We start from the raw sequence: 56,523 nt of genomic DNA, 5'->3' as shown, positions 1-56,523 counted from the left end.
CGGGCGAAGACGGGACACGTGGACGGGAGAAGAGAGACAGCATGACGAATCCGGCGGAGGGCCTGGTCGGCCTGCTCGACCTCGAGCAGATAGAGGTCAACATCTTCCGGGGCCGCAGCCCCGAGGAGTCGTTGCAGCGCGTCTTCGGCGGGCAGGTGGCCGGCCAGGCGCTGGTCGCGGCCGGGCGGACGGTCGAGCCGGACCGGCCGGTGCACTCGCTGCACTCGTACTTCCTGCGCCCGGGGCGGCCCGGCGTGCCGATCGTCTACCAGGTGGAGCGGGTCCGCGACGGCCGGTCGTTCACCACCCGCCGGGTCACGGCGGTGCAGCAGGGCCGGACGATCTTCAACCTGACGGCCTCCTTCCACCTTCCGGAGGAGGGCCCGTTCACCCACCAGCTGCCGCCGGCCCGGCAGGTGCCGGACCCCGAGTCGCTGCCGACGGTGGCCGAGGAGATCCGCGAGCATCTGGGGGCGCTGCCAGAGCAGCTGGAGCGGATGGCGCGCCGTCAACCCTTCGACATCCGGTACGTGGACCGGATGCGGTGGACGGCCGAGGAGGTCGCGGAGGCGGAGCCGCGCAGCGCGGTGTGGATGCGGGCGGTGGGGCCGCTGGGCGACGACCCGCTGGTGCACACCTGCGCACTGACCTACGCGAGCGACATGACGCTGCTGGACGCGGTGCGGCTGCCGGTGGAGCCCCTGTGGGGGCCGCGCAACTTCGACATGGCCTCGCTGGACCACGCGATGTGGTTCCACCGGCCGTTCCGGGCGGACGAGTGGCTGCTCTACGACCAGGAGTCGCCCATCGCGGTCGGCGGGCGCGGGCTGGCCCGAGGGCGCATCTACGACCGTGCGGGCCGGCTGGTGGTGTCGGTGGTGCAGGAAGGGCTGTTCCGGGCCCTGTAGGCCCGTCCGCGGCGGGGACGTGCCGGACGCCGCGCTCCCCCGTCCGGGGCGTGGCGGCGGTGCGGGTCCGCTGAGCCGCGGCGCTGTGGTCCGGGGCGTGGCGGCGGTGCGGGTCCGCTGAGCCGCGGCGCTGTGGTCCGGGGCGTGGCGGTGGTGCGGTCCCGGCGTGGCGGTGGTGCGGTCCGGTGGCGGCGGCGGGCGGGTGTGCCGAGGATGTCGGTATGGCGCACAGGATGACCGACCAGGAGTGGCGGACCTTCGTCACCACGGGGACGCGTACCGGGAAGCTGGCCACCACCCGTACCGACGGCTCCCCGCACGTCGCACCCGTCTGGTTCGTGCTGGACGGGGACGAGGTCGTGCTGACCACGGGGGCGGGGACGGTCAAGGGCCGCAACCTCGCCCGGGACGGCCGGGCAGCCTTCTGCGTGGACGACGAGCGGCCCCCGTTCTCGTTCGTCTCCCTCACCTGCCGGGCACGGCTCACCGAGGACCTGGACGAGCTGCGGCACTGGGCCACCAGGATCGCCGCCCGCTACATGGGCGAGGAGCAGGCCGAGCAGTACGGCGCGCGCAACGCGGTGCCGGGCGAGCTGCTGGTGCGGCTGTCCGTCGAACGGGTCAGCGCGGTCGCGGGTCTCGCCGACTGACCGGTTCAGCCGTCCGTCAGCCGCCCACCGAGTCGAGCATCCGTGCCGTGTGCATCCGTCCGGCGTGCTCCACCAGACGGATCAGCACCTCCTTGCCGGACTCCCGCTCCCGCGCGTCGCACAGGACGACAGGGGTGCCGGGGTCGAGGTCGAGGGCGGCCGACACCTCGTCGGGAGAGTAGGACCGGGCCCCCGCGAAGCAGTTGACCGCCACCACGAACGGGATGCTCCGGTGCTCGAAGTAGTCCACGGCCGGGAAGCAGTCCTCGAGCCGCCGGGTGTCGGCGAGCACCACGGCGCCGAGCGCTCCCTGCGCGAGCTCGTCCCACAGGAACCAGAAGCGGTCCTGGCCGGGGGTGCCGAAGAGGTACAGCGACAGCCCGGCCCGGATGGTGATGCGGCCGAAGTCCATGGCGACGGTCGTGGTGGTCTTCTGGTCCACGCCCGCGGTGTCGTCGACGCCCCGGCTCGCCTCGGTGAGCAGTTCCTCGGTGCGCAGCGGCCGGATCTCGCTGACCGCGCCGACCAGGGTCGTCTTGCCCACGCCGAAGCCGCCTGCCACCAGGATCTTGAGCGCCAGCGGGTTCACGGCATCCGGGGCGCCGGTCGCCCCGCCGGAGGGGGTGTCCGTCTGCTGGGGGACCATCGATCACTTCTCTCGGGTGTCTCGGGCGAGCAGGTCGCCGCGGGAAGGGCGGTCAGGGGTCGGGGCGGCGGGCGGGGTGGGCACGTCTGACAACATTGATGAGCTCACGTGATCATAGAACTCGAGGTCCCGGAAGTGGTCGGGCGGTTCACAGCGCGCGCAATCCCGCGATCACCTCGCGCAGGACCCTCTCGTCGGGCAGCTGGGCGGGCGGTACCGGGCGGCTGACGGTCACGCAGCCGAGCTCCAGCAGATCGCCGAGGAGCACCCGGACGACGCCCACGGGAAGGTCGGAGTCGGCCGCGAGCTCGGCGACCGACTGGGTCTCGGCATGGCACAGCCCGAGCAGCACGCGGTGTTCGGGTCCCAGGGCGGACGCGGCGTTCGACGGCGTCTCCGGGGCGAGGGTGATCAGGGCGATCAGGTCGAAGTTCGCGTCGGCGGGTCCTGCGCTGGTGCGGCCGCCGGTCATGGCGTAGGGGCGGACCAGTGGTCCGGCCTCGCCGTCGAACCACTGGCTCTCGTACCAACGGCCGCCGCCGGTGCTCCGCTCCGGGGAGCGGTCCAGGTCCGCGGACCGGTCCACGTCCGGGGCACGGGTCGACGCGTGGGTCGGGCCGGGGGTCAGGTCGTGCGTCAGGTGGTGGGTCGGGTCGTGGGCCGAAGGGTTCTCACGCATCCGGAACGCGCCTTCCGGTCAGCCGACGGGCGGCCGCACGGCCACCCGCGGCTGCTGGTGGAGGTGTTCGCCGACCCGCTTGACCAGCCTGGCCATCTCGTAGGCGATCAGGCCGATGTCGACCCGGGCGCCGGTCAGGACGGCCAGGCAGGAGCCGGCTCCGGCGGCGGCCACGAACAGCAGGCCGTCGTCCATCTCGACCATGGTCTGGCGCACCCCGCCGACGCCGAAATGGCGGCCCGCGCCCTTGGCGAGGCTGTTGAAACCCGAGGCGACGGCGGCGAGATGGTCGGCGTCCTCGCGGCCGAGACCGCTGGAGGCGCCCACGGCGAGGCCGTCGTCGGACAGCACCACGGCGTGGCGGACCTCGGCGGTCCGCAGCGCGAGGTCGTCCAGCAGCCAGTCGAGTTCGACGGACCGGTGGGGTCCGTCGGGCGCGGGGCCGTAGTGCACGGTGAGGGGGTCCTGGTTCATGCGGGGTCTCCTTCGCTGCTGTCGCCGGGGCGGCCGGGGTCGCCCGCGCCGGGGTTGCCCACGCCGGGGTCGCCGGGGCCCGGCCCGCGGCCGGGCGGGCGTCCGCCGCCGCGCACCCAGCCGTCGCGGTAGGCGGCCATCCGGTCCCGGACGGCCTCGGGGGTGCGGTCCTCGGCCGGTGCGGGGGTGAAGGCGGCGGGGCCGGGGGGCCGCTGCCTGAGTTGCGGGACGAGGTTGTGCTGGCGCACCCGCCGGGGCAGACCGCCGTCCGCCGGCGCGGGGTGCGCGACGGGACCGTCCGCGACGTCCGGGGTGGCGCCGAGGCGGACGCCGGACGGGGGCGCCGCCGACGGCGCGTGCGGGGGCGGGGGCGGGGCGAACCGGTTTGTGCGGGCCGCGTGTCCGGTCGGAGTCCCGGGCGAACCGTTCTGCGACCCGCGCACCGGGTCGCCGTGCGGGATGCCCGGTGCGGTGCCGGACAGGGCCGCCGTCGAGCCGCCCGGCATCCCGTCGCCCCTGCCGTCGGACGGACCGCCCAGGAGGTTACCGGGCACCGGCCCGGACGAGCCGCCCGGCGCCGCACCGGCGTGACCGCCGAACGTCCTGTCGGCCGAACCGGCCGACGCCCCGCCGGACGGACCGCCCGGCGTCGCACCGGGGTGACCGTGCGACGCCCGGCCGGACGGGACGCCCGTCGCAGCGCCCGACGGGCGTCCCGGCACGGCACCGAACGGTCCCTCGGACAGGCGACCTGGCCCGGTACCGGTGCCGCGAACTGGCCCGGTACCGGTGCCGGACGGGGTGCCGGCTGCCGTGCCGGATGCGGCGGCGTCATGCCCTCGGGCGCCGAGGGCCGGGGTGCGCGGACGGTCCGGCGCCGGACGGTCCGGCGCCGGGGTGAGCGGCGCGCCCGGAGCAGGCGGCGCGCCCGGGGCGGGCGCGTCGGGGGCCCGGAAGGGCCCGGTGGCGGGGCGGGTGTCGCGCGGGCCACCGGCCGTGCGGCGGGGGCGGAGCGCGGTGACCCCCGGCGGCGGATCGGCCGGCACCGGCGGAAGGTCCTCGGCCGCCTCGGCGGGCCGCACACCGGCGCCTGTACCGGTGCCGGCGCCGGTGCCGGTCGCGGGCTGTGGCGCCCCGGCCGCCTGGGCGGGCAGCCCCGCCCGTGCCCCGCCCGACGCGGGCAGAGCGCCACGGTCCGCCCCCGCGCCGGCCGGGCGGGCGAGCGTCGCGGGTCCACCGTCCGCGCCGTCGCGCTCCTGGTGCAGCAGGTTCTTCGGCAGCAGGATCACGGCCGTGGTGCCGCCGTACGGCGAGGGCCGCAGGTGGACCTTGATGCCGTGCCGTGCCGCCAGGCGGCTGACCACGAACAGGCCCAGCCGGTCGCTGTCGAACAGATCGAGGGCCTCGGACTGCTCGATCCGCCGGTTGGCCTCGGCGAGGGTCTCCGGGCCCATGCCGAGGCCCCGGTCCTCGACCTCGACCGCGTACCCGTTGCCGACGCCCTCGCCGGTCACCCGCACCTTGGTGTGCGGGGGCGAGAACTGGGCGGCGTTCTCCACGAGTTCGGCGAGCAGGTGGGTGAGGTCGGCGACCGCCGCGCCGGTCACCGAGGTCTCGGCGAGCTGGCGGACGTCGACCCGCGCGTAGTCCTCGATCTCCGAGACGGCCGCGCGGACCACGTTGGTGAGCGAGACCGGCCTGCTCCAGACCCGGCCGGGGGCCGCTCCGGAGAGGATGATCAAGGACTCGGCGTGCCGGCGCATGCGGGTGGTGAGGTGGTCGAGCCGGAACAGGTCGCCGAGCTCGTCGGGGTCCTCGGCGCGGCGCTCCATGCCGTCCAGCAGCGCCAGTTGACGGTGCACCAGGACCTGGCTGCGCCGCGCCAGGTTGACGAAGACGCCGGAGATGCCGCTGGCGAGTTCGGCGCGCTCCACGGCGGCGCGCAGCGCGGCCCGGTGGACGGTGCCCAGGGCCTCGGCGACCTGACCGGTCTCGTCCTCGGCCGGCGGGCCGTGCGGCGCCTCCGCCCGGACGTCGATCTCCTCGCCGGCACGGAGCTTGCGCATGGCCTGCGGGAGTTTGCGGCGGGCGATCTCCAGTGCGCTGTTGCGCAGTCCGACCAGGTCGGCGACGATGCCGCGGCCGATCCGCACGGAGATCAGCAGGGAGACCGCGACCGCGAGGAGACCGAGCAGGACGGCGCCTCCGGCAGGGCTCAACAGTCCGCGCACGAGGGGCCCGGCGCCCTCGGGGTCGGCATGCGCGGCGTGGTCGGAGATCCGGCCCAGGGTGTCGCGTACCGGGTTGTGGGCGCTCGCCCAGTCGTCGGCGGGCACGGCGCGGGCGGCGGCCTCGCCGGCGTCGGCCCGCAGAACGGCGTCCTCCGCCCGGGCGAGCGCTTTGTGGCCTCCGTCGCGGGTGAGCGCGCGCCAGGCGCCGGCCTGGGGCTCGCGCAAGTCGGGGACGGCGGAGTCGGTGAACGCGCGGCGGGCGGCCGTGGCGGAGGTGAACAGCGCGAGCCGTTCGCCGTCGAGGGAGCCGTCGAGCCGTGCCGAGGCGAGCAGGGCGTCCTCCTGGGCCAGCGCCTCGCCGGCCCGGCCGAGCTCCAGCAGGATGCGTCCCTCGGAACCGGCGCGGACGTGCGGGATGCAGGTGAGCGAGCCCTCGACGGCGAGGGCGTCGTCGATGACGTCGGTGTACGCCCGGTAGACCTCCGTCCAGCCGGCGTCCCCGTCGAGCAGGGTGTCCCGCACCGCGCCCAGGGCCTCGGCGGCGGCCAGGAAGGCGCGCACGCGCCGGGGGACGTCCGGCGGGAGCTCCCCGCTGTCGGCGACGGTGCCCGCGCCGTCGATCCGCAGCCGGCCCACCGCGCGGTCGGTGGTGTCGGACAGCGCGCCGAACTCGCCGTGCGGCGCCGCTCCCCCGGACGCAGCGTGCCGCACCGCCGAGGCGCGTTCGGCCTGAAGGGCCGCGACGGCCTCGGCGACGGGTGCGCGCAGCTGTGCGTCCACCCGCTCGGCCCGGCTCATGGCGGTGACCTCGCGGGCCGTGGTGACGGTGGCGTAGCCCCACAGGGCCAGCAGCGACATCACCGGCACCATCAGCAGGCTGACCACCTTGGCGCGGACCGTCCGGGGACGCAGCCGCAGCCGGTGGCCGGAGCCGGCCGGGCGGCCCGAGGGGGCGGGTGGCCGGCCCGCGTCGGGTGCCGCGCTCGCGGCGAGGGCGGCGAGTTCCTCCGCCGTCTCGTCGGCCGGGGGTCCGGCGTGCGCCCTCCGGCCGCGGGCCGGGGGCGGGGTCCCGGGGCCGCCGGCCCTAGGGGATGTACGCATGGCTCCCTCGTCGGTCGGGGGTCGGCTCGGGCTCGGTGGGCGCCGGCGCGCTCCGCCAGGCGCGCTGCGCCGCCTCCTCGGCGGCCCGTTCGCGCGCCGTGGGGGAGAGCGCGACGAAGGCCGAGGTCAGGAAGAGGTAGGACCCGAGGCCCACGGCGAGCGGGAACACGAACTGCATCGCGGTGGCGCCGGCGAGCGGCTCGACCGACGGGACCAGCCGCACCCGCACCGCGAGCATCCCGGTGTAGTGCATGCTGCTCACCGCCAGGCCCATCAGCAGGGACGCGACGGTCACGGCGAGCGGGGAGGTGATGTGGAGGGCGGCCCACAGGGCAGCGGTGGCCGCGACGACCGCGATCACCACGGAGACCGCGACCATCAGCGGGTCGAAGGAGACCTCGCCGTGCAGGCGCAGGGCGGCCATGCCGAGGTAGTGCATGGAGGCCACGCCGAGGCCCGTGGTCAGTCCGCCCAGGATCAGGGCGCGGGTGCGGTCCCGGCCGTAGCCGACGGCGAAGACGCCGGCGCAGACCACGATCATGGCGACGACCAGGCTGACCACGGTCAGCGGCACGTCGTAGCGGAGGTCGGTGCCGCGGACGGCGAAGCCGAGCATGGCGGTGAAGTGCATCGTCCAGATGCCGGTGCCGAGGGCGGAGGCGGCGGTGAGCAGCCAGTTGCGGCGCGAGCTGCCGGTCGCCTCGAGCGCGCGGACGGTGCAGCGCAGCCCGAGAGCGGCGCCGATGCAGGCCATCGCGTACGACAGCACCGGGGTCAGCCAGCCGAAGGCGGCGTGGTCGAGATGTCCCATGGGACCGGGACGCTAGTCAGGCGTCCGGCTCGCGGGGCGCGGGGTTTCGAAAGGTGCCGGAACATGACACTTCACTTCACCTGCCGGACCGCCATGTGACCGATCCCGTACCCACCGTGACGATGGTTCCGGAGACCGTGGTCACGGGCGATCATGCCGTCATGAGCGAGCACCGCACCTCCCCGTACGACCGTGACCATGTGCGTGAATTCTTCGCCGCCCGGGCGACCGGCTGGGACCGGAAGTTCCCCGACGACGGTCCCGCCTTCGCCGCGGTGGTGGCCGTGCTGGGGCTGCGCCCGGGCGACCGGGTTCTGGACGCCGGCTGCGGCACGGGGCGTGCGCTGCCCGCGCTGCGGGCGGCGGTGGGCCCCTCGGGGGTGGTGCTGGGCCTCGACCTCACCGAGGAGATGCTGCGCACCGCGGCGCGCGCCGGCCGCGGCCGGGAGGCGGCGCTGGTGCTGGCGGACGCGGCCGCTCCCCCGGTGCGCTCCGGGGCGCTGGACGCGGTGTTCGCGTCCGGCCTGATCGCGCATCTGCCCGATCCGGGGCTCGATCTCGCCGCGCTGGCGCGGACGGTGCGGGCCGGTGGCGTGCTGGCCCTCTTCCATCCGGTGGGACGGGCGGCGCTGGCCGCCCGGCAGGGGCGCGAGCTGGACGCCGGCGACCTGCGGGCCGCGGAGAACCTGCGGCCGCTGCTGGACGCGGCGGGCTGGCGGCTGACCGCGTACGTGGACGAGCCCGCCCGCTTCCTGGCGCTGGCGGTACGAACCGGCGGGTGACCGGGCGCCGCCGGGCCGAGAGATCCCCGGAACCCTCGACGGTGCAGGGCTGTTCGATTCCACCTCGGTGAGGGAAGACCGAACGCGAGGCAAACACGCAACGGACAGACCCGGAAGAAGGTGGTCCGCAGTGCTCGGCAAGCTGCGCACGGTGCTCGCCCGGTTGATCCGCCCCGCCACGCCCGCCCCGGCGGCCCCGGGACCGAGGCCGCGCAACCACAACCTGTTCGACGCGGCCGCCGCCTACGTGGCCGCCTCGGCCACGGACGACGAGGACGCCAAGGACGAGGCCGCCTCCTGGGTCTCCCCCGAGGCGCTGTCCTTCGGCGTGACCGAACTCGCCTGCCGCGCGGTGCTCACCCTGTCCAGGGAGCACGGCACGAGCCCGGACGCGGTGGCCCGCGAACTGCTGGGGGTGCCCGCGCCCCGGGCGTAAGACGGCGCTCCAGCGCAGGTGACAAGGGTGCCGCCGCCGGTCTAGGGTGCGCGCCGACGACCTGTGACGAAGGAGGCTGCCGGCATGGCCGGAACGGATGGGTCCGCCGTCGGCGCGAGGGGCTCCGAGAACGGCGCCACGGGCGCGGCGGCGGACGGTGCGGTGGACGGCGTGACGGACGACGACGCGCTGTCGGTGCTGACCGCTGTCCTGCTGACCCCGGCGCGCTTCCCCGGTGTGCTGGGCGACGACTACCCGCAGGCGTGCGCCGTGCTGGGGCTGGACCCGACGCCCGGCGGCTACGGCCTGGTCTTCGGTCAGGACGGCGGCGGCGCCCGCTGGACGGTGGTGGTCGACGACGTCTCGCTGGTCGCCATGGCCATCGCGTCCTGGGACTGCGGCATGGAGTACGACCTCTCCCCCGACGAGCGTTCCATGGTGGTCGCGCTGCCGGGGTGGCCGCTGTCGGTGGCCGTGAAGGCGCCGGGCCTGCCCGCGCCCCACGACCCCGATGCCGAGGAGGCCGGACCCTCGCTGGCCCCGCCGGACACCAGCGAGTGGGGTCCGGCCCAGCGGCGGCTGGGCGCCGACGAGATAGCCGCCCACTGGGCCCACTTCCGCACCCAGGTGAACGACGAGGACTTCGCCGTCGCGCCGGGCACGGAGGACAGCCCGAGCGGCGGCGCGGAGAGCGCCGCGGGCGCTGCCGGCACCACGGACGCCCCGGGGGCCGCGGGCGTCGCGGGAACGGGGGGTTCGGGAACCGCGGACGCTCCCGGGGCGGCGGGCGACACGGCCCGCCCCGGCGTCCGCCAGGTCCTCGACGCGGCCCGCGCCTACCTCGCCTCCCCTCCCCCGCCCGGCCGCGTGCGCGCCTTCTTCGCAGGCGGCGACGCGCGCACCGTGCGGGCCGACGGGCCGGGCTGGTCGCTGGTGGCGCGGACCGACGACATAGCGTTCGTCCTCCTCGACGCCGAGCCCCTCGAGATCATCCCGGTCGGCCGGGGCCCCGAACTACCCGCGCTGCTGGCGGGGTTGGCCGACCTCGCGGCCGAGCCGACCTGATCCGCCGAGGCCCGCCCCGCCCGGGCGGGCCTCGACCGGGTCGGGTGGGCGCTCGACCGCACCGGCAGAGGTCCGGGACCGGGCCGGCAGACGGATGCCTTGACCGCTCCGCGCTCCCCGACACCCTTGAGGCATGTGGTGCACCGCCACTCACGTGCAACCATCCCTGGCTCCCCGCCACATGGTTGACGGTGCGCCAGGCCACCACGATGAGGCAGCCCGCGGCCCAGCCGCGCCGCAGCCGCACCGCACCGCGGTGCGCGCCCCCGCGGCGCCGGCGGCCGCCCTACCGCTCCTCAGCCTCTGGAGGCCGTACATGCGTCTGTCCCCGGGCGTCCCCTGGGTCGCCGCGACCCTGCTGGCAGTGACCGCTCTCGGCGCCTCGCCCACCGCTGCCGCCTCGACGCAGGCCGCCGACGCGTCGGGCCACTGCGCCCGTCACCAGCACCTCACGGTGCCCGCCGCGGACCATCAGGAGAGCGCCTGCCTCGACGACCTGACGACCACCGGTCTGGCCGGCACCGCGTACACCGACATGGCCGACCAGGCGGGACTGACCTCCGTCAGGACGCTCAAGTCCTCCGGTGTGCCCGGTGTGCAGATCGACGGCTACTTCCCCGACAGCTCCTCCTTCAACACCACCCACGGCTGGAACCACGACGCCCAGTTCGTGATCCGCCTGCCCGACGACTGGAACGGCGGCCTGGTGGTCGCCGGCGCGCCCGGCACCCGCAAGCAGTACGCCTCGGACACCGCCATCTCCGACCACGTGCTGTCCCTGGGCTACGCCTACGCCGCCACCGACAAGGGCAACAGCACGCCGAACTTCTACACCGACGGCAGGCGCCCCGGCGACGCGGTCGTCGAGTGGAACGACCGGGTCACCCAGCTGACCCGCGCGGCCAAGGCGACGGTCGCCCAGCGCTACGGCAAGGCCCCGCGCCGCACGTACGTCACCGGCATCTCCAACGGCGGGTACCTCACCCGCTGGCAGCTGGAGAACCACCCCGAGCTGTACGACGGCGGCGTGGACTGGGAGGGGACACTGTGGACGGCGGACGGCCCCAACATGTTCACCTCCCTGCCGACGACGATCGCGCACACGCGCGGTGAGGCCGACAACCAGGACCTGTACTCCGTCGGCTTCGCCCACGGCTCGGAGTTCCTGTGGCCGTACCACGCCACCGCGTACTGGGGCGTGACGCAGAAGACCTACCGCGCCGAGTTCGACCCCACGTACGACGCCGCCTGCCCGGGCGCCTCGGCGGGCTCCACCGTCGCGGAGATCCTCGCGCCGTGCGCCTCGGACGCCGCGTACGACTACGCCTCGCGCCCGCGGGCCGTCCACGACGCGGTGGAGCGGGTCTCCCTCACCGGCCGTATCGGGCGCCCGATGATCACGCTCCACGGCGACCTGGACACCCTGCTGCCCAAGGCGGCGGACTCCGACGTGTACGCCCGGATGATCGACAGGGCCGGGCGCGGAGCGCTGCACCGCTACTACGGCATCGAGGGCGGCACCCACGTCGACGGGCTGTACGACAGCTACCCGACGGCGCTGCGCCCGATCCTGCCCTGCCACCGCTCCGCCTTCGACGCGCTCACCGCCTGGGTCGAGGACGGCGTGCGGCCGCCCGCCGACCACGACGTGGCGCGCCCTGCCGAGGGCGACGTGGCGAACAGCTGCCCGCTGGGGGGCTAGGGCCTGTCCGGCGGATCATGCCGTTCTTGCTGCCGGTTCGCTTGTCAGCGGGCCTGAGCGGGGGCATGGGGGTGCCCCCTGCTCGAGCGGAGCCGAGAGCTTGGGGGAGCGTGCGGCTGCAAGGCGGAGGAGGGAGGCGACGCGGAGCGTCGTCGACCGACGACAACGCCGCGTGGGGGCCCCTCCCGCGCGAGCGAAGCCGAGCGTGGGGGAGTGCGTGCCAGACCCCGCGACCCACGTGCGTGATCCGCCGGACAGGCCCGAGGCGTCAGCGGCCGAGCTGCTTGCGCGAGACCTGGCGGAGCCGGCGTCGCTGCCCCGGGTCCAGGGCGAAGTAGGCGGCGGGGACTCCGAGCACTATGAGCAGGGACACCCACCACGGCAGCCAGATCAGCAGGACCAGTCCGGCTGCCGTGGCCCCTGCGGCGATCTTCGCGTTCCTCGACATCTTCGGTCGCCTCCTTCGCGGCGCGTTGCCGCTCTTCCTCCAGTGAACGCCCTGGGGCTCCCGGACGGTTCCTCCCGGAGCCCCCACACGCCCCCGACCCACCCCTGAGAAAACCCTGAGACGCCACCCTTGGGCCGACCGGGCGACAAGGCGACCGGGCAACCGGGCAACCGGACGCCCTCGGAACCGGGGGCGCCGGAGACGGCGACCGCGCACACCCCGTGAACGCACCTGAACGCACCCCGCCCCGCACCGCCGAAGCGGTGCGGGGCGGGTGTCGCCTGACGGGGCGGTGATCAGCCGCGGGCGCCGAGCAGGTGCTCCATGGCCAGCTGGTCGAGGCGCTCGAACGCCATGCCACGCGCGGCGGCGGCGTCGACGTCGAACTCCTCGAAGGCGGAACGGTCCGCGAGCAGGCCCTCGAGGCCGTCCGCGGCGGTCTGCTGGGCCAGCTCGTCGAGGCGGGCGGCGCGCAGCGCCTCCTGGACCTCCGGGTCGGCGCGGAAGGCCAGCGCGCGCTCCTTGAGCAGGAGGTAGTTGCGCATGTTGCCGGCGGCGGACGCCCAGACGCCGTCGATGTCCTCGGTCCGCGGGGGCTTGAAGTCGAAGTGCTTCGGACCCGCGTAGTCGGAGCTCTCCAGCAGGTCGACCAGCCAGAACGCCTGGCGCAGGTCACCGGCGCCGAAGCGGAAGTCCTGGTCGTACTTGATGCCGGACTGGCCGTTGAGGTCGATGTGGAAGAGCTTGCCCGCCCACAGCGCCTGGGCGATGCCGTGCGGGAAGTTCAGACCGGCCATCTGCTCGTGACCGACCTCCGGGTTGACGCCGACCATCTCGGGGCGCTCGAGGCGCTCGATGAAGGCCAGGGCGTGACCGATGGTGGGGAGGAGGATGTCGCCGCGGGGCTCGTTCGGCTTGGGCTCGATGGCGAACTTCAGGTCGTAGCCCTGGGAGACGACGTAGTCGCCGAGGAGGTCGAAGGCCTCCTTCATCCGGTCGAGGGCGACGCGGACGTCCTTGGCGGCACCGGACTCGGCGCCCTCACGGCCGCCCCAGGCGACGTAGGTGGTGGCGCCCAGCTCGACGGCGAGGTCGATGTTGCGGATGACCTTGCGCAGCGCGTAGCGGCGGATGTCGCGGTCGTTGGCGGTGAAGCCGCCGTCCTTGAAGACCGGGTGGGTGAAGAGGTTGGTGGTGGCCATCGGCACCTTCATGCCGGTGGCGTCCAGAGCCTCGCGGAAGCGCTTGACGATGGCCTCACGCTCGGCGTCCGAGGAGCCGAAGGGGATCAGGTCGTCGTCGTGGAAGGTCACGCCGTAGGCACCGAGCTCGGCGAGACGGTTGACGCTCTCCACCGGGTCGAGGGCGGGACGGGTGGCGTCGCCGAAGGGGTCCTTGCCCTGCCAGCCGACGGTCCAAAGACCGAAAGTGAACTTGTCCTCGGGGGTGGGCTGGATGCTCATGACGTGGCTCCTCGCTCGGGATCGACTATTTCGTCAGGCCGGTTTACAAATTAGTATGCAACCACGTCGCTGGGAAGAGACAACCCGGGGCTGTGACCCGCGTGACGGTTCCGGCCGGGCGACGAAGCGTGGCGTTCGCGGCCGACACGGTCGCGAGTACCACGGTCCACCAGGCAGAATCCCGCATGCCGCGGAACCACAGGGAGAGCCCGATGTCAGCCAGCGAGGGTACGTACGTCGTCGGCGTGGATTCGTCCACCCAGTCCACCAAGGCGCTGGTCGTCGACGTCGCCACCGGGCGCGTCGTGGCGAGCGGCCAGGCCAAGCACACGGTCACCGGCGGCGACCGCCGCGAGAGCGACCCGCGCGTCTGGTGGGACGCGCTGTGCTCGGCGCTGGAGCAGTGCGGCGACGTGGTCCGCGAGGCGAAGGCGATCTCGGTCGGCGGCCAGCAGCACGGCCTGGTGACCCTGGACGCCGCCGGTGAGCCGGTGCGCCCCGCGATGCTGTGGAACGACGTCCGCTCCGCCCCGCAGACCCGCCGCCTGATCGAGGAGCTCGGCGGCCCGGAGGCCTGGGCCGAGCGCACCGGCAGCGTGCCCAGCACCTCCTTCACGGTCACCAAGTGGGCCTGGCTGATGGAGCACGAGCCGGAGGCCGCCGCCCGCGTCGCCGCCGTGCGCCTGCCGCACGACTACCTGACCGAGCGGCTGACCGGCGAGGGCACCACGGACCGCGGCGACGCCTCGGGCACCGGCTGGTGGGCGTCGGCGACGGAGGAGTACGACGCCAAGACCCTCGAGCACATCGGCCTGGACGCGGCACTGCTCCCGCGCGTGGTCCGCCCGGGCGAGGCGGCCGGCACGGTCCGCTCCGGCCTGCCGCTGGCGGAGGGCGTGCTGGTCGCGCCCGGCACCGGCGACAACGCCGCCGCCGCGCTCGGCCTGGGCGTGCGTCCCGGCACCCCGGTGATGAGCCTGGGCACCTCCGGCGTCGTCTACGCGGTGACCGGTCGCCGTCCGGCCGACCCGACGGGCACGGTGGCCGGCTTCGCCGCGGCCAACGACGGCTGGCTGCCGCTGGCGTGCACGCTGAACTGCACCCTGGCCGTCGACCGCATGGCCGAGCTGCTGGGCCTGGACCGGCAGGCTGTGGAGCCCGGCTCCGGCGTGACGATGCTGCCCTACCTGGACGGCGAGCGGACGCCCGCGCTGCCGCACGCCTCGGGCCTGATCCACGGTCTGCGCCACGACACCACGCCGGGCCAGCTGCTGCAGGCGGCCTACGACGGCGCGGTGCACTCGCTGCTGGCTGCGCTGGACCTGGTCCTGGACGAGGACGCCGACCGCACCACCCCGCTGCTGCTGATCGGCGGCGGCGCGCGCGGCGACGCCTGGCGCAACACCGTGCGCCGCCTGTCCGGCCGCCCGGTGCAGATCCCGCAGGCGCAGGAGCTGGTGGCGCTCGGCGCCGCGGCGCAGGCCGCCGGTCTGCTGACCGGTGAGGACCCGGCCGCCGTCGCCCGCCGCTGGAACACCGCGGACGGTCCGGTGCTGGACGCCGTGGAGCGTGACGACGCCGCGCTGGAGCGCATCGGCTCGGTGCTCTCGGCCGCCACGCCGCTGCTCGAGGGCGCCTGACCCGACCCGCGACGACCCGCGGTTCCGCACGGAACCGCGGTCGGAGATCATGGGGCGGACGACCGCCCGGCCTCCCGCGTCCGTGGACGCGCGGGGCCGGGCCCAGGAAGAGGTATGACCGCACGCAAGCAGCTCCCCGACACCCAGGCCGGCATGCGCCGGCGCAACCTCGGCAGGGTGATGCACACCGTGCGCGACGAGGGCCCGCTCTCGCGCGCCGCGGTGGCCTCGCGCATAGGCCTGACCAGGGCCGCCGTCTCCACCCTCGTCGACGACCTGGTGCGGTGGGGGCTGCTCGAGGAGCTGGGTCCCGAGCGCAACGGCACGGCGGGCCGCGGCCGGCCCGGCTCCGCGCTCACGGTCAGCGCGCACGGCCCGGCCGGCGTCGGCGCGGAGGTCGGTGTCGACCACCTCGCGGTGTGCGCGGTCGACCTGCGCGGCGAGGTGCGGGCCCGCGCGGTCCGCTACGGCCCCAACCGCGGGCGCGCCCCGGAGCCGGTGCTGGAGGAGCTCGGCGACCTGGTCCGCCAGGTGGTGGCGGAGGCCGAGGGCGAGGGGCTGTGGCCCGCGGGACTCAAGGTCGCGGTGCCCGGTCTGGTGGCGCGCGACACCCGGACCGTGGTCCGCGCCCCCAACCTGGGCTGGCACCGGACGGACCTGGGTGCGCTGCTCTCCTGCGGACTGGAGCCGAGCGTCGACAACGAGGCCAACCTGGGCGGTCTGGCCGAGCTGTGGCTGGGCAAGGACACCCCGCCCGACTTCCTGCACGTGTCCGCCGAGATCGGCATCGGTGCGGCCTTGGTCGTGGACGGCCGGCTGCTGCGCGGTGTCCGGGGCTTCGCGGGCGAGCTCGGCCATGTCCCGGTGCGCCCCGACGGGCCGCCGTGCGGTTGCGGCGGCGTGGGCTGCCTGGAGCAGTACGCCGGTGAGGACGCGGTGCTGCGCAAGGTCGGCCTCGACCCCGGCGAGGGCCGGGTGGGTCTGCTCGCGGAGCGCGCGGAGGCGGGCGACGAGGCGGTCCGGGCCGCGCTCGGCGACGCGGGGTCGGCGCTGGGCATCGCCCTGACCGGGGCCGTCAACCTGCTGGACCCGCAGGCCGTGGTGCTCGGCGGTGAGCTGTCGGCCCTGGCTCCGTGGGTGCTGCCGACGCTGCGCGAGGAGCTGTCGGCCCGCACGGCGGGGCGTTCCTGCGAGGTGTCGGTCTCGCGCCTGGGTCCCGAGGGGCCGCTGCTGGGCGCGGCGCACTCGGTCATCCGCGGCGTGCTCGACGACCCGGCCTCGGTGGCGGAGCGGGACGCCTGAGGGCCCCGCTCCCCCGCCGCGTGCGGTGCGCCCGTGGGGAGCTCGTTCAGCAGAACCAGCCGTTCTGCACCCACCCCCGGCGGTTGATGTCCCCGTAGGCGAAGCCGTAGACCCAGTCCCCGCCGGCCTGCTCGACCAGGAAGGTCTGCCCCCGGTACAGGGTGCCCATCCACGCCCCGTGCGGTGCGGTGGTCCGCACGTACAGGTCCTGGGCGCAGACGGTCTCGCGAACGCCGGCCCTGCCGTCGGCAGCGGCGGCGGGGCTCGCGGAGAGGGCGGTCGTCCCGGCCAGCGCCAGGAGCAGGGCGGTGAGCGTGCGCGTGCGCGTCATCAGGCGTCCTCCACGTCGTCCGGTGACAGGGATCACCAGGAACCGAACCCGCCCAGGCACTCCTGCCGGACGTAGCCCCAGTCGTTGGGTCCGTAGTCGAAGGTGGCCGCCCAGCCGTTGTAGACCGGGTGGGCGCCGCGGGTATGGCCGACCTTGTCGCCCCGGTACAGCACCCGCTTCAGGCCGGTCGGGCCGGAGGAACTGTCGTAGTTGGCGTAGAAGCTGGCGCTGTCGCAGACGATGACCGCGTGCTCCGGCGGCGTGGGGGCCGCCTGTCCGGCGCCGGCCGCGCCCAGGACGAGCAGCGCGGCGGAGGACAGGACGAGACCCGCCCGTGCAGTCGTGTTCATGACACAGATGATGGCCGACGAGGTGCGAGAAGTCAGCACCCCGGCGCGAGGTACGCCGAGGGGGCGGTCCCGCCGTCGCGGAACCGCCCCCTCGGAAATGTGGTCCTAGCGCTCCTCGCGGAACAGGACGTGCTCCCGCGCCACCGGGTCGTACTTGCGCAGGGTCATCCTGTCCGGGTCGCTCAGCCGGTTCTTCCGCGTCACGTACGTGACCCCGGTTCCGGCGGTCGACCTCAGCTTCACCACGGGACGTGCGGTACTGCGTGCCATGGGACCTCCTTCCGTTCTGGCCATGTCAACGGCAGGGGAGGCCCTGGCATTCCCGCCCGGGTGTCGGCGGCGTGGGCCATGATCGGGGGCATGGACCGGACGATCAGCGCACTCCCGCCCGCGCCCGCCCGGGAGTGGGCACGCCATGAGATGACCGCCGCCCTCGGGGGCCTCGTCACCGGGTCGGGCATGTGGGCGGAGGACGCGTTCCTCGGTATCGCCCGCACCGCCGCGTTCCTCGACGGGACCTGGACCCCCGATCCGGGCGAGGCCGCTCCCCGGCCGGCCGGCGACGGTTCCTGGACCCGGTTCATCGGCCGCCCGGACATCGTGGCGCTCCGCGCGTCGGCTCCCTCCACCCCGCCGCGGCACCGCGAGATCCTCCTGGACTTCCTGGAGATGTGGGCAGGGACATCCTTCGCGGACCCGGACCGCCGCTTCCGGGTGGGTGTCCTCCAGGGGCCGGACCGTCCCTTCGGCGTCCGCGACGAGCGGGGCGCCGCCTCGAGCGTGTACTGGCCGTCCGACGGCCGCCACCGGTTCGTGGAGAGGCGGGTCCCGTCCGACGCCGGGTCCCCGGGCGGGGCCGCCGGCCCGGTGCTGCCGGGCGAGGTGCTCCACGTGACGTGGACCCGTCCTGGCAGGTACACCCGCGACCGGCTCCTCGCACTGGCCACGGCGGTCCGCGAGCGCGGGCCGCTGCCGTGGGACCCCGCCGCGGTGACCGCTCTCGCCCGGGCGACCGGTATGAGCCGGGCCGCGGCCGCCCTGCTGCTGGCGGGCGCACCGGCCTCGTACCGCTTCACCGCCGAGGAGCGCGAGGTGCTGGGGCTGAGGACCGCCGAGGCCGAGGAGGGCGGCAAGGAGCTGCGCGCCCGCACGGAGGCGGACCTGATCGCGGTGACGGCGGACGCACTGCCGGCCGACCCGGAGGACCTGTGGCGGCCCGGAGGCCTGCGGGAGGTGGCGTCCCGCCTCGCCGGGGCCTGGTCGGACCGGTTCGGGACATGGCCCCAGGCGTCCGAGACGGCGTGGCAGGCCGCGCTGCCGCTGGACCGGCAGATATCGGCGGCCGACCTGTGCCGTCTCTTCCTCGACCCCGCGCGGGTGCCGTCGGTGGGCATCATCGGCGTCAACCCGCGCTGGCTGGAGCCCCGCTACCGCGGTCTGCCCACCGTCTGGGACGTCCGGAGCCGGCCCGACGCGGAGCTGCTGCTGGACGCACTGCTCACCGCGGTGCCGTGGGCCTACGCGGAGCTGCCCGCGGGTGACGCGGTGCGGGAGGGTGCCCCGGAACTGGTCCGGTACCTGCGCCGGACGCTGACCCGCGCGGACTCGCCCGGCCGCCTGCTGCGGGAGGCCATGGCCCACGGCGTGCGGCGCACCGGCGCAGGGCGGCTCTGGCTGACCGGCGAGGCGTGCGACCGGATGACGGCCCGGATCGGCTCCGGCGCCCTGCCCGAGGGCGCCTACGAGACGGATCCGCGCGCGAGCGCGCCGAAGCTGGTGGCGGAGGTGACGTGCCGGACGGGGCTGTCCGAGGACGCGGCCGCCCTGTACCTGCAGCTGCTCACCCTCTCCTCCCCCACCGACCGGAACGTGCGCCGCTGGAACGGCTGGACCGCACGGCAGCACCGTGAGGCCTCCGGTGAACTCGCCGACCGGCGACTGGTGATGCGCGACCGGCGGCCCCGTGCGGGACGCGAGGTGTTCCTGCCGGGCGCGTGGGCACCGAGCGGCCGCCCGACGTGGGGGCTCAGGCCGCCTCCTCCCCTGGAGCGCTGGAAGGTCCCGCTGCTGGGCGCCGAGCTGAGCCACGAGGGGAAGGTGACCCACCTGCCGCCCCTCCCGGACGCCCTGCCCGAACTGTTCGGGCGCGCCTGGCGGCTCGTGCGCGACGGGGACGGACCGGTGTCTGCGCCCTGACGCCGCCGCACCGCGCCGGGGACGGCGCCGAACAGGAGCCCTGCCGCGCCGGCACCGCGGCCGGGTGTGCGAGCCGCTTGCTGCCCAGACGCCGCCCCATGCCCGCCCTCCCCGTCGCCCCAGGGCGAGCCGGCCGCCCGCAGGCGTGGCGGGCACGTCCGCCACGGCGTCGCCGACGTGCCCGGTCTCCACCGAATCCCTCCGCCCGACGCCTTGCCGCCTTCCCCGCCCCGCACGAGGATGTGACGAAGACCGCACGTCGCCGTCGCCTTGCGGGGAGCCGAGTTGACCGATCCATGGGTGGCCCTCGAGCCGGGAGCCGATCCGGCGGAGCGGGCACGGGACCTGCGCCGGGCCCACGAGACGTTCACCCTGGCCGGGACCGTCCCTCAGCCGGTGCGCCCGGTGGTCGCGGAGTCCTGGCGGCGCTCCGCCCGAGCCGGTGTCGGACCCGACCGCTCGGCGGACGTCGAGCTGACCGACGCCGACCTCGACGCCTACCGCGCCGAGCACCCGCTGTCCCGGATGATGCCGCTGATCCGTGAGCTGGTCGGCACCTTCGCGGACGACGGCGGCCATCTGCTGGCGGTCTGCGACGCGCACGGACGACTGCTGTGGGTGGAGGGCTGCCCCGCGGTGCGGCGGCGCGCGGACGCGATGAACTTCGTGCCCGGAGCCCGCTGGTCGGAGAGCGCGGTGGGCACCAACGCGCCCGGCACCGCCGTCGCCGTCGACCGCCCCGTGCAGGTCTTCACCGCGGAGCACTTCTGCCGTCAGGTGCAGCCGTGGACCTGCGCCGCCGCCCCGGTGCACGATCCCCGCACCGGCCGGACGCTCGGCGCCGTCGACATCACCGGCGGCGACGGACTGGCCCACCCGCACAGCCTCGGCTTCGTCCAGGCCGTGGCCCGCGCCGTCGAGTCGCAGCTCGCCCTGCTGGAGCCGCCCCCGCACGGGGACGGCTCCCTGGAACTCACCGCGCTCGGCCGGGACGAGGCGCTGCTGCGGGCGCCCGGCGGACGGCGGCTGCGCCTGAGCAGGCGGCACTCGGAGATCATGGTGCTGCTCGCACGCCACCCCGAGGGCCTGGGCGGCGAGGAGCTGGCCTGCGCGCTCTACCCGGACGAGACCGTGCCCCCGGTGACCCTGCGCGCCGAACTGACGCGACTGCGGCGGACATTGGGCCCCGACGTGCTGGCCTCACGGCCGTACCGGCTGACCTTGCCGGTGGAGGCGGACGTGGACCTGGTGGAGCGGCGGCTGGAGACCGGCGCGGTCGCCGCGGCGGCGGCCGCGTACCCGGGACCGCTGCTGCCCTCCTCACAGGCCCCCGCGGTGACCCGGCTGCGACGGCGGACGGCGGACGGCCTGCGCGCGGCGCTGATCGCCCGGGGTGACGCGGACCTGCTGGCCGACTGGGCGCACGCCCCGTGGGGCGAGGACGACCTCGACGTCTGGCGCGCCCTCGCCGCGGTCCGCCCCACCCCCGCCGTCCGCTCCCGGCTCACCGCCCTGGAGTGTGAACTCGGCCTTCCGGCAGCGCTGTTCGCGCCCGGGCGACGGCACGCAACGTCTGTGCAACGTCGGTCCTCCTAGCCTGCCCGACCAGAGCTGATCGAGCCGTCCGACGGCGGGCGGCGCATCTCCGGGAGGCACACAGATGACCCGTTACGCAGCACCGGGCACCGAGGGCGCGATCGTCTCCTACCAGGCGCGGTACGACCACTTCATCGGCGGCGAGTACGTGGCGCCGGCCCGCGGCCAGTACTTCGAGAACCCGTCCCCCGTGAACGGGCAGCCGTTCACCGAGGTCGCGCGCGGCACCGCGGAGGACGTGGAGCGCGCCCTGGACGCCGCCCACGCCGCCGCACCTGCCTGGGGCCGCACCTCCGCGGCGGCGCGCGCCGACATCCTGCTGAGGATCGCGGACCGGATGGAGGCGAACCTGGAGAAGCTGGCGGTCGCCGAGAGCTGGGAGAACGGTAAGCCGGTCCGCGAGACGCTGGCCGCCGACATCCCCCTGGCGATCGACCACTTCCGCTACTTCGCGGGCGCGGTCCGCGCCCAGGAGGGAACGCTCGCGGAGATCGACGACGACACCGTCGCCTACCACTTCCACGAGCCGCTGGGCGTGGTCGCCCAGATCATCCCGTGGAACTTCCCGATCCTGATGGCGGTCTGGAAGCTCGCCCCCGCGCTGGCGGCGGGCAACGCGGTCGTCCTCAAGCCCGCCGAGCAGACGCCCGCCTCGATCCACTACTGGCTGAGCCTGGTCTCCGACCTGCTTCCGCCGGGCGTCCTCAACATCGTCAACGGCTTCGGCGTGGAGGCCGGCAAGCCGCTGGCCTCCAGCCCGCGGGTCGCCAAGGTCGCGTTCACCGGCGAGACCACCACCGGCCGCCTGATCATGCAGTACGCCTCGGAGAACATCACCCCGGTCACCCTGGAACTGGGCGGCAAGTCACCGAACATCTTCTTCGACGACGTCTCACGCTCCCGCGACGACTTCTACACCAAGGCGCTGGAGGGCTTCGCGATGTTCGCCCTCAACCAGGGCGAGGTCTGCACCTGCCCCTCCCGTGCGCTGATCCAGCGCGGTCACTACGGCGACTTCCTCGCCGCGGCCGTCGAGCGGACGGAGCGGATCGTCCCGGGCCACCCGCTGGACACCGGCACCATGATCGGCGCCCAGGCCTCCAACGACCAGTTGGAGAAGATCCTGTCCTACCTGGACATCGGCCGCCAGGAGGGAGCCAAGGTGCTGACCGGGGGCGAACGCATCGACCACGGTGGCGAGTTGCAGGGCGGCTACTACGTCCAGCCGACCATCTTCGAGGGCGACAACAGCATGCGGATCTTCCAGGAGGAGATCTTCGGCCCGGTCGTCTCCGTCACCTCCTTCGACGACTTCGACGACGCGATGAAGATCGCCAACGACACCCTCTACGGCCTGGGCGCCGGCGTCTGGACCCGCGAGTCCAACACCGCCTACCGGGCGGGCCGCGCCATCCAGGCGGGCCGCGTGTGGACCAACTGCTACCACGCCTACCCGGCGCACGCCGCCTTCGGCGGATACAAGGGCTCGGGCATCGGCCGCGAGACCCACAAGATGATGCTGGACCACTACCAGCAGACGAAGAACCTCCTGGTCTCCTACTCCGCCAAAGAGGTCGGGTTCTTCTGAGCCCCGCGGAAGGGTGCCTGCCCGGCGAGGACGCGGGGCAGGCACCCTTCCGTCGTGCCCCGGCGACCGGTGACGGCCGGAGCCGGGGGCCGCTTACTGGATCTTGAGAGGACGCCCAGCCCGTGGCAGGCTCATGCCGCATGATCGACGACTTCGCGAAGGACACCCTGCACGGGAGACTGCGCCGGGACCGCACGGCGCTGCTCTGGAAGCTCGACGGTCTCTCCGAGTCCGACGCCCGCCGGCCCCTGACGGCGACCGGGACCAACCTGCTCGGCCTGGTCAAGCACGTGGCCACCGTCGAGGCCAGGTACTTCGGCGAGGTCTTCGGCCGCCCTTCCCCTGAGCCGCTGCCCCGGTGGCAGGACTCCGACGGCAGCGATCTGTGGGCTGCCGAGGACGAGACCCGCGAGCAGATCGTCGCGTTCTACCGGCGCACGTGGGAGCACGCCGACGCGACGATCGACGGGCTCCCCCTCGACGCCCCCGGCCGCGTGCCGTGGTGGTCCGGACCCCATGCCGACACCAACCTGTTCGGCGTCCTGGTCCACGTGCTCGGCGAGACCGTCCGGCATACCGGGCACGCCGACATCCTCCGCGAGGGCCTCGACGGCCGCACCGGGCTGCGGCCCGAACACGAGCAGCGGATCGACGAGGAGGCCCGCGCGGCCCACCGGGCGAAGATCGAGCGGGCCGCGAGGGCGGTGGCGCCGCACGAGGCCTGAAGGGCTGTCCCGTAACCGTCGGCCCCAGGCGATCGGTACCTTCAGCAGGACCGCGAACGGTCCGTGCCGAGAACTTCTGACTGATGGTGATGAGCCTGCGATGAGTGAACTGACGAAGCCCGAGGTCGCCGTGCCGGAGGGCGACGCTCCTACTGAGCTGACCGTCCGGGACCTGGTCGTCGGGGACGGAGCCGAGGTGAGGCCGGGCATGGTGGTCCTGGTCCACTACGTCGGGGTGACCTTCGAGTCCGGGAAGCAGTTCGACGCCTCCTGGGACCGCGATCAGCCGTTCAAGTTCGCCCTGGGCGGTGGCAAGGTCATCAAGGGCTGGGACCGGGGGGTGAGGGGGATGAAGGTCGGCGGTCGGCGCGAGATCATCGTTCCCCCGCGTCTCGGCTACGGCAGTCAGTCGCCCTCGCCGTTGATCCCGGCCGGCTCGACCCTGGTCTTCGTCGTCGACCTGCTGGACTCGTACTCCAGCACCCACGGGTGGAGCAACACCTGGAGGTCCTGACAAAGGCGTGTGAGTGTCGGTGATCGATCACCGGTCCGACGCCGAGGGCCCACACCAGGCGCGCCGCGGGCACCTGGAGCGGCCCTGCCGACCTCCGGGGCGGGCGGTGGCCCACCCGCCCGCCCCGGAGCGACCAGGGTCGGTCCCGGCGGCCGGTTGCCGCCGGGACCGCCGTCAGGTGTTGTTCACGAGGCGCCAGCGGTTGTCCGCGGAGCCGTCGTCGGGGGCCTGGACCGCGAAGGCGCCGCGGGCGGTGGAGTTGCCGGCGATGCCGAGGAGCTTGCCGCTGTTGACGTTGCGGATCTTGTAGGTCCCGTCGCCCTGGGCCAGCAGCGTCCAGCGGTGGTCGGCGGTGCCGTTGTCCGCCCACTGAAGGACGGTCGCGTTGTCGGCCGTCGACATGTCCTGCACGCCGAGCACCTTGGCGCTGTGGACGTTGCGCAGGCGGACCGCGTCGCCGTCGGTGATCATCTCCCAGTTGTGGTCGGCCGTGCCCGAGTCGTCCCACTGAAGGGCGCGGCCACCGTCCGCGGTGGACATGTCCTGGACGCCCAGGACCATGCCGCTGGCAGCGTTGACCAGCCGGACGGATCCGGTCGGCGTGCCGGAGCCGCCGCCGGTGTTCCAGTAGACGGTGTAGTTGTGCCCGTGCGCGTCGTGGAACGGCCCGAGGTTGACGGTGGACCCGCCGGCCGTGGCGGTGAAGGCCAGCGAGGTGCTGCTCGTACGCCTGACCGTCGTGGTGTCCAGGCGCGGCAGGGAGGTGAGCGTGGTGTTGCCGTAGTTGCCGGACAGCACGACCGGCCCGTAGGTGACCGCGGCGACGTCCGGGTTGTCGTTGGCCGCCCGGACGACGACCCGCATGGGCAGCCGGACGGTGACCGTGTCGCCGGCGCTCCAGGTCCGGGTGAGGGTGGCGTAGCTGCCGGGGGTCGCCTGGATGTTCTGGACGGCGCCGTTGACGCTGACGGTGGCGCCCGTGGTCCAGGCGGGGATGCGGATGCGCATGGGCCAGGTGCCGCCGGCGTTCCCGGTGACCTGGAGGGTGGTGGTGTCGCCCACCGGATAGGAGGTGGTCTGGGTGACGGTGATGCCGCGCTGCGACCAGTTCAGGACCGAGGGCACGAACAGGTTGACGGTCAGGGTGTCGCCGTTGTGGAAGTACACCGAGTCCATCAGCCGGGTGTGCATCTCCAGGCCGGTTCCCTGGCAGCACCAGAACGAGTTGTAGTCCGTGCTCCACGTGCCCCCGCCCCAGGCCGGTCCCACGCCCCGTCTGCCGCCCGGGTTGAGCGGGGTGAAGTAGGTGACGTGTCCGTGGGAGTCCGCCGGGTTCTGCTGGCCGATCATCTGGTTCAGCCAGGCCCGCTCGTAGTAGTCGAAGTACTCCGCCCGGTCCGGCTCGAGCGTGTACAACTCCCGCGTGAGATCGAGCATGTTGAAGGTGTTGCAGCTCTCGCAGGTGTCCTGGTTCAGGTAGCCGGCGATGGCGTTCGGGGCCCGGAAGTGCTCGGCCTGACTGTTGCCGCCGATGGCGTAGGTGTGCGCGCCGACGGTGATCTTCCAGGCGTTGCCGGCGATGTCCCGGTAGCGGGTGGTGCCGGTGGCCTTGAACTCCCGGACCGCGCCGATCCACTTGGGGACCTGAGTATTGGCGTGCAGACCGTTCAGCCGGTCCTGGTTGGCCGCCAGGGGGTCGAAGACCGAGGCGTGGTCGAACCTCCGCGCGACGGTGAGCCATCGTGCGTCGCCGGTCTGTTGGTACAGGTCGGCCAGCACGTCGTTCATGCCGCCGAACTCGGTGCCGAGCATCGCCTGCATCTGTGTGGTGCTCAGCGCGCCGGTGCGCCGGTCGACCCAGGCGGCGAGGGAGAGCAGCACGTCGCGGGCCTGGGTGCTGCCGATCAGGCGCCAGACGTCCAGCAGGCCGGCGAGCGTCTTGTGGACCGCGTAGTAGGGCACGTTCCCGTTGGACAGGGTCCGCTGCTCGAGCGCGGTGAAGTCCGACTCGGGGAACCCGGAGAGGTATCCGGCGCCGAACCCGGCCGCGGCGTTGTTGGCCTGGCACTTGGCAAGCTCGGCGACCATGCGGGTCGCCTTGTCCCGGCACACGGTGTCGCCGGTCACCGCGTAGGACTGCGCCCAGGCGGTGAGGAAGTGTCCCTGCACATGGGTGCGGAAGGGGAACGACGGGGCGTCCCAACCGCCGTTCGCCGACGCCCCGTTGGTGGAGAGCCGGTGGTTGGCGCGGAAGTTGTACAGCAGCCGGTCGACGTCGACGAACCGCAGATAGTTCAGTGTGCGGTTCTGGTTGTCCAGCCACCGGCTCGCGGTCAGCCGCACCTGCCCCAGCTCGAAGGGATGGGCCAGGACTCCGATGTCGGCACGCGCGGGAGGGATGACGGCCGCCTGCGCGGGCGAGCCGCCCAGAAGCGGCTGGGCGACGGACGCGACGGCCGCCGCCCCGGCGGTCCGCAGGAGGCTCCGTCTGCTGAGGGGTAAGGACACCGTGCACCACTTTCCTTGGTCGGAGGTCTCCCGTCGGAGACCGGGTCCGGGGGGGGTTACGGCGTGACGCGGAAGGTCGCGTCCTGCCGGTCCGAGGCGCTGGACGCCGTGTCGAGCGGGTCGATGCGCAGTTGGTAGTTGCTGTGCCGCAGGTAGCGCGTGGGGAAGTTGTGGGAGCGGAACGACGCCCAGGAGGAGTCGGCGAGGCCCGCCGTCCGCTGGAAGGTCGCGTCCGCCCGGAAGGTGGCGGTGCCGTCGTCCGGGTCGAGGCGCACGGCGTAGTTGCTGTGCCGCAGGTAGTTGCCCGGGTAGTTGACGGACTCGAAGGAGACGCCCGAGGAGGAGGCGAGCCCGGGGACCGTACGCCACATCTGGTCCTGGTACGGGTCGAAGGGGTAGGCGTCGATGCGGCCCAGGCGGTCGGCGTGCCGCACGAAGCGGTCGGGGAAGTTGTACGACTTCAGCCGCACCCACTCGGGGGCGCCCCAGCGGGCGACCGCGGCCGCGTACTCGGCGTCGGTGATGCCGATGATGGAGCCGTGCTTGGAGTTCAGCGGGGGCGTGTAGTCGCGCTGGTTCATCGGCGCCCAGGAGTTGGCGCCGATGTTCGTCTGCGACCAGGCGTAGTAGTCGTTGTTGACCGGGCTGAACGAGTCGCCCCACAGCCGCCAGCCGCCGTCGTTGTTCCTGACGAGCAGGGGCGCCTCGATGGCGTTCCCCTGCCTGAGCCCGCTGGTGTAGGTGGTGAAGCTGTTGGGCGCGCCGGTGGAGGACCTCGCACCATAGAGCAGGCCGTCGCCGAGGTTCTTGTAGTACAGATAGGTGGTGCCGCCGTCGACGACGACGTCGCCGTCCAGGACGCCGGAGCTGGGGCTGAAGTACACCTGGGGCGAGCCGACCGAGCGGAAGTCGGTGGTCCAGTTGGCCATCAGGACGTCGCGTCCGCCGTTGACCGCCGAGTAGACGATGCCGTACTGGCCGCGCGAGGCGTCCCAGAAGGCGGTCGGCGCCCAGGTGTGGGTGCTCGAGGTGTGCATCTGGAGGCGGCGGTAGCCGGTGAACCCACTGAGGTCGGTCGAGTCGTAGACGTGCAGGTACTGACTCCAGCGGCTGAAGTCGGTGCCCTTGAGGTCGGTGGCGAGCACGACGAAGGCGCCGTCCTGCTTGCGGAGGATGAAGGGGTCGCGCAGGCCCTGTTCGCCGGCGGTCGGGGTGACGACGGGACGGTTCTGGTTCAGCGGGGTCCAGTTCAGTCCGTCCCGGCTGACCGCCAGGTGCAGGCCGTAGTCCGCGCCCTGGCCGTTCGGGGATTCGGTGAAGTAGACCATGGCGTATGCCGTGTTGGCCGCCGCGGCGGCCGAGGGGGCCGCCGCCGCGCGCGTGGCGGGTGCGAGGGCTCCGAGCGCGGCTCCCGCCGCGGCCAGACCGAACGATCGTCTGCTGAGGTGCATGCTCTCTCCAGCTCTGCTGTCGGGCTCGGGACGCCGGCCTCCTCCTCGGATCTCGGCCCACGCGCGGGGAGAAGGTGACCGCGGCGGAGCCGGGTGCGGCAGGAGGAGCGGGGGGTGCCACAGGCAGTGAGGCGATCACGGCAGGCCGGCCCTGGGGCCGGTCCGATGAGCGGTGGGGCGTTCGGCAGTCAGTGTGAGCGCTAACACTCTTGGGGAGCAAGGGTCGTGCGCCGGATGAGGCGGTGGAGGCGGTTCCGAGCCAGCGACCCGTGCATCACGGGGAACGCGTTCATCCAGCTCAGGGCCGCGAGATGTTAGCGCTCACAACTTGTCCGTGAATGCAGGCTCGGCCGAATCACGTCGGCACCGCTCGGAGCGCATCCGGGTCTCTCACCCCTCTGGGTACGCCCTGGCTACGGTCGTGGTCGGCCCGCGTCGAGCGCGTCGGCCCGCTTCACCATGTCGGCGGCGATGTCGTCCCAGTCCGGACCATGCATCCACAGACTCTGGGCGGCCTCCCGCAGCAACTGCGGGTCGTCCGGCCGTTGCAGGAGCACCAGCCGGTAGGCCAGGTTCCGGATCCAGACGGGCAGGTGTCCGTCGACCAGCTGCGGACTGAGCTCGTGGAGCATGGAGAGGATCGATTCCGCGTCGGCGAAGGTCAATTCCTCGACGAAGTAATGCTCGCGGTGTTCGCGCTCGCACTCCGGTGTGGGGCGGTACTCGTCCCCGTACAGACACCGGGCGTGTTCGGTCAGAGTGCGGTGCATGGCCAGGAGCCTACGACGTCGCGATCCGTCGGACGGGGCCCGGTCCGTGGCGGGTCTCATCGCATCACGGCGTCCACGCCGTGATCCGCGAAGATCCCCGCATGACGGGGAACGGGACCAAGGCGTGCCGTCCGTGTCGAGGCGGTAGAGGCCGGCGTGGCGCGGCGGCGGCCGATGTGATCGCGGGTGAGTGGCGGGGCAATTCGGTCCCGCCGGTCGATGCGGAGCCTCACCTGCAGCTTGAAGCCAGGACGTCAGCACCAGCGGCTGCAGAACGCCGACTGTGCGACGCCCGTCTCCGGCTGCCGTCCGGCTGGGAGGAGCGTTCCGAGCCACCACCAGTGCGAGCGGCGGGATCATCCAGGTCACCGGCAAGGGCTCCCCGGTTGGGTGACCCACCGGGCTCAGGGCCGCTCCTGGTTCACCCGGAACGCCGGGAGATGACCCCGAGGAAACGGCCTAGGGCATTTTGCTCCGGTCGCGCTGCTGAACACCGGCCCGGCTTCTGCCGACGTTCCGGGACGCCGTGGCCGTCGAGCGCCCTGACCGCTCGCTGCCGGACGGGCTCGGTGCTGTCGCGACCGGTCTGGGCTGAAGTCTTCCCTCGGTCGCTCTCTGGTCCCCCTTGGCGGCTTCCGCGCGCAGGGTCTTGCGGGTTTTCCACCACCAGTACCCGCCCACGAGCACGATTATCGGGCTGACGATCAGGGTGAACGTGATCTCGTCCACGCCCTTGCCGAGGAGAAGGAACGGGGCGGCGCCCAAGCCGAGGGCGAGGGCCTTGGTGTAGGGCTTCAGTGCAGGCTGCATGGCGGGCAGCGTACGGCTCCCACCAGGGGCGAGTTCCAACGGGATCCCGTGACGGACGCAACCGACGCTCTCCTCAGTACCCTGGCGCGGTGACACCGGGCGCCGCCTTGACGAGAACCGCGGAGCCGCATCGCCGGCATGCCGACCGGGGCACGGCCCTGGCCGTTGACGAGCCCGAGGGCGACGTCCACGCCCACTGCCCCAACGTCAGGACCGCGCCCCTCGCTCCGCCTTCCTGGGGTCAGGCACGCACGTGGAGCCCGAAACCCGTGCGGCCGGCGGCTTCCAGCCCCTCCTTCAGGTGCAGCGAGGGAATCTCGTAGTCACCGAAGTTCTGTCGCCGGAACGGAATCGGTTCGGTCGATTCCAGGGTGAGCAGGCGCCGCTCCCAGGCCTTGGCGACGGCCGGGTACTCCTCGGCGGTCATCCGGTCCGTGCTGTACAGCACGAACGGCGGCAACACGTCGATGCCCGGGTAGTAAAGGATGCCGTGCTGGATCGGGAACAGCAGATCATCGATGGGGCCGTTGATCCCACGGGCGGCGTAGTGCGGCTGAGGGCCACCCGCGGTCACCGACAACAGTGCTCGCTTGCCCGCGAGGGTGCCTTCGCCGAAGCGCTCACCGTACTTGGTGTCGCTGTGCTCGCCGACGCCGTACGCGAAGTTGTAGGTGAACACCCGGTCCACCCAGCCCTTGAGGATCGCGGGCATCGTGTACCACCACAGCGGGAACTGGAAGATGATCGTGTCGGCCCACAACAGCTTGTCCTGCTCGGCCCGGACATCCTCGGTGAGCGTCCCGGCCTCGAAGGCCCGGCCGGAGTCGGCGGCGACCTTCAGCGGACTTGAGGCGTGAGGGCCGTAGTCCGCGGCGTCCACGACGGCCTTCCAGCTCATCGCGTACAGATCACTCACCCGAACCTCGTGTCCGGCGCCCTCCAGTGTCGACACCGCGAGGTCTTTCAGCGAACCGTTCAGTGACTTCGGCTCCGGATGGGCATGGACGATCAGCGTCTTCATCAGCGTTCTCCTTCGGATCGGATGCCACTGATCCTGGACGCCGAGGCATACGGTGTTCAGGGGCGCGGTATCCACCGGACCGGGCTTCCTGGTCTCGGCAGGACCCCCTCACCGGCGCACACCGCGCCCATACTGGGTACATGGATGATCTCGCGAGTTTCCTGAGGACCAGGCGCCGCCGGGTCAACCCGACGTCTGTCGGCATCTGCGTCGACAACCGTCGCAGGGTCGAAGGACTGCGTCGCGAAGAAGTCGCACACCTGTCCGGTGTCAGCGTCGACTACTACGTGCGTCTGGAGCAGGGCCGCGCCACCCAGCCTTCCGAACAGGTCCTCGACGCCCTTGCCCGAGTCTTCGACCTCGATGAGACGGAGCGCGAACACCTCCACCGGCTCACCCGCCGGCCCCGCCGCCGCGCGAAGGCACCCGGTGGGCGAGTACGGCCGGAGCTGCTGCGCGTCCTCGACATGGTCACCCACGCACCCGCCTTGATCATGAACCACCGGCTGGACGTGCTCGCTGCCAACCGCCTCGCCGGACTCCTCCTCGGCCGGCCGATACCGGGCCTGAACACCGCCCGTCACATCTTCCTGGATGAAGCCGAGCGCGGCCTGTACGCGGACTGGGAGACCTGCACCCTCGACGTGGTCGGGCACCTGCGCCTGGCTGCGGGCAAGTATCCCGAGGACCCTGGGCTGGCCTCGCTCATCGGCGAGCTGGCCATGGGCAGCGAACGCTTTCGCCGGCTGTGGGCCCGTGCGGAGGTCCGCGCCCGGACCCACGGACGCAAGGCGTACCAACATCCGCTGGTCGGACTGCTCGAACTGCACCAGGAGAACTTCGCACTGCCCGACGAATCCGGCATGGAACTACTCGTCCTGTCCGCCCTCGCGGGCAGCCCCGCCGAGGACGGCCTACGTCTTCTCGCGAGCCTGGGCACGGACAGTGGCGACGTGCATCCAACCATGAATGCCCGGCTTTCCTGATTGTTACAGAATGCCTCCCCGCGGAGACGCGTGGAGCCCAGAAACAATTCTTCAGCCACAGGCTCAGGGGGAGGACGTCGTATGGAACAGGGTGTCCGACCCAACCGCAAAGTCGGAGGCACGTGCCACCTCCCCCTGGTCCCGCATGGTCGGCCGCCCACGGGAGAGCCCACGCGTTCGCAGCGCCCTTCTCCGGCAGACCTCCTCGCGGGTTGCCCCCGCGAGGAGCACCTGACGGTGCGCCGGTCATGCGCAGGGCGTCACCACGGCGACGGCGCCGGCGGCGGAACCACCGGCGGGCGGTCGTCGCAGGTGAGGGTGTTGGGCAGGAGCCACTCCCCCAGCCAGGGGCCGGCCGTCCCGCCGCCGTCGTTGTCCCCGAGGTCGGCCAGGGCGAACTCGGAGCCGGCCGGGGTGAAGTGGAAGGTTCCGCAGTTGTTGACGCCGACCGCGCCCACGTTGCGGGCGTCGACGTTCTCGAAGGTCGCGCCGCCCGCCGCCCGGGCGCTCACCACGGAGGTGCCGGTGCCGTCCACCCGGACGTCCTTGAAGTGGACGTCGTCGATGGAGTACAGGTCCTTCACCGGCCAGTCCGCGACCAACATGATCGCGTTGTAGGTGCTGTCGAGGTAGTGGTCGCCGGTCACCCGGATGTCGGCGGCGATGTCCTTGTCCAGCGCCGAGAACCAGATCGCGCCGAGGCCGATCTTCCAGTTCAGTTCGTAGGTGCCGGCCCGCACCGTGGTGTTGTTCCTGATCCACAGGTGCCCGGTGAACGCCTCGGCGCCGAAGCGCGCGCCGACGTGCAGGGCGCTGCCCTCGCGGACCGGGTCGGCGATCAGGTTGTTCGAGACGGTGGTGTCGGCGCCGCCGTAGATCGCGATGCCGTTCGCCAGGACCGGCGACTGCACGGTGTTGCGGTCGAAGGCGTTGCGGGCGTTGGTGGTCTTCTCCGCCCACATGGCGAGGCCGTCGTCCCCCGAGTTGCGGACGAGGTTGTTGCGCACGACCGAGTCGGTGACGCCGGTGTGGAAGTTGAGGCCGTCGGCGATCTGGTCGGTGATCACGTTGTTCGTCGCGGTGAAGTCCTTCATGGGGCCGTCGAACCACATGCCCACCTTGGTGTGATGGAGGTACAGGCCGTCGACGGAGGAGTCGCTGAGCGAGCCGCCGATGCCGTTCACCTGGTCGGTGTCGACGCGCTCACGGACGTCGCCCTCGACGGCGAATCCGGAGAGGTGGACGTCGTGACTGCCTCCCTCGGCGGCGCTTCTGCCGTAGAAGCCGACCCCGGTGTGCGTCGAGCCGTCGGGCGCGGGGGTCTCGAGCTCGACCTCGCGGCCCTTGATGACGGTGTACCAGCTGCCGGCGCCCTCGATCGTGACGTCGTCGACGGTGATGTGCCGGTTGACCTGGTAGGTGCCCGGCGGGATGTGGACCGTCCGGTGGGTCCGCCGGGCGTGCGCGATGGCGCGGTCGAGGGCGGCCGCGGACTCACGGCGTCCGGTGGGGTCCGCGCCGAAGGCCAGGACGTTCACCGCCGCGCGTGGAGCGATCCGCGGTCCGTCGACGCGCTGCGATTCGAGCAGGTCGATCACCGTCCACGCGGCGGTCGACCTGGCGGGCATCGTCAGCCGGATCTTGGCGCCCGCCGGGTGGGTGCGGCCGAGCAGGAGGCGCTGCTCGTCGTAGAAGTGGTGCGGGCGGAAGGGCTTGGTGATCTGCGGTGCGGGCGTGGTCTCCTTCGGGACGCAGCCGCACTCGGTGATCCACCAGTCGGGGTGCAGCAGGCCGGCGTCCGGGTCGTTGGTGAACGGGTACTGGTTGTAGAGCCAGGAGTACTGCGAGGTCAGGGTCATCGGCGTGCGTCCGCGGCCGTCGACCGTGACGTCGAGGGGCGCGGTGATGCCGCCGCCGTCCGGCGCGTCGGGGATGCTGTACCGCACGGTGATCGCGTTCGCGGCGGCCGGCAGGGTGAACTCGACGTGCTGCCCCTTCAGCAGCTTGACGGCGGAGCGGCCGGACGCCTCGGAGGGCAGCGTGTAGGCGGCGCGGTCGGGGCCGAGGACCGTGCCGGTGGTCGTGGCCGACTCCGCTTCCTGCTCGACGAGGCCGAGGTCCGCGCCCCGGCCGGCGACCAGCGAGGGGGCGAGGCCGGCACGGGTGACGGCGGGCACCGTGGCCGTGCGCGTGGGGGCGTCGGCCGCGACGGCTGGGGTGGCGGCGAGTCCGGCCGCCACGGTGAGTGCGGCGAGCAGCAGGGCGACGCCTCGACGGGGCGGGCCGCCCGGTCTGCGCGAGGTGGCCGCCGCGGTGAGCTTCCGTGCCATGGAGTCACTCGTTCCTGTGGGTGAGGGCCCGTGGGGAAGGGGCCGATGGGTGAGGGCCTGTGGGTGCGGGTGGGTCGGCGGGCGTCTGTAGGTGCGGGTGGGTCAGCGGGGCGTCTGTGAATGCGGGGGGCGGTGAGGGCCTGCGGATGCGGAAGTGCCGGTGGGTCCGTGAGTGCGGGTGTCGGTCAGGGTCAGTAGGTGCGGGCAGGTCGGTGGGGCTCGTAGGTGTGGGCACGTCGGCATGGGCACCGCGGTGCGGGCACGGCGGCGTGGGCACGGCGGTGCGGACACGGCGGTGCGGACACGGCGGTGAAGGCCCGTGTTGCGGGCACGTGGTGAGGATTCGTAGGTGCGGGCGGGTTGATGGGGCTCCTCGGTGCGGGCCGGCCAACAGGGCCCCCGGGGGGAGGCCGCTGAAGCGGGGCGCCGGCGCTGAAGCCCCGTGCGGCGGCTCACCGCCGGGCGTCGCGCAGGCTCCGCAGGAGGGCGACGTCGAGGTGGTCGACCTCGCGCGGTGGGTAGCCGCGGTGGAAGGCGAGCTGCTGCTCGACCGACAGGCACGGCACCGTGCGGCCGTCGAGACGGCCCCGGGTGAACGCGCCGCGCGGGTAGCGGAAGAAGCCACCCTGGAGGTCGGCCTGTCGGCCCACCCCGTCGGCGTCGAACACCACCGGGTGGAGGTCGACCCAGCGACGCCCCGGCGCCGCGAGTTCGACCCGTGTCGGCCGCTGGTCGGTCTCCACCCGGTAGCCGAGCAACGCAAGGGCCTCCAGCGCCGCGGGCTCGCTCGCCGCGTCCAGGGCCAGGTCGACGTCCCGGTGCTCACGCGTCTGCCGGCCCGCCAGGACGTCCACGCCCCAGCCCCCGGCGACCCAGCACCGCGTGCCCGCCGGCTCCAGGGCGTCCAGGACGCCGAAGAGGTCCGTGATGTCCATCGCGGTGATGCCTCCTTCGCACTCCGCCGCGCTCCCCCGTATGCCGCCCGCCCTCCGCACCGCGGGCCGGGCGCCCACGGCACCGGCGCCCACAGCACCGGCGGGCGCCGGCCGGTGTCACCCGAGAACGGGGACCCGGGTCAGCAGGGGTTGTTGTTGATCTTGAAGGTGGAGGTGGTGTTCCGGATGTCCTGCGCGTTGTCGCTCAGGCGCAGGCAGTTGAAGGTGACCTCGCCGACCGCGGGGCCCTGGCCCTCCTCGGGCTTCTCGTTGGCCCAGACGCCGAACCCGGACTTGGCGTCCCAGGCGTCACCGCTCTTACGGGCCCCGCTGATCGAGATGTCGGTGAGGACCGTGTCCTTGATCGGGAACTGCGGCTGCCCGCCCGAGTAGTTGGTCTGGAACATGACGCCGCTGTAGGTGGGGTCGACGATGTCGACGTCGGTCACCCTGATGCCCTGGAAGACCTTCGAGGCGGAGAAGACCCAGATCCCGGGGAAGGTCTGGTTGCCCCAGAAGTGGCCCCCGGCCCTCACGATCGAGATGTTCTCGAACTTCGTCGGCTCGGTCCCGAAGCCGTTCATCGGGTAGCCGAAGTCCAGGGAGGAGATGGTGATCCCGGAGTAGACGAGGGTGTCGGCGATGTGGATGTTGCGGAAGGTGTTGTTGTAGCCGCCGTACACCGCGACGCCCGCGGCGCGCCAGGTCAGGGTGGTGGTGAGGTTCTCGTAGACGTTGTTCTTCATGTCGGCGCCGCCCGCGTCGATCGCGGAGAACAGCGCGAAGCTGTCGTCGCCGGTGGCCCGGGCGTCGTTGTTGGCGACCAGGTTGTCCGTGGAGCCGTTGGTCATGTTGATGCCGTCGGCGAACATGTTGCGGATCCGGGAGTTCTTGATGGTGATCCGGTCCGTGTTGGCGCCCCAGTAGAGGCAGACCATGTGCTCGTTCCACACGTCGTCGATGGTGATGTCGGAGACGTTGGCGAAGTCGAAGACCTTGCCGGGGCCGTCGATGCGTGAGGTGTAGTTGCCGAAGTAGGCGAAGCCCTTGAAGAGGGAGCCCTTGGCGGTCGCGTCGGCGCGGAAGCCGACGTCGGTGTTCTCCTGGGTGCCGGGCGCGTGGAACGTCGTGTACCAGGGTCCGGCGCCGACGACCTTGACGGCCTTGCCGTAGACCTGGAACTTGCTCGACGTCTGGTAGTCGCCGGGCGGCAGGTAGACGCCGGCCAGCTTGCCCGTGGAGTCCATCCGGACCTGGTCGAGGGCGTTCTGCACGTCCTGGTGGGTGAAGCCGGTCGGTACGGCGTACGCGGCGGGGTCGGGGTTGGCCACCGGGGCCGTCTTCTCCAGGTTCACGAAGTCGACGGCGTAGTGGGCGGCGGTGTTGGCGGCGTCCTTCTGCAGGCGGATCCTGCTGCCCGCCGGGACGGTCTCGCCGAGCAGCAGGTGCGCCTCGTCGTAGATGTGCCGCGGGGCGCCGGAGCCCGGGTTGTTGCCGGGTGCGGTCTCCGCCCCGTACAGCCAGGCGTACTTCGAGGTCAGCGGGAGCGCCTTCTTGAAGACGCCGTCGACGTAGACGTTGAGGGTGGAGTCGATGCCCCCGCCGCCCGGGGCGTCCGGGATGGAGAAGCGGGTGACCAGGGTGTTGGTCGCGGCGCGTGCGGTGAACTCGACGTACTCGCCGGTCGCGTCGAGGTCGACCGCCTTGCGGCCCGAGGCCTCGCCGGCGATGTCGCCGACGGTGCGGTTGGGTCCGACGGTCTTCGCACCGCCTCCGACGGCGCCGTCCTCCGCCTCGTACATGGTGTAGGGCATGTTGGCGCCGCGGCCGACGAACAGGGGCTGCGTGGAGGTGTTGTTCTCCCGCTTGACGGCGGGTTCGTTGCCGTCGGCGGCGACGGCGGTCCGCACCGTGTAGGAGCCGTTGGCCGCCGTCCACGGCCCGAGGGTCACCTGGGCGGTGGCGCCGGCGGCGATGGACCCCGAGTGCGCCCCGGTCAGCGTCCTGACGGTGGCGCCGCTGCCGTCGAGGACGGTGAGGGTGACGTCGTGGTTGCCCGAGGAGCTCGCGTCGGTGCCCTGGTTCTTGACCGGCACCTTGAAGGTGACGGCGTCCCCGGCGCTCGGGCTGGAGGGCGTGGTGGTCACCTGGCCGACGACCAGGTCGGAGCCGGCGACCGGCTTGACGACCAGGGCGGCGGGGCGGGTGAAGGTGTTGTTCGTCTCGTTCTGCTCGACGACCGCGTCGCCCTTGTCGGCGACCGCACTCAGCTCGTAGGAGCCGGCCGGCCGGCTGCCCAGCGAGGCGGTGACCTTGGCCTCCGCGCCCGCGGCGAGCGTCCCGACCTTCGCGGTGGCGACCTCGGAGTCGCCGAGGCGCAGGGCGAGCGTGCTGGCCGCGGCGGCGGCCGGTCCGTCGTTGCGGACGGTGGCGGAGACGGTGATCTCGTCCGACTCCACGGGTGCGGCCGGTGAGGTGGCCAGGTCGGTGACGACCAGGTCCGGGTTGGGCGCCGGGACGCCGACGACCTGGAACTCGGCGAGCTGGCCCGCGGCGGAGCCGGTGTTCGCGGTGAACCGCAGCCGGACGTCCGCGACCCGGGCGGTGACCGGGACGGTGACGGTGTTGCCGCTCGCCGGGTCGAAGGAGTAGCTCTTCGCCGCGACGAGGCTGGTGAAACCGGTGGCGTCCTGGGCGCGGCCGAGGACCTCGACGGTCTGCGAGCGGGCCGACCAGGCGCTGTCCGGGTTCAGCTTGAGCACCAGGCGGTCGACGTCCGCGTCGGCCCCCAGCTTCACGGTCAGCGTCTGCGGGTAGCTGCCGCCCGCGCCCTCCCAGTAGGTGCTGGTGCTGTTGTCGTTGGCGTTCGCCGCCACGTAGGTGTGCACCGTGGAGGAGGCGTCGATGGGCTTGCCGACGGCGAGGTTGGAGCCGGTGCCGCCGGAGCCGTTGCGGGTCACCGCGTTGCTGTCGGCGGACCGGTTGCCGGCGGCGTCCTTGGCGCGTACCCGGTAGGTGGCGGAGGCGGGCTGGGTGTCGGTGTAGGTGGTGACGTTGCCGGCCACGGTGCCGCGCAGGGCGTTGTTGGCGTAGATCTCGTAGCCGCTCACGCCGACGTTGTCGCTCGACGCGGTCCAGGTCAGCTTGATCTGGCCGCTCGCGGGCTCGGTGAAGGCCAGGTTCGCGGGGGCCGTCGGGGCCTGGGTGTCGCCGGCGTCGCCGGTGCGGGTGACGGTGTTGCTGTCGGGTGACTGGTTGCCGGCCGCGTCGCGGGCCCGCACGCGGTAGGACACCGTCTGGTTGGCGGGCCGGGTGTCGGTGTAGGCGGTGATGTCGCCGGAGACGCTGGTCAGCAGCTCTCCGTTGGCGTAGACGTCGTAGGCGGTGACGCCCACGTTGTCGGTGGCGGCCTTCCAGGTGAGGCGGATCTGGCCGGTGGCCGGCTCGGTGAGGGCGAGGCCCGACGGTGCGGACGGGGCCTGGGTGTCACCGCCGGCCGGGCCGTAGACCTCGAGCTCGGAGACCTGGGCGGCGGGCTGGACGGTGTTCGCGCTCACCAGGACCCGTACGTACCGGGTGGTGGCGGAGTCGAGGGCGACGGTCGCCGTGTTGTCGTTGGCCGCGGTGAAGGCGTAGGCCTGCGAGGCCGACAGGTCGGTGAAGCCGGTGCCGTCGGCGCTGCCCTGGATCTTGAGGGTCTGGCTGCGGCTCTCCCAGCCGGCGGGCAGCTTCAGGACGACGCGGTTGACGGCGCGGGAGGCGCCGAGGTCGGCCTGGATCCACTGCGGAAGCTTGTTGTTGGTGCTCTCCCAGTAGGTGGCGCGGTTGCCGTCGCCCGCGTTGGTGGCCGTGTACACCTCGGTGTGGCTGCTGGCCGTGAGGGGGCGGCCGGCGACGAGGTTTCCGGACGAGTCGGTCGCCGAGTGCACCTCCAGCTCGGACAGCTGGGCGGCCTGCCAGCCGGTGTTGGCGGTGATGTCGACGCGGACGAAGCGTGTCTGCGTCGCCGGGAACGACACCGTGACGGTGTTCCCCGCGCCGGGGGTGAAGGCGTAGGTGGCGGAGCTCTTCAGGGTGCTGAAGCTGGTGCCGTCGGCGCTGCCCTGGACGGAGAGCGTCTGGCTGCGGCTCTCCCATCCGGCCGGCAGCTTGAGCACCACCTCGTCGACGCGGGTGGCGGCCCCGAGGTCGGCCTGCACCCACTGGGGAAGGCCGGAGCCGGCGCTCTGCCAGTAGGTGCCCTGGTTGCCGTCGGTGACGTTTCCGGCGCCGTACTCGGTGTGCGCGCTGCTCGCCGAGGCGGTGTCGCCGAGCGCGATGTTCGGTCCGCCCGCGGCGCGGGCGGTGGTCAGGGGACCGCCCAGTGCCAGCAGGCACGCTGCGACCACGGCGCCGAGGCACCGGGATCTGTGGATGCGGGTGTTCATGGTCCTCGCTCCTCGGTCGCGTGCCGGGGGGACACGCGACGCGGCTCAGGGGGGAATCGGGTTGGCGATGCCTATAACTGCCGCTGTTTCATTCGGAGTTTGCGTACGAACGCTCAGAGAATTGCAGAGGACGGTCGACTCGTCCACAGCTCGGTCACGATGTTCTCGGCCGGGCCCCGGGGCGGGTGCGGGCATGCCGGTGAGGCGGCCCGGGAAGCGGACCGCCTCACCGGAACCGGTGGCGTCAGTTGCGGTTGACGACGAACTGCGAGCCGGGCTCCACGCAGACCTCCCCCTCCGCCGAGTTGGTGATGCTCACCCCGCTCAGCGTGGCGCTGCCCCTGGCTCCGCCCATGGCGAGGACGCCGCAGCCGTTGACCGATCCGTCGATGCGGACACCGGTGACCTTGACGTCCGGCATCGCGCCGCCGCCGGTCTTGAACTGGATGCCGTCGTAGGTGGAGTCGTGGATGTCGGTGTCCCTGATGGTGACCCCGGGGATGTCCGGTCCCTGCGCGAAGAGGGTGATCGCGCCGAACTCCTGGTCCTCGTTCCAGAACGCGCCGCCCGTGCGGTACAGGCCGTTGTTCGCGATCAGGGTCTGGTCGCCGAACGGCAGCGGGTCGTGGTCGGTGGCCAGCATGATCCCCGGGTAGTTCATGGTGTCGGAGACCAGGTTGTTCTCGACGGTGTTGCCGTGACCGCCGTAGACCGCGATGCCGTTGGCCCGCCAGGGCAGTTGCACGGTGTTGTTGCGGAAGTGGTTGTCGTGGCCGACGTCGACGGAGGTGTCCTTGACGTACTTGTTGGCCCACACCGCCAGGGCGTCGTCGCCGGTGTTGCGCAGCGACGAGTCGTGGACGGTGGAGTTGCGGGTGCCGTTGGAGAAGTTGACGCCGTCGGCGTAGGTGTCGCGGATCCGCATCCCGGTGAACTCCACGCCGTCGCCGGGGTTCCAGAGCTCGGGGATGTTGGAGTAGTCGCGGCCGACCCAGGCGGCCACGTTGGCGTGCTCGATCCAGACGTTGCTGATCCTGGTGTTCCTGCCGAAGCGGCCGTTGAGCGCGACGCCGCCCTCGGCGCCTCCGTCGCCGCCCCGGATGGTTCCGGAACCGAAGATCGCGATGTCGGAGATCTTCGTGTTGTCGTCGATGTCGAAGCCGAAGTTGCCCTCGTGCGGGTGGTTGATGCCGCCGGCCTGGTGCGGCGGGGTCAGCGCGTACAGCTGCGAGTGCCACATCCCGGCGCCGCGCACGGTGACGTCCCGGATCCCGACCTGGTTGTACTGCCCGCGGTTCTGCGGGTCGTCGGTGAGGATCTTCTTCTCCTGGCGCCACTGGCCGGCCGGGATCCAGACGCAGTCGATCTCGCCCTTCTGGTCTGCGGTGACGGCCCGCTGGATGGCGTCCGCGTCGTCGATGCCGTCGTTGGGCACGGCGCCGTACTCGGTGATCGAGGTGCACGCGGCGGGCTTGGGCGCCGGTCCGGCGACCTGCTCCAGGTCGATCAGGTCGATGACGTAGTAGGCCGCCGCGTCGCCCGCGTCCCGCTGGAGGCGGAACTTCGTGCCCGCCGGGTAGGTCTCGGTCAGCAGGGCGTGGGACTCGTCGAAGAGACGGCGCGCGTCGCCGCCAGGGGTGTTGGTCAGGCCCTCGGGGTCGTCGGTGCTGCCGTAGAGCCAGCTGTGCTTGGAGGAGAGCGTCAGCTTGCGGACGAACTTCCCGTCGGCGTAGAGGCTGATGGTGGCCTCCCGGCCGCCGCCGGACGCGGCGTCGGGGATCGAGTTGCGCACCACCACGGAGTTGGCGGCGGCGGTCGAGGTGAACTCGACGTGGTCGCCGGTGTCGTCGAGCCGCACCGACCTGCGGCCGGAGGACTCGGTGGCGAAGTTGGTGTGCCCGAAGGTGCGCTTCTTGTCGGCGGTCAGCAGGGTCCCGTCGTAGCTGCCGGCCTCGGCCTCGTACTCGGTGTACGGGAGGGCGGCTCCGCGTCCCACGACGAGGGACCGGGCGAAGACGTTGTTGTTCTCGTCGGTCTCCTCGACCGTTCCGGTGGCGTCGGCGGTGGCCGTCAGGGTGGCGCCGCCGCCGACCGCCTTCCAGGTCCCGGTGAGGGCGACCTCGACCGTGCCACCGGCGGCGACCGCCCCGGTGGCGCCCTGAAGGGTGGTGTCGCCGACGGTGAGACGGGTGACGGTGCCCGCCGGGACGGAGGTGGTGCCGCGGTTGTCGACCGTGACGGTGAAGGAGACGGACGAGCCGACCGCCGGGGAGGCGGGGTTCGTGGTGATCCGGGTGACCCTGAGGTCCGGGCCCGGGCTCCGGTCGACGGTCAGTCTGCTGCTCGCCGTGCGGCTGTTGTTGCTGTCGTCCAGCTCCACGACGGCGCCGGTCGGGTCGACGACCGCCGAGACGCCGTAGGAGCCCGCCGGGCGCCGGCCGACGGGGACGGAGACGGTGGCGCTGCTCCCGGCCGGGAGCGAGGCGACCGGCGCGGAACCCGCGACGGTTCCCTCGACGCTGACGTTCACCGTCGTGGCCGGGGCGGTCGCGGTGCCGGCGTTGCGCACGGTGGCGTTCACCTTCACGTCGTCCCGCTCGGTGGGGGCGGCCGGCGTCCAGGTCAGGTCGGTCAGGACCAGGTCGGGGTTGGGTGCGGCCCGGCCCACCACCTGCAGCTCGGCGACCTGGCCGCCCGCCGCGCCGGTGTTGGAGTGGAACCGCAGCCGCACGTCGGCGACGCGGCCGGTCACGGGCACCACGACGGAGTTCTGGCCCGACGACGGGCTGAAGGCGTACTCGGCACGGGCCTTGAGAGTGCTGAAGGAGGACGCGCCCTCGGCGCGGCCCAGCACCTCGATGGTCTGCTTGCGCGGACCCCAGACCGGGTCGGGGTTCAGCTTGACGACCACGGCCTCGAGGTCCGCGTCCGCACCGAGCCGGACCGTCAGGTCGGCCGGCGTCCCGGCCGACTCCCAGTAGGTGGTGGTGCTGTCGTCGTTGGCGTTGGCCGCCACGTAGTTCTGGGTGCTGGACGTGGCTTCGATCGGCTTGTTCCGTGCCAGGTTCGTGCCCTGCACCGGCGGGTCGACGGGGCCCGGGCCGCCGCTCTCGCCGTAGATCTCGAGCTCGGACAACTGGGCGGCGTTCCAGCCCGAGTTGGAGGCGACCTGCACCCGGACCCAGCGCGCCGACGTGGACGGCAGGTCGACGTCCAGGGTGTTCGCCGAGGCCGGGTCGAACACGCGGGCCTGCGCTCCGGCCAGGGTGCTGAAGGAGGTGCCGTCGGAGCTGCCGAGGACGGTGAGGGACTGGGTGCGCCGCTCCCACCCGGTCGGCAGCTTGAGCACCGCGCGGTCCAGGGTGACCTGCGCGCCGAGGTCGACCTGCACCCACTGCGGTAACGCGCCCGCGGGGCCTTCCCAGTACGTCTGCTGGCTGCCGTCCGTGACGTTGCCCGCCGGGTAGCCGGAGTGGGATCCCCCGGCCGTCGCGGTTCTGCCGAGGGCGAGGTTGGGCTGTTCGGCCGCGGCCTGTGCGGGCGCGGGCAGCAGTCCGACGGTGACCAGGGCCGCTGTGAGCAGTCCCGCCCCCCATCGCCTGCGTGGTCGAGTGGCTCTCATGGCTGCCTTTCCGTGATGCGGGCACGGTGCGTCGCCCGCACCGGACCCTCGTTCAGGGGGCGGCGGACGGGAGCGGAAACCGGGTGCCCGGCAGGATTCGACGAGGAAGTGCGATCTCAAGCCAACTTCTTGAGCGATTACGTGACTTCTTTGCGTCACCGAAGTGAAAGGTTTCTCTCCGGTGGGAACTTTGTCAACGGTTCCACGCGATTCCTGCCGCCCGCATACGCAGACGGCGCTGCCGCCGGACCCCGGGGAAGGGTCCGGCGGCAGCGCCGTCGGTGAGATCCGGTGCGGTCAGCGCCCCGGGGGCGGGGCGGTCGAGCCGCGGACGACCAGCTCGGACTCGAAGAGAAGTTCGCCGGGGCCGGGGTGGGAGCCCTGGATCTGGGCGCACAGCAGGTCGACCGCCGCGCGGCCCATGGCCTCGATGGGCTGGCGCACGGTGGTCAGGGGCGGTTCGGTGCACGTCATGAAGGCGGAGTCGTCGAACCCGACGACCGACACGTCCTTGGGCACCGAGAGCCCGCGCCGGCGGGCCGCCCTGACGGCGCCCAGGGCGAGCGGGTCGCTGGCGCACACGATGCCCGTGACGCCCTCCGCCAGCAGCCGGGTGGTGGCCGCCTGGCCGCCCTCCAGCGAGAAGATGGACCGCTGGACGAACTCCTCGGGCAGCGCCGAGCCCATGGCCCCGGCCGCCACGTGGGCGGCCTCCAGCTTGCGGCGCGAGGGCATGTGGTCGGCCGGGCCGATCACCAGGCCGATCCGCTCGTGGCCGAGGGAGGCCAGGTGGCGCCACGCCTGCTCGATGGCGACCGCGTCGTCGCAGGCCACGCACGGGAAGTCCAGGCCCTCGATCGAGGCGTTGATGAGGACGACCGGCACCTTGCGCTCGGCCAGCAGGTGGTAGTGCTCGTGCGGCGCGTCGGCCTGGGCGAACAGCCCGCCGGCGAAGATGACCCCGGAGACCTGCTGCTGGAGCAGCAGGTCCACGTAGTCGGCCTCGGAGACGCCGCCCTTGGTCTGCGTGCACAGCACGGGGGTGAGCCCCTGCTGGGCGAGCGCGCCGCCGATGACCTCGGCCAGCGCCGGGAAGATGGGGTTCTGAAGCTCCGGCAGGACCAGGCCGACGAGCCGGGCCCGCTCCCCGCGCAGCTGCGTGGGGCGCTCGTAGCCGAGGACGTCCAGCGCCGTGAGCACGGACTGCCGGGTCGCCTCGGAGACCCCGGGCTTGCCGTTGAGGACACGGCTGACCGTGGCCTCGCTGACCCCCACCTTCTTCGCCACCTGGGCCAGTCGTCGCGTCATGTACGCAAGCCTAGCGCAAGAACCGCAAACTGTTGCGGTCCCGGCTTCGTTCCGTGCCCCCTTTCCGGTCGTCCGCCGACCGTGAGCAGGACCGTGTCCGGGCCCTGCGTTGTCGGATCGACGCAAGCGCACGCAAGCGCGGTCGTCCCCCGGATCAGGCGCGCAGCCACGCTGCGGTGTCGGCCGGCAGCGCTCCGTCGTCGGTGAGGGGACCGCTGGCCAGCAGGATCCGCTCGTGGGGCGGCAGGGCGACCGGGTCGCGGGACAGGTTGACGACGCAGACCAGGCCCTCGGCCCTGCGGAAGGCGAGGACCTCGTCCTGGGTGTCGAGCCAGGTGAACGGGCCGTCCCCGAAGCCGGGTTCGGTACGTCGCAGCCGGAGCGCCTCGCGGTACAGGAGGAGCATGGAGTCCGGGTCGGTCCGCTGCCGGTCGACGGCGAAACGCGCCCAGTCGGCGGGCTGCGGCAGCCAGGGCTCGGCCTCGGCGCCGAATCCGTACGACGGGGCGTCGGCCTCCCACGGGAGCGGGACCCGGCAGCCGTCCCGGCCGGGGTCGACGCCGCCGGAGCGGGAGTGCATCGGGTCCTGGATGCGGTCGAGGGGGATGTCGGCCTCCGGCAGGCCCAGTTCCTCGCCCTGGTACAGGTAGACCGATCCGGGCAGGGCGAGGCTCAGCAGGGCGGCGGCGCGGGCGCGGCGGGTGCCGAGGCCGAGGTCGGTGGGGGTGCCGAAGCGTTTGGCGGCGAAGTCGAATCCGGTGTCGGCGCGCCCGTAGCGGGTGACGGTGCGGGTGACGTCGTGGTTGCACAGCACCCAGGTGGCGGGGGCCCCGACCGGCGCGTGCTCGGCGAGGGTGTCGTCGACGGAGCGGCGGAGCCTGTCCGCCTCCCAGGGGCAGGTGAGGAAGTTGAAGTTGAACGCGGTGTGCAGTTCGTCCGGGCGCAGGTAGCGGGCGAAGCGTTCGGCGTCGGGCAGCCAGACCTCTCCGACGAACACCCCGCCGTACTCGTCGGCGATCGCCCGCCAGGCGCGGTAGACGTCGTGGAGGGCGTCCTGGTCGATGAAGGGCGCCGGATCCACGCCTTCGACGTAGTCCGGCAGTTCGGGGTGCTTGACGAGCAGTGCCGCGGAGTCGATGCGCACGCCGGCGACGCCGCGCTCGAACCAGAAGCGCAGGATGTCCTCGTGCTCCTTGCGGACGGCGGGGTGGTCCCAGTTGAGGTCGGGCTGCTCGGGGGTGAACAGGTGGAGGTACCACTCTCCGTCGGGCACCCGGGTCCAGGTGGTGCCGGAGAACTGCGACGGCCAGTCGTTGGGCGGCAGTTCGCCCCTCTCCCCGCGTCCGGGGCGGAAGTGGAAGAGTTCCCGCTCCGGGCTTCCCGGTCCGGCGGCGAGGGCCGCCTTGAACCAGGCGTGCTGGTCGGAGACGTGGTTGGGGACGATGTCGACGATGGTGCGGATGCCGAGTTCGCGGGCCTCGGCGATCAGCTTCTCGGCCTCGCCGAGGGTGCCGAAGGCGGGGTCGATGGTGCGGTAGTCGGCCACGTCGTAGCCGCCGTCGACCAGGGGCGAGAGGTACCAGGGGGTGAACCAGACGGCGTCGACGCCCAGTTCCGCGAGGTAGGACAGCCGGCCGCGGACGCCCGCGAGGTCACCGGTGCCGTCGCCGTCGCCGTCGGCGAAGCTGCGCGGGTACACCTGGTAGATGACGGCGTCGCGCCACCAGTCGGCGTTGCGGTTCGGGAGGGGGGCTGCCACGTGTCGGTCCTTTCGGGCAGGGTGGATCTTCGCCGCCGGCCCGGACAGCGGGCGTGGGACCGGGCCGGCGGCGAAGCGTGAGGGCAGGTGGGGCGGGGTGGCGGGCGGTCAGCCCTTGAGGCCGCCCGCGGTGAGGCCGCCCATGATGTTGCGCTGGAAGACCAGGAAGATCAGCAGCGTGGGTACGGCCGCGATGGTCAGCGCGGCGATCAGCACGTTGACCGGCACGCCGGTGGAGAGCGAGTAGATGCCGACGTTGAGGGTCTGCTTCGCCGGGTCGGGCAGCGTGAGCATCGGCCAGAGGAAGTCCTTCCAGACGCCGATGATCGCGAAGATCGAGACCACTCCGAGGACCGGCCGCGAGACGGGCAGCACGATCGACCACAGGACGCGCATCGGGCTCGCGCCGTCGATGGAGGCGGCGTCCAGCAGCTCCTTCGGAATGGAGTCGAAGAACCGCTTGAGCAGGAAGATGTTGAAGGCGTTGGTCACCGAGGGGAGCCAGATCGCCCAGGGGGTGTTGAGCAGGTTCCGCTCGACGACCGGGACGTCCAGGACGGTCAGGTACTGCGGCACCAGGAGCACCGTCGCCGGGATCATGAGCGTGGCGAGCATCATGCCGAGGATGGCCTTGCCGAAGACGGGCCGCAGTTTGGAGAGCGAGTACGCGGCGGCGACGTCGAGGACGAGCTGGAAGGCGAGCGCGCCGAAGGCGTAGTAGAGGGTGTTGCCGAGCAGTGTGGCGAGGTCCATGACCTCCCAGGCGCGGCTGTGGTTCTCCGGGGTGAAGGAGTGCGGCACCAGGGTCGGCGGGGTCCGGATCACCTCCTGGGCGTCCTTGAAGCCGCTCGAGACCAGCCAGTACAGCGGGCCCAGGAAGGCGAGGGTGAAGCCGCCGAGCACCAGGGCCAGGGCGATCCGGTAGAGGGCCTTGCCGCGGGGCCGGGCGAGCTGGGCCGGTGAGATGAGCGTACGCGTGGACATGGTTGTCTCCCCCTGGCCTACTCGTCCTCGGCGCGGCTGAGCCTGGCGTACGCCGCCGAGAAGCCGGCGAGCAGTACGAGCAGGAGCAGTCCGAGCGCCGCCGCGGCGCCGTAGTCGTTGAAGTTGAAGGCGTACTGGTAGATCAGGTAGACGACCGTGGTGGTCGATCCCTCCGGGCCCGCGCCACCGGTGAGCAGGAAGGGCTCCACGAAGACCTGCATGGTGGCGATGATCTGCATGAGCAGCATCAGCGAGAGGATCAGGCGGGTCTGCGGGACGGTGACGTGCCAGATCTTGCGGAGCAGGCCGGCGCCGTCGAGCTCCGCGGCCTCGTACAGCTCGCCGGGTATGCCCTGGAGGGCGGCCAGGTAGATCAGGGTGGCGCCGCCCATGTTCATCCAGGTGGACGCGACGACGATGGAGAACATCGTCAGGTCCGGGTCCTGGAGCCACTGCTGTTCGGGCAGGTGGAGCAGCCGCATCAGTTCGTTGAGCAGGCCGTACCCGGGGTCGTAGAGGTACTGGAACAGCAGCACGGAGGCGACCGGCGGCAGCATGACCGGCAGGTAGACCAGCAGCCGGAGGTAGCCCTGCCCGTGGTGGAACTCGTTGATGACGATCGCCACCACGAACGGCACGACGAAGCCGAGGAGCAGCGCCAGCACGGTGAACAGCAGCGTGTTGCGCCACGCCTGCCAGAACGCCGGGTCGTTGACGACGGTGACAAGGTTGTCCAGGCCGACCCAGGTCGTCCGTCCGCCCTCGGTCTTCTGGAAGGCCAGCAGGAACTCCCTGACCATCGGGTACCAGGAGAACACGGCGAAGCACAGGACCGCGCCGATGAGGAAGCCGTGGGCGGTCAGGTTGCGCCTCAGGCTCTTGGCGAAGGCGCCGCCGACGGGCGGGGGGCCCGCCTCGCGTGGCTCGCCGCGGCGGGCGGGCGCCGCCTTGCCGGGGGTCAGGATGGGGGTCGACATCGTCGCTCCTCGGTACGGATCTGCGGTGTCCGGGGACGGAGGGCCGGGCGGGGCGGACCGGTCCCGGTCCGCCCCGCCCGCCGTGTCACTGGTGAGCCAGGATCTGGTTGACCTGGGACTCCGCGGTGGCGAGAAGCTTGTCGACGTCGGCGTCCTTGTTGGTGAGGATGCCGGACATCACGTTGTCGAGGACCTTGTAGATCTCCTGCGCCTTCGGCGGCTCGGCCTTGCCCGCGACGGGCTTGTCCATGTAGGCCTTGAAGTTCTGGACCGGCATGGTGGCGTGCTCGGTGCGGGCGGCGTCGTCCTTGGTCTTGGACTCGTTCAGCCAGAAGTTGGGCTGCGGGATGCCGACGGGCAGACCGTCCGCCTTGGTGCGCTCCCAGTCGAACTGACCCTTGCCGACGGTGAGGTTCTTGAAGTTGAGCCAGGCGATCGCTGCCTTGATCTTGTCGGACGAGATGCCCTTCTTGATCATGTAGTTGTTGCCGCCGGCCAGCGTGTTCTTCCCGCCGGGGATCGGGCCCATCCCGAAGTTCTCGTACTTCGCGCCGAGCTGCTGCACCATGTACGCGATGTCGTCGGGCGCGGCGAGGAACATGCCGAGCTTGTCGGTGGCGATCTGCTTCTGCAGGTCGCCCCACTTCAGCAGCTGGGTCCTGCCCATGCTGTCGTCCTGCCAGCGCATCGCGTGCAGGTTCTCGGCGACCTGCTTGCCGAGTTCGTTGTTGAAGGCGGCCTTCTTGCCGCTCGGGTCGACGACGTCGCCGCCCACGCTGTACATCTGCGCGGTGAAGTGCCAGCCGCCGGTGTTGCCCGCGCTGTACTCGCCGAAGCCGGACATGCCCTTGCCGAGTCCGGCGATCGCCTTGGCGGCGGAGCGGACCTCCTCCCAGGTGGCCGGGGGGTTGTCGGGGTCGAGGCCGGCCTTCTCGAAGAGCTTGCGGTTGACGAGCAGGCCCATCCGGTAGTTGCTGGTGGGCAGTCCGTAGAGCTTGCCGTCGTGCTGCAGCGAGCCGAGGACGTCGGGGTCGATGTCCTTGAGCGCGGGGACGGACGTGTCGTTGACGTAGGCGGTGATGTCCTGGGCGCCGTCGTTGTCCAGCACCTGGGGCAGGTCGGTGAAGTAGGTGTAGAAGACGTCCGGCTGGGACTTCGCCTTGAGCATGGCGGTGAAGCGCGGCGGCTCCAGGCACTGGCCCGGGGTGGAGCGGCCCTCGACGGTGACGTTCGGGTAGGTCTGGTTGAACTCCTTCACGTCCTCCTTCCACTCCTTGAGCTCGGCCGCCTTCGCCGCGGGCGGCATGCAGTCGATGGTGATCGTCACCTTCGTCTTCGGGTCGAGCGGAGCGGAGGGATCCGACGAGCCGCCCCCCTGGGAGGCGGTGCTGTCGTCGCTGCTGCTCGTGCCGCAGGCGGCGAGCGTGCTCAGGCTGAGGGCGGAGACGAGAGCGATCGCGCTGGCGCGGCGGGCAGGGCGGAACCGGGCACTTCTCATGAGTGCTCCCCTTCGGGCATGAACGGCGAGGTCACCCCACCACCGGACGGCGGATGCGTTGTGGGGCGCGGCACACTCAACCACCGCCGACAAGTGGACGCAAGATCTCGCGCACACTTCGTAATTATTGAACAAGGCTCCGTCGGTTAGCTGTCTGCCGCTCGCACGATCACGGCCGTCCCTCTGTTCCCGCAGGCCCGGCCGGTGCCCTGTCAGAGCTGCGGAGCCTCGCTCTCCTCCACCATGCGGCGGCCGACGCGCAGCACCGAGAAGAGCAGGGTCAGCACGGTGCCGGCGAGCGCCCAGGCGCCCAGGACCAGCAGCGGACCGGTGATGGCGCGCCCGCCGAAGTACCCGATGGACCGGGCGGTCCAGGTGCCGGCGCCCGGGATGAGGGCGGGCCCGATGTCCCGCCAGAACGGGGGCAGCAGCGGATACGGGTAGGCCCCGCCCGCGCTCGGGTTTCCGGCGATGACGACCACCAGGACGGTGAGCCCGATGCCGATGACGCCCAGCGCCCCCTGGAAGGCGAAGGTGACCGCCCCGGTGGCGAACACCACCAGCGCGCCGAGCCACCACAGGCCCACGGTGCTGCCCGGCATCGCGCCCAGCACGGGGCCGATCACCACCGCGCCCAGCAGCCCGAGCAGCACCGAGTACACCGCCAGCGTCAGCAGCCGGATCATCGCCCGGCGGAGGTTGGCGGGCCGGGCGCCGTAGCTCACGGCGAGGATCGCGGCGCACAGGTAGCCGCCCACGCACCAGCCGACGATCAGGTAGAACGACGACAGTCCGCGCGCGTCGCCCCGCTCGATGGGGACCAGGTCCACGGTGCGCACCTGGCGTCCCTGGCGGGCCTCCGCCTGGCCGACCACCTCCTCCAGCGCGTCCGCCACCGGGGCGCCGCCCCCGCTCGCGACCAGCAGCCGGTCGGCGGCGTCCGGGCCCGCGACGAGGGCGCCGTAGATCTTCCGGTCCTCGATCTGCTGTCGCGCTTCCTCGGCCGAGGCGAGCGGCCGGGCGTCCAGGGGGGACCCCGGCAGCGCGTCCAACTGCCGCACCATGCGGTCGCCGCCGCCCTGCGGGACGACGACGCCGAAGGCGATGTCCCGGGGTTTGGGATCGTGGAAGGCGCCGGCGTACGAGGCGATGAACAGCACCCCGAGCGCCAGCACGCCCAGGATCAGCAGCGCCGACCGCGGGCGCACCGCGTCCTTGACCTCTTCGGCGAACGTGGGCCCGGGCGCTCCACCACTGCTGCTCATGATCCCCAGCCTGGGCGTCGGGCCGTCACCTCGCAGGCCCAGGCCGCCGGGTGGGGGAACGGGCAGAGCCGCCCGGGTGCGTCGGCTCAGCCGGCCGGACGCCACCCGAGCAGGGGGCCCAGGCGGGTCGCGAGGTCGGTGAGGATCTGCTCGTGGTCCTCCCGGGCGAAGGTGAAGGGCAGGGCGAAGGCCACCTCGTCGATCTCCCGGTACGAGGCCAGGGCGAGGAGCCGTTCGGCGAGCTGCTCGCTGGGTCCGACCAGGTCGGGCGCGAACATCAGCCGGGCCGGGCCCTGCGGGGACCGGGTACGGGGGAGCCGCGCCCGGGCGTACTCCTGGTAGCGCTCGCGCTGGGAGGGTGAGGCGCTGTCGGTGGGGACGACGACCAGTCCCTGCGAGACGCGGGCCGCCTCACCGAGCGGGTGGGCGGCGCGGAAGGCACGGATGTGGGACAGCTGCACGGCGTCGAAGTCCGGGGCCTTGGCCTCCGGCGCCTCGACGTCCGGGGTGTCGGCGTCCGGGGCGCCTGCGTCCGGCCCCTCCGCCTTGACCACGCTGCTGGTCAGGAGGTTCATGCCCTGCTCCCCCGCCCACCGCGCGGAGCGCAGACTGCCGCCGCCGTACCACAGGCGCCCACGCAGACCGGGGGAATGCGGCTGGACCCGGTCGGAGTAGACCTCGATGCCCTCCGTCCCGCTGAAGCGTGACGCGGGCCGGCCCTCGATCAGGTCGAGCAGGCGGCGCACCCGTCCGTACCCGAAGTCCTCGGCGTCACCGGTGTCGGGGTAGAGCGAGTCCCTGACGTCCTCCCAGTGGACCGGCGGGCCGACGCTGACGCCGGGGTTGAGGCGGCCGCCGGACAGGACGTCCACGGTGGCCAGGTCCTCGGCCAGGCGCAGCGGGTTCTCCCAGCCCAGCGGGGTGACGGCGGTGCCCAGCTCGATGCGCCGGGTGCGCTGGGTGGCGGCGGCCAGCACCGCCACCGGCGAGGAGATGCCGTGCTGCAGGTGGCGGTGGCGCAGCCAGGCGCTGTCCAGGCCGAGCCGCTCGCCCAGTTCGATCAGGCCGAGCGTCGCCTCGTGGCCGGCGCGCGGATCGGCCTCGTCGAACGATCCGATGGTCAGGAAGCCGAGTTTGCGCAGCGGCCGGGTGCCTGCGCCGGTGTCCGGGACGGGGGGCATGGGGCTCCTCGGTTCGGTGAGGTGACGTCACCCCACCGAACCCGCCGCGGGGCCCGGTTGTTCCGCGCGGCTCCCTCGGCGTGGGGGTGTTCCGCGCGTCCCCCGGCGGCGGGTGACGCCCGCCCGGGGACGACGCCGGCGGCACCGGTCACCGAGCGGACCGCCGGCTCCCCGGCGGTCGTCGCCTCAGTGGTCGTCGCCGTGGTCGTCTTCGCCTCCGCGGTCGTCCCCTCCACGGTGGCCCCCGTGGTCGTCGCCGTCGTCGGCGCCGTCGTGATCATCGACGGAGTCACGGGCGTCGCCACCGCGGCGTCCCCCGTTGTCGTCACCGCCGTGGTCGTCGGAGCCGGCCCTCCGGCCGCCGCCGTCGTCGCTCGCCCGGGGTCCCTCGGTCCTCGTGATCAGGCCGGTGGCGCGGTCGACGTCGACCCGGTACCGCATGCCGTCCTGGGAGAGCCGCACGCTCCACACCACGCGGCCGTGCTCCGTCTCCTGTTCGACCTCGAGCACACGTCCCCCGCCCACGCTCGCCCGGGCCAGCTCGACGGCCCGCTCCCGGGTGACAGCGGCACTCCCCCGCGCGGGCGTGCCGGTCGCGGTCGGGTCCGTGGGCGCGACGGACCCGGGCTCCTCGCCGGGCATGGAGGGGAGCGCCTGCGACGCGGTACCGGCCAGGGCCGCAGGCGAGGACGCGGACCGGGCGGAAGCCCCGGCCGGACCGTCGACGGCGAGTGCCGTGCCCACGACCGCGGCCGCGGTGATCACCCCGGTGGCGGCGAGGACGACGATGTTGCGCTTCATGATGGACTCCCTCGGTGTAGCCTCGTGTGCTCCGAGGTTGTCCCGGGCGGGGATAGTGCCGCGCTGCGCCGCTGCTAACGGTCGGTTAAGGCGTGCTGCCCGGCCCTCCGGGAGCGGGCGGGCCGAGTTCGAGCGTCACCCGCGCGCCGCTGCCCGGACCGGCAGCCAACCTGAGTCTGCCGCGGCCGGTGCGGGCGGCGCGGCGGGCGATGTCCAGCCCGAGGCCGGTCGAACCGCCGCCGCTGGCGCCGCGCCGGACCTGGTCGGCCGAGAGTCCGGGCCCGTCGTCGGCCACGGTCAACAGGGCTCCGCCTCCCGACCTGGGCGCCAGGACGACGGCGAACGCCGTACCGTCGGGGGTGTGGGCGAAGACGTTGCCCAGCAAGGCGTCGAGTGCCGCCCCCAGTTCGTCGGCGGTGACCGCGACGGGCAGGGGCCGGTCCGTCACCTCGAGGGTGAGCTCCCTGCCGGTGTCCTCGGCCAGCACCGACCAGAACGCCACCCGGTCCCGCACCACGGTGAGCGCGTCGCAGGTCGCGTCGCCGGCACGGGCGGGGTCGCTGCGCCGGCGCGCCTGGAGAATGAGTCCGGTGACGGCGCGCTCGAGGGCGTCCACGCTGCGGGTGATGCGCGCCGCGTCGTCGGGGTCGGCCATCGACTCCGCCTCGAGCCGGAGCGCGGTCAGCGGCGTGCGCAGCCGGTGGGAGAGGTCGGCGACCTGTTCGCGTTCCTCCCGCAGGAGTTCCTGGATCCGGGCGGCCAGGTGGTTGAGCGCACCGGCCACCTCGCGCACCTCGGGCGGACCGACGGGGCGGGCCCGGGCGGACAGTTCGGCCCCCGCGAGCCGGTGCGAGACGGTGGCGAGTTCCGCGATGGGGCCGACCAGGGAGCGGCTGAGCCGGTCGGCGACGAGCAGCCCGAACAACAGCAGTGCCAGGCCGAGGGCGACGAGGGCCAGCCATGCCCGGGTCACCCCGCGGGTCAGTTCCGCGGCGGGCACGAGCACGCGGATCACCGCGGGCCCGTCCGGTCGGCCCAGCACGGCGACCACGATCTCGCGGCCCTCCGGGCGCTCCACGCTCCGGCTCGCTCCGGCGCGGGCGGCGAGCCGGACGGCGGTGGTCCGGGGCGCGGGCGTGCCCACCACCGAGCCGTCGGGAAGGAAGACGGTGACCGTCCCCCGTGACGTTGCCGCCACCTGCGCGACGCTGTCCCGCAGGGTCGCGGGGTCGGCGGTGCCGACCGGCAGGACCAGGCTCTGGGCGTCCGCGACGGCGGCGACGACGGCCCGGTCCGCGGCGACCGTGCGCAGCAGCAGTGCGAGGGGCACCAGGAAGGCGAGGAGGGTGAGGCACACGGTCGCCGCGACCAGCAGGGCGAGCCGCCGCCTCATCGCGGGGCCGCGGGCGGGCTGAGCCGGACGCCGACGCCCCGCACGGTGTGCAGGTAGCGAGGGTGCTGCGCGGTCTCCCCGAGCTTGCGGCGCAGCCACGACAGGTGCACGTCCACGGTCTTGTCCGCGCCGCCGTAGGGCACCTGCCAGACCTCGGAGAGCAGTTCCCTCTTGGTGACGACCTGGCCGGCCCGGCTCGCCAGGTGGAGCAGCAGGTCGAACTCCCGAGGGGTGAGTTCGACGGCCGCGTCGTCCAGGGTGACCTCCCGGGCACCCGGGTCGATCCGCAGCCCGCCGACGACGACCGCGTCCGCGGCGTCCGCCTGCCGGTGGGGGCCCCGCCGCAGCACGGCCCGCACCCTCGCCTCCAGCTGGGCCGCGGTGAAGGGCTTCACCACGTAGTCGTCGGCGCCCGCGTCGAGTCCGCGGACCATCTCGGTCTCGTCGTCCCGCGCCGTCGCGATGATCACCGGCACGGCGCTGACCGCGCGCAGCATGCGCAGCAGTTCGATGCCGTCCAGGTCCGGCAGGCCGAGGTCCAGGACCACGAGGTCGGGGCGTTCGTCCAGCACCGCCTGGACACCGCTCATCGCGGTGCGGGCGGAGGCGACGGCGTGACCGTGCTCCCGCAGGGCGCGGACGAGCGGGGTCCGGATCGCGGGGTCGTCCTCGATGAGCAGCAGGTGGGCCACACCGGCACGCTAGTCCAACGGGGCGCGCGCGCAAGGTCCTTAACCTTGTCTTAGGGGTCTGCGGGGCCGGCGTTGGGGGCGCGCGTGCGAGAGTGCGGGCATGCGTCGCCGTCCTCTTCTCGCCGCGGGCGGCTGGCTGGCCGCCGCGGCGCTCACCACCGTCGCCGGCCTGGCCGCCGTGCGGGTCATCGGCGAGGGCATCACCTCGTCCACCGGCGCGGACGTGCTCACGCCGCGGGAGGCCGCGCGGCAGCTCGCCTCGGCCTCGGCCCTCCCGTCGCCCGCCGCCGATCCGGCGCCCGGGCCGTCGGGGTCGTCCGAGGCGTCCGGGTCGTCGGAGCCGTCCCGCTCGTCCGCGCCGTCCGGGTCGTCGCCGGAGGTCTCCCCGTCCGGCGCCGCGCCCCCCGCGTCCACGGCGTCGGTGAGGAAGGTGGTGACCAGCCCCGGCGGGACGGTGGTGGCCGAATGCCACGGCACGCTGGTGACGTTGAAGTCGTGGGCCCCCGCCCAGGGGTACGGCGTCAAGAAGGCCGAGCCGGGACCGGACGAGCACGCCGAGGTGAGCTTCGAGGGCGGCTCGGGCCGGGTCGAGATCCGCTGGCGCTGCGCGGACGGACGTCCCGTCGCCTCCTGGCGGACGGACGACTGATCCGTCCCACGGGCCTGGCCTCAGTGGACCTCTTCCAGGTAGGGGGCCAGGCGGGAGCCGAGGTGGCCGAGGAGTGCTGCCTCCTGCTCACGGAGGAAGAAGTGGCCGCCGGGCAGGACGACGGTCTCCAGGCCGGCGTCGGTGACCTCGGCCCAGGTGTCCAGGTCCGTCGCCGGGCAGACGGGGTCGCGGTCGCCGCCGTACGCGGTGACGGGAATCCGCAGGCGCTCGGCGGGCGGGTCCGGGCGGTAGGCGTCCAGCAGCCGGTGGTCGCCCCGCAGGGACGGCATGAGCAGTTCGCGCAGGTCCGGGTGGTCGTAGGCCCAGGCCTCGGGCCCGGCCAGGCGCGCGACCGACGCGAGCAGCCCGGCGTCGTCGAGCGGCAGCGGCGCGGGGCCGCGACGGTGCGGGGCGCGCCGCCCCGACACCAGCAGCGCGACGACGTCCGCGTCGGCGCGGTCCCGCAGCCGGAGCGCCACCTCGTAGGCGACGGCGCTGCCCATGCTGTGCCCGAACAGGGCGACGGGCAGGTCGAGACGGCCGGTGAGGGCGTCGGTGACCGCGTCGGCCAGCGCGGCCATGGAGGTCTCGCAGGGTTCGGCGAGGCGGTCCTGCCGGCCGGGGTACTGGACGGCCAGCAGCTCCACGCCGGCGGGCAGCAGCGGCGGCCAGCCGGCGTACGCCGTGGCGGTACCGCCCGCGTGCGGGAGGCACACCAGCCGCAGCCGGGGCTCTGCGACCCGGTGGTGGCGCAGCCAGCGGCCGCGGGTGCCGGTCCACGCCGGCCCGACGCCGGGTCCGCCGACGGTCATCGCTGCTCCGCCCCTGAGCGGGTGACGGGGAGCACGATCAGCAGGGTCACCGACCCGTCCTCGGCCACCACTTCGCGCAGCGGGCGGAAGCCGACCTTGCGGCACATGGCCAGGCTGGCGGTGTTGCCCGCGCCGAGCATGCCGTAGACCTCGGTCAGGCCGAGGTTGTCGGCCGCGTGCCGGGCCATGCCGCGGACGGCCTCGGAGCCCAGGCCCTTGCCCCAGTAGCCGGGGGCGAGGGCGGTGACGAGTTCGTGGCCGTCGACGTTGCCGGTCCGCTTCACCTCGGCGTGCCCGACGTACGTCCCGTCGAGCCACAGACCCCAGACATCGAACAGCCGTTGCGGATAGACCTCGGTGAGGATGGACCGGAAGAGGGCCCGGATGTCCGCCTCGGGCACCCGCTCCTGCCCCATCCAGCGGCATACGGCCTCGTCGCGCAGGAGGGCGACGAAGGCCTCCTCGTCGGCCGGGCGGTAGGGGAGGAACTCCAGTCGTTCGGTGTACAGGACGGGCGTCTTCATGGGGTCTCCTGGTTCACGTGCGTCCTCCACGTGCGTCGTGCGCTGTCCTGCACGCGGGTCCGCGTGGGCGTTCACGTCGGCGGCGGGCGCCCGCCTTGGCCAGCGCCCCGACGAGCGTCTTGCCGCCCTTGCCGAAACCGATGACAGCAAGATCCACCTCGATGGCGCCCATGGGGCTCAGG

General features: G+C 72.9%; 45 protein-coding genes and 1 pseudogene. 15 read left to right on the top strand and 31 right to left on the bottom strand.

What is annotated here, in order from left to right; genetic code table 11:
* Positions 1 to 41: 41 nt before the first annotated feature.
* Both ABT026_RS18550 and ABT026_RS18545 read left to right on the top strand, forming a co-directional pair.
* The gene (locus tag ABT026_RS18550; RefSeq protein WP_351115641.1) at positions 42 to 908 is read left to right on the top strand and encodes an acyl-CoA thioesterase; all 867 of its coding nucleotides are present in this window, start codon (positions 42 to 44) and stop codon (positions 906 to 908) included.
* Between the two features lie 221 nt (positions 909 to 1,129).
* On the top strand, positions 1,130 to 1,558 hold the full coding sequence (locus ABT026_RS18545; protein ID WP_351115640.1) for a PPOX class F420-dependent oxidoreductase: 429 nt from the start codon (positions 1,130 to 1,132) through the stop codon (positions 1,556 to 1,558).
* Between the two features lie 16 nt (positions 1,559 to 1,574).
* On the opposite strand, the gene ABT026_RS18540 is transcribed toward ABT026_RS18545, so the two are convergent.
* From ABT026_RS18540 to ABT026_RS18520, 5 genes and pseudogenes are all read right to left on the bottom strand, one after another.
* Positions 1,575 to 2,204: a GTP-binding protein gene (locus ABT026_RS18540; RefSeq protein ID WP_351115639.1), complete on the bottom strand. Its 630-nt coding sequence runs from the start codon at positions 2,202 to 2,204 to the stop codon at positions 1,575 to 1,577.
* A gap of 148 nt (positions 2,205 to 2,352) precedes the next feature.
* Positions 2,353 to 2,883, bottom strand: coding sequence for a DUF742 domain-containing protein (locus ABT026_RS18535; protein ID WP_502968003.1), 531 nt, complete (start codon positions 2,881 to 2,883; stop codon positions 2,353 to 2,355).
* Positions 2,884 to 2,901: 18 nt separating this feature from the next.
* Positions 2,902 to 3,357, bottom strand: coding sequence for a roadblock/LC7 domain-containing protein (locus ABT026_RS18530; protein WP_351115638.1), 456 nt, complete (start codon positions 3,355 to 3,357; stop codon positions 2,902 to 2,904).
* A gap of 779 nt (positions 3,358 to 4,136) precedes the next feature.
* Positions 4,137 to 6,689, bottom strand: a pseudogene (locus ABT026_RS18525) (sensor histidine kinase); the annotation flags it as partial.
* Positions 6,673 to 7,500, bottom strand: coding sequence for an MHYT domain-containing protein (locus ABT026_RS18520; RefSeq protein ID WP_351115635.1), 828 nt, complete (start codon positions 7,498 to 7,500; stop codon positions 6,673 to 6,675). The pseudogene ABT026_RS18525 and the gene ABT026_RS18520, both read right to left, overlap by 17 nt.
* 161 nt (positions 7,501 to 7,661) lie before the next feature.
* Here ABT026_RS18520 and ABT026_RS18515 point away from each other — a divergent pair, with 161 nt between their 5' ends.
* The 4 genes from ABT026_RS18515 (at position 7,662) to ABT026_RS18500 (ending at position 11,485) form a co-directional block, all read left to right on the top strand.
* On the top strand, positions 7,662 to 8,282 hold the full coding sequence (locus ABT026_RS18515) for a class I SAM-dependent methyltransferase (protein WP_351115634.1): 621 nt from the start codon (positions 7,662 to 7,664) through the stop codon (positions 8,280 to 8,282).
* Between the two features lie 163 nt (positions 8,283 to 8,445).
* A complete protein-coding gene (locus ABT026_RS18510; RefSeq protein WP_502968005.1) occupies positions 8,446 to 8,718 on the top strand; it encodes a hypothetical protein in 273 nt (90 codons plus the stop codon).
* Positions 8,719 to 8,802: 84 nt separating this feature from the next.
* A complete protein-coding gene (locus ABT026_RS18505; RefSeq protein ID WP_351115633.1) occupies positions 8,803 to 9,783 on the top strand; it encodes a hypothetical protein in 981 nt (326 codons plus the stop codon).
* 316 nt (positions 9,784 to 10,099) lie between these two features.
* The gene (locus ABT026_RS18500) at positions 10,100 to 11,485 is read left to right on the top strand and encodes a tannase/feruloyl esterase family alpha/beta hydrolase (protein WP_351115631.1); all 1,386 of its coding nucleotides are present in this window, start codon (positions 10,100 to 10,102) and stop codon (positions 11,483 to 11,485) included.
* A 268-nt stretch (positions 11,486 to 11,753) separates the two neighbouring features.
* On the opposite strand, the gene ABT026_RS18495 is transcribed toward ABT026_RS18500, so the two are convergent.
* On the bottom strand, positions 11,754 to 11,933 hold the full coding sequence (locus tag ABT026_RS18495) for a tail-anchor membrane protein (protein ID WP_351115629.1): 180 nt from the start codon (positions 11,931 to 11,933) through the stop codon (positions 11,754 to 11,756).
* Positions 11,934 to 12,229: 296 nt separating this feature from the next.
* Positions 12,230 to 13,396, bottom strand: a complete 1,167-nt coding sequence (gene xylA, locus ABT026_RS18490; RefSeq protein WP_351115628.1) for a xylose isomerase — start codon at positions 13,394 to 13,396, stop codon at positions 12,230 to 12,232.
* A gap of 212 nt (positions 13,397 to 13,608) precedes the next feature.
* Here xylA and xylB point away from each other — a divergent pair, with 212 nt between their 5' ends.
* Entirely contained in the window at positions 13,609 to 15,036 is a 1,428-nt protein-coding gene (xylB, locus tag ABT026_RS18485) for a xylulokinase (protein ID WP_351115627.1), read from the top strand.
* Between the two features lie 114 nt (positions 15,037 to 15,150).
* On the top strand, positions 15,151 to 16,338 hold the full coding sequence (locus ABT026_RS18480; RefSeq protein WP_351115626.1) for an ROK family protein: 1,188 nt from the start codon (positions 15,151 to 15,153) through the stop codon (positions 16,336 to 16,338).
* A 46-nt stretch (positions 16,339 to 16,384) separates the two neighbouring features.
* Here ABT026_RS18480 and ABT026_RS18475 read toward each other — a convergent pair whose 3' ends face one another.
* From ABT026_RS18475 to rpmG, 3 genes are all read right to left on the bottom strand, one after another.
* Positions 16,385 to 16,669, bottom strand: a complete 285-nt coding sequence (locus ABT026_RS18475; protein ID WP_351115624.1) for a hypothetical protein — start codon at positions 16,667 to 16,669, stop codon at positions 16,385 to 16,387.
* A 32-nt stretch (positions 16,670 to 16,701) separates the two neighbouring features.
* A complete protein-coding gene (locus ABT026_RS18470) occupies positions 16,702 to 17,019 on the bottom strand; it encodes a hypothetical protein (protein ID WP_351115623.1) in 318 nt (105 codons plus the stop codon).
* A 105-nt stretch (positions 17,020 to 17,124) separates the two neighbouring features.
* Positions 17,125 to 17,289, bottom strand: coding sequence for a 50S ribosomal protein L33 (gene rpmG, locus ABT026_RS18465; RefSeq protein ID WP_108956676.1), 165 nt, complete (start codon positions 17,287 to 17,289; stop codon positions 17,125 to 17,127).
* A 90-nt stretch (positions 17,290 to 17,379) separates the two neighbouring features.
* Here rpmG and ABT026_RS18460 point away from each other — a divergent pair, with 90 nt between their 5' ends.
* The 5 genes from ABT026_RS18460 (at position 17,380) to ABT026_RS18440 (ending at position 23,638) form a co-directional block, all read left to right on the top strand.
* Complete coding sequence (locus tag ABT026_RS18460) at positions 17,380 to 19,215, top strand: hypothetical protein (protein WP_351115622.1); 1,836 nt, start codon at positions 17,380 to 17,382, stop codon at positions 19,213 to 19,215.
* Between the two features lie 285 nt (positions 19,216 to 19,500).
* The gene (locus ABT026_RS18455; protein ID WP_351115621.1) at positions 19,501 to 20,811 is read left to right on the top strand and encodes a GAF domain-containing protein; all 1,311 of its coding nucleotides are present in this window, start codon (positions 19,501 to 19,503) and stop codon (positions 20,809 to 20,811) included.
* A 64-nt stretch (positions 20,812 to 20,875) separates the two neighbouring features.
* The gene (gene exaC, locus ABT026_RS18450) at positions 20,876 to 22,399 is read left to right on the top strand and encodes an acetaldehyde dehydrogenase ExaC (RefSeq protein ID WP_351115619.1); all 1,524 of its coding nucleotides are present in this window, start codon (positions 20,876 to 20,878) and stop codon (positions 22,397 to 22,399) included.
* A 140-nt stretch (positions 22,400 to 22,539) separates the two neighbouring features.
* Positions 22,540 to 23,124 (top strand): DinB family protein, encoded by a 585-nt coding sequence (locus tag ABT026_RS18445; protein WP_351115618.1) that lies wholly within the window; start codon positions 22,540 to 22,542, stop codon positions 23,122 to 23,124.
* Positions 23,125 to 23,224: 100 nt separating this feature from the next.
* Positions 23,225 to 23,638 carry an FKBP-type peptidyl-prolyl cis-trans isomerase gene (locus ABT026_RS18440; RefSeq protein WP_351115617.1) on the top strand — a complete coding sequence of 138 codons (414 nt, stop codon included), beginning with the start codon at positions 23,225 to 23,227 and terminating at the stop codon, positions 23,636 to 23,638.
* Between the two features lie 174 nt (positions 23,639 to 23,812).
* Here the strand turns inward: ABT026_RS18440 and ABT026_RS18435 are convergent, their stop codons facing one another.
* The 5 genes from ABT026_RS18435 to ABT026_RS18415 all read right to left on the bottom strand — a co-directional run bounded on the left by ABT026_RS18435 (position 23,813) and on the right by ABT026_RS18415 (position 30,198).
* Positions 23,813 to 26,146: a beta-L-arabinofuranosidase domain-containing protein gene (locus ABT026_RS18435; RefSeq protein ID WP_351115616.1), complete on the bottom strand. Its 2,334-nt coding sequence runs from the start codon at positions 26,144 to 26,146 to the stop codon at positions 23,813 to 23,815.
* Positions 26,147 to 26,202: 56 nt separating this feature from the next.
* Positions 26,203 to 27,597 (bottom strand): glycoside hydrolase family 43 protein, encoded by a 1,395-nt coding sequence (locus tag ABT026_RS18430; RefSeq protein WP_351115614.1) that lies wholly within the window; start codon positions 27,595 to 27,597, stop codon positions 26,203 to 26,205.
* 413 nt (positions 27,598 to 28,010) lie between these two features.
* Entirely contained in the window at positions 28,011 to 28,367 is a 357-nt protein-coding gene (locus ABT026_RS18425) for a hypothetical protein (protein ID WP_351115612.1), read from the bottom strand.
* A 459-nt stretch (positions 28,368 to 28,826) separates the two neighbouring features.
* Positions 28,827 to 29,177, bottom strand: coding sequence for a hypothetical protein (locus tag ABT026_RS18420; protein ID WP_351115611.1), 351 nt, complete (start codon positions 29,175 to 29,177; stop codon positions 28,827 to 28,829).
* Positions 29,178 to 29,418: 241 nt separating this feature from the next.
* Positions 29,419 to 30,198 (bottom strand): NAD(P)H-dependent oxidoreductase, encoded by a 780-nt coding sequence (locus tag ABT026_RS18415; RefSeq protein WP_351115610.1) that lies wholly within the window; start codon positions 30,196 to 30,198, stop codon positions 29,419 to 29,421.
* A 140-nt stretch (positions 30,199 to 30,338) separates the two neighbouring features.
* Between ABT026_RS18415 and ABT026_RS18410 the strand changes: the two genes are divergently transcribed.
* A complete protein-coding gene (locus ABT026_RS18410; protein ID WP_351115609.1) occupies positions 30,339 to 31,184 on the top strand; it encodes a helix-turn-helix transcriptional regulator in 846 nt (281 codons plus the stop codon).
* A 260-nt stretch (positions 31,185 to 31,444) separates the two neighbouring features.
* On the opposite strand, the gene ABT026_RS18405 is transcribed toward ABT026_RS18410, so the two are convergent.
* From ABT026_RS18405 to ABT026_RS18340, 14 genes are all read right to left on the bottom strand, one after another.
* Positions 31,445 to 33,514, bottom strand: coding sequence for a glycosyl hydrolase family 28-related protein (locus ABT026_RS18405; RefSeq protein WP_351115607.1), 2,070 nt, complete (start codon positions 33,512 to 33,514; stop codon positions 31,445 to 31,447).
* A 452-nt stretch (positions 33,515 to 33,966) separates the two neighbouring features.
* Positions 33,967 to 34,449, bottom strand: a complete 483-nt coding sequence (locus ABT026_RS18400; RefSeq protein ID WP_351115605.1) for a nucleotidyltransferase domain-containing protein — start codon at positions 34,447 to 34,449, stop codon at positions 33,967 to 33,969.
* A 140-nt stretch (positions 34,450 to 34,589) separates the two neighbouring features.
* Positions 34,590 to 38,876, bottom strand: coding sequence for a discoidin domain-containing protein (locus ABT026_RS18395; RefSeq protein ID WP_351115604.1), 4,287 nt, complete (start codon positions 38,874 to 38,876; stop codon positions 34,590 to 34,592).
* A 244-nt stretch (positions 38,877 to 39,120) separates the two neighbouring features.
* Positions 39,121 to 42,498, bottom strand: coding sequence for a CARDB domain-containing protein (locus tag ABT026_RS18390; RefSeq protein ID WP_351115603.1), 3,378 nt, complete (start codon positions 42,496 to 42,498; stop codon positions 39,121 to 39,123).
* Positions 42,499 to 42,795: 297 nt separating this feature from the next.
* A complete protein-coding gene (locus ABT026_RS18385; protein WP_351115601.1) occupies positions 42,796 to 43,806 on the bottom strand; it encodes a LacI family DNA-binding transcriptional regulator in 1,011 nt (336 codons plus the stop codon).
* Between the two features lie 154 nt (positions 43,807 to 43,960).
* Positions 43,961 to 45,565: a glycoside hydrolase family 13 protein gene (locus ABT026_RS18380; protein WP_351115599.1), complete on the bottom strand. Its 1,605-nt coding sequence runs from the start codon at positions 45,563 to 45,565 to the stop codon at positions 43,961 to 43,963.
* A gap of 108 nt (positions 45,566 to 45,673) precedes the next feature.
* On the bottom strand, positions 45,674 to 46,549 hold the full coding sequence (locus ABT026_RS18375; protein ID WP_351115598.1) for a carbohydrate ABC transporter permease: 876 nt from the start codon (positions 46,547 to 46,549) through the stop codon (positions 45,674 to 45,676).
* A 17-nt stretch (positions 46,550 to 46,566) separates the two neighbouring features.
* Positions 46,567 to 47,526, bottom strand: coding sequence for a carbohydrate ABC transporter permease (locus ABT026_RS18370; protein WP_351115597.1), 960 nt, complete (start codon positions 47,524 to 47,526; stop codon positions 46,567 to 46,569).
* 85 nt (positions 47,527 to 47,611) lie between these two features.
* On the bottom strand, positions 47,612 to 49,024 hold the full coding sequence (locus tag ABT026_RS18365) for an ABC transporter substrate-binding protein (protein WP_351115596.1): 1,413 nt from the start codon (positions 49,022 to 49,024) through the stop codon (positions 47,612 to 47,614).
* A gap of 212 nt (positions 49,025 to 49,236) precedes the next feature.
* Entirely contained in the window at positions 49,237 to 50,289 is a 1,053-nt protein-coding gene (locus tag ABT026_RS18360; protein ID WP_351115595.1) for a DUF3533 domain-containing protein, read from the bottom strand.
* Positions 50,290 to 50,375: 86 nt separating this feature from the next.
* Positions 50,376 to 51,470, bottom strand: coding sequence for an LLM class flavin-dependent oxidoreductase (locus tag ABT026_RS18355; RefSeq protein ID WP_351115594.1), 1,095 nt, complete (start codon positions 51,468 to 51,470; stop codon positions 50,376 to 50,378).
* A 186-nt stretch (positions 51,471 to 51,656) separates the two neighbouring features.
* Positions 51,657 to 52,271: a PepSY domain-containing protein gene (locus ABT026_RS18350; protein ID WP_351115593.1), complete on the bottom strand. Its 615-nt coding sequence runs from the start codon at positions 52,269 to 52,271 to the stop codon at positions 51,657 to 51,659.
* An 85-nt stretch (positions 52,272 to 52,356) separates the two neighbouring features.
* Positions 52,357 to 53,664 (bottom strand): sensor histidine kinase, encoded by a 1,308-nt coding sequence (locus tag ABT026_RS18345; protein WP_351115592.1) that lies wholly within the window; start codon positions 53,662 to 53,664, stop codon positions 52,357 to 52,359.
* Positions 53,661 to 54,356: a response regulator transcription factor gene (locus ABT026_RS18340; protein ID WP_351115591.1), complete on the bottom strand. Its 696-nt coding sequence runs from the start codon at positions 54,354 to 54,356 to the stop codon at positions 53,661 to 53,663. Before ABT026_RS18340 ends, ABT026_RS18345 begins: the two co-directional genes overlap by 4 nt.
* Before the next feature lie 100 nt (positions 54,357 to 54,456).
* Between ABT026_RS18340 and ABT026_RS18335 the strand changes: the two genes are divergently transcribed.
* Positions 54,457 to 55,005: a hypothetical protein gene (locus ABT026_RS18335; protein WP_351115589.1), complete on the top strand. Its 549-nt coding sequence runs from the start codon at positions 54,457 to 54,459 to the stop codon at positions 55,003 to 55,005.
* Positions 55,006 to 55,025: 20 nt separating this feature from the next.
* On the opposite strand, the gene ABT026_RS18330 is transcribed toward ABT026_RS18335, so the two are convergent.
* On the bottom strand, positions 55,026 to 55,817 hold the full coding sequence (locus ABT026_RS18330; protein WP_351115587.1) for a thioesterase II family protein: 792 nt from the start codon (positions 55,815 to 55,817) through the stop codon (positions 55,026 to 55,028).
* On the bottom strand, positions 55,814 to 56,341 hold the full coding sequence (locus ABT026_RS18325; protein WP_351115586.1) for a GNAT family N-acetyltransferase: 528 nt from the start codon (positions 56,339 to 56,341) through the stop codon (positions 55,814 to 55,816). Before ABT026_RS18325 ends, ABT026_RS18330 begins: the two co-directional genes overlap by 4 nt.
* Positions 56,342 to 56,523: the final 182 nt, after the last annotated feature.

It is taken from the genome of Streptomyces sp. NPDC002734, from assembly GCF_040295685.1.
Lineage (GTDB): Bacteria > Actinomycetota > Actinomycetes > Streptomycetales > Streptomycetaceae > Streptomyces.
The sequence above is the reverse complement of the archived record's forward strand: the minus strand, read 5'-3'. Positions and strand labels throughout refer to the sequence as shown.

What these genes read in the sequence shown, in the direction of transcription:
- ABT026_RS18550 (WP_351115641.1), top strand. Translation starts at nt 42, where the DNA reads ATGACGAATCCGGCGGAGGGCCTGGTCGGCCTGCTCGACCTCGAGCAG.
- ABT026_RS18545 (WP_351115640.1), top strand. Translation starts at nt 1,130, where the DNA reads ATGGCGCACAGGATGACCGACCAGGAGTGGCGGACCTTCGTCACCACG.
- ABT026_RS18540 (WP_351115639.1), bottom strand. Translation starts at nt 2,204, where the DNA reads ATGGTCCCCCAGCAGACGGACACCCCCTCCGGCGGGGCGACCGGCGCC.
- ABT026_RS18535 (WP_502968003.1), bottom strand. Translation starts at nt 2,883, where the DNA reads ATGCGTGAGAACCCTTCGGCCCACGACCCGACCCACCACCTGACGCAC.
- ABT026_RS18530 (WP_351115638.1), bottom strand. Translation starts at nt 3,357, where the DNA reads ATGAACCAGGACCCCCTCACCGTGCACTACGGCCCCGCGCCCGACGGA.
- ABT026_RS18520 (WP_351115635.1), bottom strand. Translation starts at nt 7,500, where the DNA reads ATGGGACATCTCGACCACGCCGCCTTCGGCTGGCTGACCCCGGTGCTG.
- ABT026_RS18515 (WP_351115634.1), top strand. Translation starts at nt 7,662, where the DNA reads ATGAGCGAGCACCGCACCTCCCCGTACGACCGTGACCATGTGCGTGAA.
- ABT026_RS18505 (WP_351115633.1), top strand. Translation starts at nt 8,803, where the DNA reads ATGGCCGGAACGGATGGGTCCGCCGTCGGCGCGAGGGGCTCCGAGAAC.
- ABT026_RS18500 (WP_351115631.1), top strand. Translation starts at nt 10,100, where the DNA reads ATGCGTCTGTCCCCGGGCGTCCCCTGGGTCGCCGCGACCCTGCTGGCA.
- ABT026_RS18495 (WP_351115629.1), bottom strand. Translation starts at nt 11,933, where the DNA reads ATGTCGAGGAACGCGAAGATCGCCGCAGGGGCCACGGCAGCCGGACTG.
- xylA (WP_351115628.1), bottom strand. Translation starts at nt 13,396, where the DNA reads ATGAGCATCCAGCCCACCCCCGAGGACAAGTTCACTTTCGGTCTTTGG.
- xylB (WP_351115627.1), top strand. Translation starts at nt 13,609, where the DNA reads ATGTCAGCCAGCGAGGGTACGTACGTCGTCGGCGTGGATTCGTCCACC.
- ABT026_RS18480 (WP_351115626.1), top strand. Translation starts at nt 15,151, where the DNA reads ATGACCGCACGCAAGCAGCTCCCCGACACCCAGGCCGGCATGCGCCGG.
- ABT026_RS18475 (WP_351115624.1), bottom strand. Translation starts at nt 16,669, where the DNA reads ATGACGCGCACGCGCACGCTCACCGCCCTGCTCCTGGCGCTGGCCGGG.
- ABT026_RS18470 (WP_351115623.1), bottom strand. Translation starts at nt 17,019, where the DNA reads ATGAACACGACTGCACGGGCGGGTCTCGTCCTGTCCTCCGCCGCGCTG.
- rpmG (WP_108956676.1), bottom strand. Translation starts at nt 17,289, where the DNA reads ATGGCACGCAGTACCGCACGTCCCGTGGTGAAGCTGAGGTCGACCGCC.
- ABT026_RS18460 (WP_351115622.1), top strand. Translation starts at nt 17,380, where the DNA reads ATGGACCGGACGATCAGCGCACTCCCGCCCGCGCCCGCCCGGGAGTGG.
- exaC (WP_351115619.1), top strand. Translation starts at nt 20,876, where the DNA reads ATGACCCGTTACGCAGCACCGGGCACCGAGGGCGCGATCGTCTCCTAC.
- ABT026_RS18445 (WP_351115618.1), top strand. Translation starts at nt 22,540, where the DNA reads ATGATCGACGACTTCGCGAAGGACACCCTGCACGGGAGACTGCGCCGG.
- ABT026_RS18440 (WP_351115617.1), top strand. Translation starts at nt 23,225, where the DNA reads ATGAGTGAACTGACGAAGCCCGAGGTCGCCGTGCCGGAGGGCGACGCT.
- ABT026_RS18430 (WP_351115614.1), bottom strand. Translation starts at nt 27,597, where the DNA reads ATGCACCTCAGCAGACGATCGTTCGGTCTGGCCGCGGCGGGAGCCGCG.
- ABT026_RS18425 (WP_351115612.1), bottom strand. Translation starts at nt 28,367, where the DNA reads ATGCACCGCACTCTGACCGAACACGCCCGGTGTCTGTACGGGGACGAG.
- ABT026_RS18420 (WP_351115611.1), bottom strand. Translation starts at nt 29,177, where the DNA reads ATGCAGCCTGCACTGAAGCCCTACACCAAGGCCCTCGCCCTCGGCTTG.
- ABT026_RS18415 (WP_351115610.1), bottom strand. Translation starts at nt 30,198, where the DNA reads ATGAAGACGCTGATCGTCCATGCCCATCCGGAGCCGAAGTCACTGAAC.
- ABT026_RS18410 (WP_351115609.1), top strand. Translation starts at nt 30,339, where the DNA reads ATGGATGATCTCGCGAGTTTCCTGAGGACCAGGCGCCGCCGGGTCAAC.
- ABT026_RS18405 (WP_351115607.1), bottom strand. Translation starts at nt 33,514, where the DNA reads ATGGCACGGAAGCTCACCGCGGCGGCCACCTCGCGCAGACCGGGCGGC.
- ABT026_RS18400 (WP_351115605.1), bottom strand. Translation starts at nt 34,449, where the DNA reads ATGGACATCACGGACCTCTTCGGCGTCCTGGACGCCCTGGAGCCGGCG.
- ABT026_RS18395 (WP_351115604.1), bottom strand. Translation starts at nt 38,876, where the DNA reads ATGAACACCCGCATCCACAGATCCCGGTGCCTCGGCGCCGTGGTCGCA.
- ABT026_RS18390 (WP_351115603.1), bottom strand. Translation starts at nt 42,498, where the DNA reads ATGAGAGCCACTCGACCACGCAGGCGATGGGGGGCGGGACTGCTCACA.
- ABT026_RS18385 (WP_351115601.1), bottom strand. Translation starts at nt 43,806, where the DNA reads ATGACGCGACGACTGGCCCAGGTGGCGAAGAAGGTGGGGGTCAGCGAG.
- ABT026_RS18375 (WP_351115598.1), bottom strand. Translation starts at nt 46,549, where the DNA reads ATGTCCACGCGTACGCTCATCTCACCGGCCCAGCTCGCCCGGCCCCGC.
- ABT026_RS18370 (WP_351115597.1), bottom strand. Translation starts at nt 47,526, where the DNA reads ATGTCGACCCCCATCCTGACCCCCGGCAAGGCGGCGCCCGCCCGCCGC.
- ABT026_RS18365 (WP_351115596.1), bottom strand. Translation starts at nt 49,024, where the DNA reads ATGAGAAGTGCCCGGTTCCGCCCTGCCCGCCGCGCCAGCGCGATCGCT.
- ABT026_RS18360 (WP_351115595.1), bottom strand. Translation starts at nt 50,289, where the DNA reads ATGAGCAGCAGTGGTGGAGCGCCCGGGCCCACGTTCGCCGAAGAGGTC.
- ABT026_RS18355 (WP_351115594.1), bottom strand. Translation starts at nt 51,470, where the DNA reads ATGCCCCCCGTCCCGGACACCGGCGCAGGCACCCGGCCGCTGCGCAAA.
- ABT026_RS18350 (WP_351115593.1), bottom strand. Translation starts at nt 52,271, where the DNA reads ATGAAGCGCAACATCGTCGTCCTCGCCGCCACCGGGGTGATCACCGCG.
- ABT026_RS18345 (WP_351115592.1), bottom strand. Translation starts at nt 53,664, where the DNA reads ATGAGGCGGCGGCTCGCCCTGCTGGTCGCGGCGACCGTGTGCCTCACC.
- ABT026_RS18335 (WP_351115589.1), top strand. Translation starts at nt 54,457, where the DNA reads ATGCGTCGCCGTCCTCTTCTCGCCGCGGGCGGCTGGCTGGCCGCCGCG.
- ABT026_RS18330 (WP_351115587.1), bottom strand. Translation starts at nt 55,817, where the DNA reads ATGACCGTCGGCGGACCCGGCGTCGGGCCGGCGTGGACCGGCACCCGC.
- ABT026_RS18325 (WP_351115586.1), bottom strand. Translation starts at nt 56,341, where the DNA reads ATGAAGACGCCCGTCCTGTACACCGAACGACTGGAGTTCCTCCCCTAC.